General features: G+C 62.8%; 60 protein-coding genes, 4 tRNA genes and 1 rRNA gene (1 of these 65 running past the window's edge). 5 read left to right on the top strand and 60 right to left on the bottom strand.

Going from position 1 to position 54,833, the window contains the following annotated elements:
* The 4 genes in view from ACPUER_RS16245 to ACPUER_RS16230 are tightly spaced (at most 11 nt apart) and all read right to left on the bottom strand, a layout consistent with a single transcriptional unit that may run on beyond the window.
* Positions 1-218, bottom strand: the beginning of a protein-coding gene (locus ACPUER_RS16245; protein WP_175963242.1) for a type IV pilus secretin PilQ. Its footprint begins 1,417 nt before the window's first position; only the first 218 of its 1,635 coding nucleotides appear in the window; its start codon is at positions 216-218; its stop codon lies beyond the left edge, outside the window.
* Positions 215-1,081 carry a pilus assembly protein gene (locus ACPUER_RS16240; RefSeq protein ID WP_425131569.1) on the bottom strand — a complete coding sequence of 289 codons (867 nt, stop codon included), beginning with the start codon at positions 1,079-1,081 and terminating at the stop codon, positions 215-217. The genes ACPUER_RS16245 and ACPUER_RS16240 overlap by 4 nt, the downstream gene beginning before the upstream one ends.
* Positions 1,078-1,710, bottom strand: coding sequence for a fimbrial protein (locus tag ACPUER_RS16235; protein ID WP_425131568.1), 633 nt, complete (start codon positions 1,708-1,710; stop codon positions 1,078-1,080). Before ACPUER_RS16235 ends, ACPUER_RS16240 begins: the two co-directional genes overlap by 4 nt.
* A gap of 11 nt (positions 1,711-1,721) precedes the next feature.
* Positions 1,722-2,645: a competence protein ComA gene (locus ACPUER_RS16230; RefSeq protein ID WP_175963244.1), complete on the bottom strand. Its 924-nt coding sequence runs from the start codon at positions 2,643-2,645 to the stop codon at positions 1,722-1,724.
* A gap of 226 nt (positions 2,646-2,871) precedes the next feature.
* Between ACPUER_RS16230 and ACPUER_RS16225 the strand changes: the two genes are divergently transcribed.
* The gene (locus ACPUER_RS16225) at positions 2,872-5,265 is read left to right on the top strand and encodes a penicillin-binding protein 1A (RefSeq protein WP_175963245.1); all 2,394 of its coding nucleotides are present in this window, start codon (positions 2,872-2,874) and stop codon (positions 5,263-5,265) included.
* A gap of 93 nt (positions 5,266-5,358) precedes the next feature.
* Here the strand turns inward: ACPUER_RS16225 and cyaY are convergent, their stop codons facing one another.
* Positions 5,359-5,685 (bottom strand): iron donor protein CyaY, encoded by a 327-nt coding sequence (gene cyaY / locus ACPUER_RS16220; RefSeq protein WP_047899594.1) that lies wholly within the window; start codon positions 5,683-5,685, stop codon positions 5,359-5,361.
* 36 nt (positions 5,686-5,721) lie between these two features.
* Between cyaY and lptM the strand changes: the two genes are divergently transcribed.
* Entirely contained in the window at positions 5,722-6,000 is a 279-nt protein-coding gene (lptM, locus tag ACPUER_RS16215; RefSeq protein ID WP_175963246.1) for an LPS translocon maturation chaperone LptM, read from the top strand.
* Between the two features lie 81 nt (positions 6,001-6,081).
* Here lptM and msrQ read toward each other — a convergent pair whose 3' ends face one another.
* The 5 genes from msrQ to ACPUER_RS16190 form a co-directional block, all read right to left on the bottom strand.
* Positions 6,082-6,768, bottom strand: a complete 687-nt coding sequence (gene msrQ / locus ACPUER_RS16210) for a protein-methionine-sulfoxide reductase heme-binding subunit MsrQ (protein ID WP_175963247.1) — start codon at positions 6,766-6,768, stop codon at positions 6,082-6,084.
* Between the two features lie 20 nt (positions 6,769-6,788).
* Positions 6,789-7,784, bottom strand: coding sequence for a protein-methionine-sulfoxide reductase catalytic subunit MsrP (gene msrP, locus ACPUER_RS16205; RefSeq protein ID WP_425131567.1), 996 nt, complete (start codon positions 7,782-7,784; stop codon positions 6,789-6,791).
* A gap of 159 nt (positions 7,785-7,943) precedes the next feature.
* Positions 7,944-9,134, bottom strand: coding sequence for a c-type cytochrome biogenesis protein CcsB (gene ccsB, locus ACPUER_RS16200; RefSeq protein WP_425131566.1), 1,191 nt, complete (start codon positions 9,132-9,134; stop codon positions 7,944-7,946).
* A 4-nt stretch (positions 9,135-9,138) separates the two neighbouring features.
* Positions 9,139-11,355, bottom strand: a complete 2,217-nt coding sequence (locus ACPUER_RS16195) for a cytochrome c biogenesis protein ResB (protein WP_175963250.1) — start codon at positions 11,353-11,355, stop codon at positions 9,139-9,141.
* 122 nt (positions 11,356-11,477) lie between these two features.
* Positions 11,478-12,131, bottom strand: a complete 654-nt coding sequence (locus ACPUER_RS16190) for a c-type cytochrome (protein WP_175963257.1) — start codon at positions 12,129-12,131, stop codon at positions 11,478-11,480.
* Between the two features lie 214 nt (positions 12,132-12,345).
* On the opposite strand from ACPUER_RS16190, the gene yihA reads away from it, so the two are divergent.
* Together yihA and hemB are read left to right on the top strand one after the other, a co-directional pair.
* Positions 12,346-13,005: a ribosome biogenesis GTP-binding protein YihA/YsxC gene (yihA, locus tag ACPUER_RS16185; protein WP_034183610.1), complete on the top strand. Its 660-nt coding sequence runs from the start codon at positions 12,346-12,348 to the stop codon at positions 13,003-13,005.
* A 253-nt stretch (positions 13,006-13,258) separates the two neighbouring features.
* A complete protein-coding gene (gene hemB, locus ACPUER_RS16180; RefSeq protein ID WP_310142019.1) occupies positions 13,259-14,257 on the top strand; it encodes a porphobilinogen synthase in 999 nt (332 codons plus the stop codon).
* 146 nt (positions 14,258-14,403) lie between these two features.
* Here the strand turns inward: hemB and dsbD are convergent, their stop codons facing one another.
* The 49 genes from dsbD to ACPUER_RS15935 all read right to left on the bottom strand — a co-directional run bounded on the left by dsbD (position 14,404) and on the right by ACPUER_RS15935 (position 52,489).
* A complete protein-coding gene (gene dsbD / locus ACPUER_RS16175; protein ID WP_425131565.1) occupies positions 14,404-16,251 on the bottom strand; it encodes a protein-disulfide reductase DsbD in 1,848 nt (615 codons plus the stop codon).
* The gene (cutA, locus tag ACPUER_RS16170) at positions 16,244-16,570 is read right to left on the bottom strand and encodes a divalent-cation tolerance protein CutA (RefSeq protein WP_072443822.1); all 327 of its coding nucleotides are present in this window, start codon (positions 16,568-16,570) and stop codon (positions 16,244-16,246) included. Before cutA ends, dsbD begins: the two co-directional genes overlap by 8 nt.
* Before the next feature lie 202 nt (positions 16,571-16,772).
* A complete protein-coding gene (rplQ, locus tag ACPUER_RS16165) occupies positions 16,773-17,168 on the bottom strand; it encodes a 50S ribosomal protein L17 (RefSeq protein ID WP_006477175.1) in 396 nt (131 codons plus the stop codon).
* Positions 17,169-17,305: 137 nt separating this feature from the next.
* Positions 17,306-18,283 (bottom strand): DNA-directed RNA polymerase subunit alpha, encoded by a 978-nt coding sequence (locus ACPUER_RS16160; RefSeq protein WP_006477176.1) that lies wholly within the window; start codon positions 18,281-18,283, stop codon positions 17,306-17,308.
* A 124-nt stretch (positions 18,284-18,407) separates the two neighbouring features.
* Positions 18,408-19,031, bottom strand: a complete 624-nt coding sequence (gene rpsD, locus ACPUER_RS16155; RefSeq protein ID WP_012362893.1) for a 30S ribosomal protein S4 — start codon at positions 19,029-19,031, stop codon at positions 18,408-18,410.
* 154 nt (positions 19,032-19,185) lie between these two features.
* The gene (rpsK, locus tag ACPUER_RS16150) at positions 19,186-19,587 is read right to left on the bottom strand and encodes a 30S ribosomal protein S11 (protein ID WP_004197937.1); all 402 of its coding nucleotides are present in this window, start codon (positions 19,585-19,587) and stop codon (positions 19,186-19,188) included.
* Positions 19,588-19,615: 28 nt separating this feature from the next.
* A complete protein-coding gene (gene rpsM, locus ACPUER_RS16145) occupies positions 19,616-19,981 on the bottom strand; it encodes a 30S ribosomal protein S13 (RefSeq protein ID WP_006477178.1) in 366 nt (121 codons plus the stop codon).
* Between the two features lie 38 nt (positions 19,982-20,019).
* Positions 20,020-20,136 (bottom strand): 50S ribosomal protein L36, encoded by a 117-nt coding sequence (gene rpmJ / locus ACPUER_RS16140; RefSeq protein WP_004199844.1) that lies wholly within the window; start codon positions 20,134-20,136, stop codon positions 20,020-20,022.
* Between the two features lie 20 nt (positions 20,137-20,156).
* Positions 20,157-20,375, bottom strand: a complete 219-nt coding sequence (gene infA / locus ACPUER_RS16135; RefSeq protein ID WP_004521905.1) for a translation initiation factor IF-1 — start codon at positions 20,373-20,375, stop codon at positions 20,157-20,159.
* An 8-nt stretch (positions 20,376-20,383) separates the two neighbouring features.
* Positions 20,384-21,733: a preprotein translocase subunit SecY gene (secY, locus tag ACPUER_RS16130; RefSeq protein WP_072443819.1), complete on the bottom strand. Its 1,350-nt coding sequence runs from the start codon at positions 21,731-21,733 to the stop codon at positions 20,384-20,386.
* Positions 21,734-21,775: 42 nt separating this feature from the next.
* A complete protein-coding gene (gene rplO / locus ACPUER_RS16125; protein ID WP_006482880.1) occupies positions 21,776-22,210 on the bottom strand; it encodes a 50S ribosomal protein L15 in 435 nt (144 codons plus the stop codon).
* A 26-nt stretch (positions 22,211-22,236) separates the two neighbouring features.
* Positions 22,237-22,419 (bottom strand): 50S ribosomal protein L30, encoded by a 183-nt coding sequence (rpmD, locus tag ACPUER_RS16120; protein ID WP_006400644.1) that lies wholly within the window; start codon positions 22,417-22,419, stop codon positions 22,237-22,239.
* Between the two features lie 15 nt (positions 22,420-22,434).
* Positions 22,435-22,953, bottom strand: coding sequence for a 30S ribosomal protein S5 (gene rpsE / locus ACPUER_RS16115; protein WP_006482895.1), 519 nt, complete (start codon positions 22,951-22,953; stop codon positions 22,435-22,437).
* Between the two features lie 14 nt (positions 22,954-22,967).
* The gene (gene rplR / locus ACPUER_RS16110; protein ID WP_006477183.1) at positions 22,968-23,333 is read right to left on the bottom strand and encodes a 50S ribosomal protein L18; all 366 of its coding nucleotides are present in this window, start codon (positions 23,331-23,333) and stop codon (positions 22,968-22,970) included.
* Between the two features lie 12 nt (positions 23,334-23,345).
* Positions 23,346-23,876 carry a 50S ribosomal protein L6 gene (rplF, locus tag ACPUER_RS16105; protein ID WP_006758786.1) on the bottom strand — a complete coding sequence of 177 codons (531 nt, stop codon included), beginning with the start codon at positions 23,874-23,876 and terminating at the stop codon, positions 23,346-23,348.
* An 18-nt stretch (positions 23,877-23,894) separates the two neighbouring features.
* Positions 23,895-24,290, bottom strand: coding sequence for a 30S ribosomal protein S8 (gene rpsH / locus ACPUER_RS16100; protein ID WP_034183605.1), 396 nt, complete (start codon positions 24,288-24,290; stop codon positions 23,895-23,897).
* Between the two features lie 14 nt (positions 24,291-24,304).
* Positions 24,305-24,610: a 30S ribosomal protein S14 gene (rpsN, locus tag ACPUER_RS16095; RefSeq protein WP_006482884.1), complete on the bottom strand. Its 306-nt coding sequence runs from the start codon at positions 24,608-24,610 to the stop codon at positions 24,305-24,307.
* Between the two features lie 7 nt (positions 24,611-24,617).
* Positions 24,618-25,157 (bottom strand): 50S ribosomal protein L5, encoded by a 540-nt coding sequence (gene rplE / locus ACPUER_RS16090; protein ID WP_006482882.1) that lies wholly within the window; start codon positions 25,155-25,157, stop codon positions 24,618-24,620.
* A 16-nt stretch (positions 25,158-25,173) separates the two neighbouring features.
* Positions 25,174-25,482: a 50S ribosomal protein L24 gene (rplX, locus tag ACPUER_RS16085; protein ID WP_006477187.1), complete on the bottom strand. Its 309-nt coding sequence runs from the start codon at positions 25,480-25,482 to the stop codon at positions 25,174-25,176.
* A gap of 9 nt (positions 25,483-25,491) precedes the next feature.
* Positions 25,492-25,860, bottom strand: a complete 369-nt coding sequence (rplN, locus tag ACPUER_RS16080; protein WP_006482918.1) for a 50S ribosomal protein L14 — start codon at positions 25,858-25,860, stop codon at positions 25,492-25,494.
* Between the two features lie 309 nt (positions 25,861-26,169).
* Entirely contained in the window at positions 26,170-26,442 is a 273-nt protein-coding gene (gene rpsQ, locus ACPUER_RS16075) for a 30S ribosomal protein S17 (protein WP_006752928.1), read from the bottom strand.
* Entirely contained in the window at positions 26,439-26,633 is a 195-nt protein-coding gene (rpmC, locus tag ACPUER_RS16070) for a 50S ribosomal protein L29 (protein ID WP_006400652.1), read from the bottom strand. The genes rpsQ and rpmC overlap by 4 nt, the downstream gene beginning before the upstream one ends.
* A 9-nt stretch (positions 26,634-26,642) precedes the next feature.
* Positions 26,643-27,059, bottom strand: coding sequence for a 50S ribosomal protein L16 (gene rplP, locus ACPUER_RS16065; RefSeq protein WP_006482873.1), 417 nt, complete (start codon positions 27,057-27,059; stop codon positions 26,643-26,645).
* A 2-nt stretch (positions 27,060-27,061) separates the two neighbouring features.
* Positions 27,062-27,862 (bottom strand): 30S ribosomal protein S3, encoded by an 801-nt coding sequence (rpsC, locus tag ACPUER_RS16060; protein WP_006482899.1) that lies wholly within the window; start codon positions 27,860-27,862, stop codon positions 27,062-27,064.
* Positions 27,863-27,873: 11 nt separating this feature from the next.
* Positions 27,874-28,203, bottom strand: coding sequence for a 50S ribosomal protein L22 (rplV, locus tag ACPUER_RS16055; RefSeq protein ID WP_004199272.1), 330 nt, complete (start codon positions 28,201-28,203; stop codon positions 27,874-27,876).
* A 12-nt stretch (positions 28,204-28,215) separates the two neighbouring features.
* The gene (gene rpsS, locus ACPUER_RS16050; RefSeq protein ID WP_004199273.1) at positions 28,216-28,491 is read right to left on the bottom strand and encodes a 30S ribosomal protein S19; all 276 of its coding nucleotides are present in this window, start codon (positions 28,489-28,491) and stop codon (positions 28,216-28,218) included.
* A gap of 10 nt (positions 28,492-28,501) precedes the next feature.
* Positions 28,502-29,329, bottom strand: coding sequence for a 50S ribosomal protein L2 (gene rplB / locus ACPUER_RS16045; RefSeq protein WP_006482900.1), 828 nt, complete (start codon positions 29,327-29,329; stop codon positions 28,502-28,504).
* A gap of 2 nt (positions 29,330-29,331) precedes the next feature.
* Positions 29,332-29,646: a 50S ribosomal protein L23 gene (gene rplW, locus ACPUER_RS16040; protein WP_004199275.1), complete on the bottom strand. Its 315-nt coding sequence runs from the start codon at positions 29,644-29,646 to the stop codon at positions 29,332-29,334.
* A complete protein-coding gene (gene rplD, locus ACPUER_RS16035) occupies positions 29,643-30,263 on the bottom strand; it encodes a 50S ribosomal protein L4 (RefSeq protein WP_040143046.1) in 621 nt (206 codons plus the stop codon). Before rplD ends, rplW begins: the two co-directional genes overlap by 4 nt.
* Positions 30,263-30,913 carry a 50S ribosomal protein L3 gene (gene rplC, locus ACPUER_RS16030; protein WP_006482922.1) on the bottom strand — a complete coding sequence of 217 codons (651 nt, stop codon included), beginning with the start codon at positions 30,911-30,913 and terminating at the stop codon, positions 30,263-30,265. The genes rplD and rplC overlap by 1 nt, the downstream gene beginning before the upstream one ends.
* A 178-nt stretch (positions 30,914-31,091) precedes the next feature.
* Positions 31,092-31,403: a 30S ribosomal protein S10 gene (gene rpsJ / locus ACPUER_RS16025; protein ID WP_004199280.1), complete on the bottom strand. Its 312-nt coding sequence runs from the start codon at positions 31,401-31,403 to the stop codon at positions 31,092-31,094.
* 286 nt (positions 31,404-31,689) lie between these two features.
* A complete protein-coding gene (gene tuf / locus ACPUER_RS16020) occupies positions 31,690-32,880 on the bottom strand; it encodes an elongation factor Tu (RefSeq protein ID WP_006482910.1) in 1,191 nt (396 codons plus the stop codon).
* Between the two features lie 40 nt (positions 32,881-32,920).
* Positions 32,921-35,023: an elongation factor G gene (fusA, locus tag ACPUER_RS16015; RefSeq protein WP_105393663.1), complete on the bottom strand. Its 2,103-nt coding sequence runs from the start codon at positions 35,021-35,023 to the stop codon at positions 32,921-32,923.
* A gap of 123 nt (positions 35,024-35,146) precedes the next feature.
* Complete coding sequence (rpsG, locus tag ACPUER_RS16010; RefSeq protein ID WP_006477195.1) at positions 35,147-35,617, bottom strand: 30S ribosomal protein S7; 471 nt, start codon at positions 35,615-35,617, stop codon at positions 35,147-35,149.
* Between the two features lie 172 nt (positions 35,618-35,789).
* Complete coding sequence (gene rpsL, locus ACPUER_RS16005; RefSeq protein WP_006400662.1) at positions 35,790-36,170, bottom strand: 30S ribosomal protein S12; 381 nt, start codon at positions 36,168-36,170, stop codon at positions 35,790-35,792.
* A 227-nt stretch (positions 36,171-36,397) separates the two neighbouring features.
* The gene (recQ, locus tag ACPUER_RS16000; protein WP_152859258.1) at positions 36,398-38,245 is read right to left on the bottom strand and encodes a DNA helicase RecQ; all 1,848 of its coding nucleotides are present in this window, start codon (positions 38,243-38,245) and stop codon (positions 36,398-36,400) included.
* Positions 38,246-38,556: 311 nt separating this feature from the next.
* Complete coding sequence (gene rpoC / locus ACPUER_RS15995; protein WP_034183757.1) at positions 38,557-42,804, bottom strand: DNA-directed RNA polymerase subunit beta'; 4,248 nt, start codon at positions 42,802-42,804, stop codon at positions 38,557-38,559.
* Positions 42,805-42,825: 21 nt separating this feature from the next.
* The gene (gene rpoB, locus ACPUER_RS15990; protein ID WP_175964433.1) at positions 42,826-46,932 is read right to left on the bottom strand and encodes a DNA-directed RNA polymerase subunit beta; all 4,107 of its coding nucleotides are present in this window, start codon (positions 46,930-46,932) and stop codon (positions 42,826-42,828) included.
* 377 nt (positions 46,933-47,309) lie between these two features.
* Positions 47,310-47,684: a 50S ribosomal protein L7/L12 gene (gene rplL / locus ACPUER_RS15985; RefSeq protein ID WP_034183755.1), complete on the bottom strand. Its 375-nt coding sequence runs from the start codon at positions 47,682-47,684 to the stop codon at positions 47,310-47,312.
* 63 nt (positions 47,685-47,747) lie between these two features.
* A complete protein-coding gene (rplJ, locus tag ACPUER_RS15980) occupies positions 47,748-48,245 on the bottom strand; it encodes a 50S ribosomal protein L10 (RefSeq protein WP_027788582.1) in 498 nt (165 codons plus the stop codon).
* Positions 48,246-48,540: 295 nt separating this feature from the next.
* Positions 48,541-49,239: a 50S ribosomal protein L1 gene (gene rplA / locus ACPUER_RS15975; protein WP_006482906.1), complete on the bottom strand. Its 699-nt coding sequence runs from the start codon at positions 49,237-49,239 to the stop codon at positions 48,541-48,543.
* On the bottom strand, positions 49,240-49,671 hold the full coding sequence (rplK, locus tag ACPUER_RS15970; protein ID WP_006753591.1) for a 50S ribosomal protein L11: 432 nt from the start codon (positions 49,669-49,671) through the stop codon (positions 49,240-49,242).
* Positions 49,672-49,811: 140 nt separating this feature from the next.
* Positions 49,812-50,369, bottom strand: coding sequence for a transcription termination/antitermination protein NusG (gene nusG / locus ACPUER_RS15965; RefSeq protein WP_006400672.1), 558 nt, complete (start codon positions 50,367-50,369; stop codon positions 49,812-49,814).
* A gap of 1 nt (position 50,370) precedes the next feature.
* The gene (gene secE, locus ACPUER_RS15960; RefSeq protein WP_034183753.1) at positions 50,371-50,751 is read right to left on the bottom strand and encodes a preprotein translocase subunit SecE; all 381 of its coding nucleotides are present in this window, start codon (positions 50,749-50,751) and stop codon (positions 50,371-50,373) included.
* 43 nt (positions 50,752-50,794) lie between these two features.
* Positions 50,795-50,870: transfer RNA gene (locus tag ACPUER_RS15955), tRNA-Trp, on the bottom strand.
* 59 nt (positions 50,871-50,929) lie between these two features.
* The gene (tuf, locus tag ACPUER_RS15950) at positions 50,930-52,120 is read right to left on the bottom strand and encodes an elongation factor Tu (protein ID WP_006482910.1); all 1,191 of its coding nucleotides are present in this window, start codon (positions 52,118-52,120) and stop codon (positions 50,930-50,932) included.
* 66 nt (positions 52,121-52,186) lie between these two features.
* Positions 52,187-52,261: transfer RNA gene (locus ACPUER_RS15945), tRNA-Thr, on the bottom strand.
* Positions 52,262-52,285: 24 nt separating this feature from the next.
* Positions 52,286-52,359 (bottom strand) — tRNA-Gly (locus tag ACPUER_RS15940).
* Positions 52,360-52,403: 44 nt separating this feature from the next.
* Positions 52,404-52,489, bottom strand: a tRNA-Tyr gene (locus ACPUER_RS15935).
* A gap of 932 nt (positions 52,490-53,421) precedes the next feature.
* On the opposite strand from ACPUER_RS15935, the gene ACPUER_RS15930 reads away from it, so the two are divergent.
* A complete protein-coding gene (locus ACPUER_RS15930) occupies positions 53,422-53,964 on the top strand; it encodes a hypothetical protein (RefSeq protein ID WP_175964561.1) in 543 nt (180 codons plus the stop codon).
* A gap of 783 nt (positions 53,965-54,747) precedes the next feature.
* Here the strand turns inward: ACPUER_RS15930 and rrf are convergent.
* Positions 54,748-54,833: ribosomal RNA gene (gene rrf, locus ACPUER_RS15925) — 5S ribosomal RNA — on the bottom strand; the annotation flags it as partial.

Below are 54,833 nucleotides of genomic sequence, written 5' to 3'. Positions count from 1 at the left end.
GCGTGAGCCGCGTGATCGAACCGTTGCGGGCCGACCTCCGCCGACACGGCATCATCCACGCCATCGGCCAAGCCTCCGGGCGGCGGCAGGCCCGGCACCTGCGCATCCATCGCCGCTGCTGGCCAGACGGCCGGCAGCGGTGGCAATGACGCGCTTGCCCCGGCCGCCGTCAATCCGGCCCAGACGACGGCGAGTGCCCGACATCCGTACTTCATCATGGCCGGCCTCCGTCATCGAGGACGAGCCGGTGCGCCCCGTCCGCCGTCGCGAGCGTCACGGCCGCGGGCTCGACACGCACCACGCGCGCAGCCCCGAGCGCTTCGCCGGGCGCCACGGCGGTGAACGTGCCGTCGCCGCCGTCGACCAGCGCGAGACCGGCGCGCGCGTCGCGAATCGTGCCGGCCAGGCGGGCAGCCTGACCATCCGCTGCGGACAAGCCAGCCGTGTCGAACGGGTCCTCGTCGAGCGCCGCTGCCGGAACCGCCGCCGTGCCGCCAACGCCCGTTGCAGCCGGCAGCGCCGGAAAAACGTCGACGGACATTTCCACGCGTGCAGCTTGCAATCCTCGCTCGACACGCAGCACCGACGGCACTGCCAGCACCGGAAAGCCTGCCAGCCCGCCGACCATGTGCAACAACGCGCGAAAGCCGCCATCCGCGACGATACGCACCGTGCGCCGGCCGTCCGACGCCGCGCCGCCGGCTTGCTGCGGTTCGATCGTTACGCGACGCAGCCCGCTCGACGCTGCGAGATCGGCCAGTTCGAGCATCAGCGCACCCCATTCCGGCGCAGGCGACAAGCGGTCATCGCGCGCTGGTGCCGGACCTGCGTCGCGCCGTTGCCCGGCGGCCGCAAGCACGCGCTGCGCATCGGCCTCCCGCACCTGCGCCGCTGCCAGCAACGTGCGACTGTGCGCGAGCCCGCTCCAGTCGGCGGCATTCGCCAGATGAATGCCGCCCGCCAGCACGGCTGCGAACGCCAGCGCGCAGCCGGCCGTATGTGCAGCCTCGGGCGACACGCGCCGCATGCCGCGCAGCCATGCTTCGCCGCGCGGCGCAGGCCGATGCACGATCGCCGTCATGCGCCGCTTCCCGATGTGCTTCGCGACGACATCGCATCGCGCCAATACAGTTGGACCGAGAACCGGAACGGCATCCCCGCCGACGCGACCGGTGCATCCGAAGCAGGCTTCAACGCGTCGATATCGATCCGCCAGTCCCGCTGCTCGCGCGCCATCCCGGCGAGCCATCGCTCGGCCGCCCGGTAACTCGTGGCGCGCACATCGAGCTCGGCACCCGTCGGTGTCGTGCGCAGCGTGTCGAGCCGAACCGCGTCGTCTCGCACCTGCGCCAGCGTCGCCAGCAGCGCTGCGACGCGCCGGTAAGGCGCGGCGAGCTCGGCTGCCCGCGCGCCGCGCCGAGCGGCGGCGGCTGCTGCACTGGCGGTGCGCGTCGCAACTTCCACCCGCGGCTGCAACTGCCGCAGCCGCGTCTCCACGCTTACGCGCTCGGCGTCCGCGCGCCACCGTAGCCATGCGGCAGCGCCCGTCCACAGACCGGCGCCGAGCACGCCGAGCAGGATTGCCGCCCCGCACTGCGCGGCCCGGCGACGTCGCAACGCCTGCGCCAGCCGCTCGCGGTACGGCAGCAGGTTGAAACCGCCGAGCCCCGCACGATCGACCGCAGCCAGCCCGGACGCGCGTGCCGGCATGCGACCGGTCATCATTCCCACACCCCGCGCAACGCCAGCCCGAACGCGACGGCGAATGCAGGGCCGCCCGGCATGCCGGCGGGCGGGCACGGCTGCCCATCCCAGCCCGTGCAGTCGAACGGCACCGCAACCGCGCCGAGCACGTCGCCGATATCGGCGACGGACGTCCCGAAGCGGGCGATGCACCGCTCGTCCCCGGCCACGAGTACGCAACGCACGGCCCCGAGCACGCGCTGGCGCAATGCGTCGGAGAACGCCTCCGGCACCCCGCCTGACAGCGCGAGCACCTGCGCGGCCAGCGCACCGTCGACCCGCCACGCTTGCACGCCCGAGTCGCTGAACCAGAGCGCGGCATAGGGATCGTGCGCGTCGAGTTCGAACTGCGCCGCATAACGCAACGCGCGCAGCGCGGCCGCCGACTCGCCGTCGACGGCCGTCAGGTCGACACCGGCCTGGGCGGCCACGTCGATCCGCCGTTCGAGCAGCGCCAGCGGGGCCACCGCGACCTCGATCTCGCCAGACTGCGCGCCGCCATCCTGCCGCCAGTCGAACGCGAGGCTGTCCGGCGCCAGCCCCGAAATGCGCTCGGCCGCCTGACGCGCGGCATCCTCGACGTCGTCACGCCCGGCCAGGTCGAGCGTCGCGGTACGGATCTCTTCATCGCACAGCGCCATCACGCCGCACGCCTCGCACCTCACTCCCGCCGCCGCCAGCCGCGACACGGCCGCCGCCAGCGAGCGCGCAACCGCCGCCCAGCGCGCGTCTTCCGGCCCGCCCGCCAACCCGACCGGCTCCCGCTCGAGCCCCTCGACGCGCACATCGGCAGCACGGGCGCGCCGGCTCAGCGCAACCACCCTCACCTCGTCCGCCCCGACGTCGATTCCCGTCGCCCCGTGCCTGCCCTGCGCGAACCGCGCCATCCATCGTCCCGCCATCCCGGCCTCCCGCGATCGTCGCGGCCCATGCCGCGTTTCCGAGACCTGATTCTGCAAAGCGGCGCGTGCGGCCGACGGGCGCCCGAACGGCCAGCATCGGCTCGGAACAGCCGTGCGCGGGCTATGCTGAAGACACGGCAACCCGCGGCTTTCCGGCGGGCAGCCCCCGTGTCAGGACCGGTCTTACCGGGCAGCTATAATCGCGAGACTGTTTTCCGGTATGCCTATGCAATCCACGACTCCTACGTCCCCGCCTCCCGCCCCGGAGCCGAAGAAGCGTCCCTGGTGGCAAAAAGTCCTGCTCGGCTTCGCCGCGATGTGCATGGCCCTCGTCGTGGCCGGCGGCCTCGTGCTCGGCTATGCGCTCGTCGTCGCGTGGCCGAACATGCCGTCGCTCGACGCGCTGACCGACTATCGCCCGAAGGTGCCGCTGCGCATCTATACGTCCGATCACGTGCTGATCGGCGAATTCGGCGAAGAGCGCCGCGACGTCGTCCATTTCAGGGACGTGCCCGACTCGCTGAAGAAGGCGATCCTCGCGATCGAGGACGCACGCTTCTACGATCACGGCGGCGTCGACCTCACCGGCATCATCCGCGCCGGCTTCGTCGCGCTGACGAACGGTCATGCATCGCAGGGCGCGAGCACGATCACGATGCAGGTCGCGCGCAACTTCTTCCTGTCGAGCGAGAAGACCTACACGCGCAAGATCTACGAGATGCTGCTCGCGTACCGGATCGAGCGCGCGCTGACGAAGGATCAGATTCTCGAGGTCTACATGAATCAGATCTATCTCGGCCAGCGCGCGTACGGCTTCGCGAGCGCCGCGCGGGTCTATTTCGGCAAGGACCTGAAGGACATCACGCTCGCGGAGGCGGCGATGCTCGCGGGGCTGCCGAAGGCGCCGTCCGCGTATAACCCAGTCGTGAACCCGAAGCGCGCGAAGGTGCGCCAGGAATACATCCTGCAGCGGATGCTCGAGCTGAACTTCATCACGCGCGAGCAGTACGACGAGGCCGTCGCGCAGCCGCTCGTCGTCAAGGGCCCGGGCCGCGATTTCAGCGTGCACGCCGAGTACGTCGCGGAAATGGTCAGACAGATGATGTACGCGCAGTACCGCGAGGAAACCTACACGCGCGGCTTCAACGTCGTCACGACGATCGATTCCGCGGACCAGCAGGTCGCGTATACCGCGCTGCGCAAGGGCATCATGGATTACGAGCGTCGGCACGGTTATCGCGGGCCGGAAGGCTTCATCGAGCTGCCGGCCGGTGCGGACGACCGCGAACAGGCGATCGACGACGCGCTGCTCGAGCACCCCGACAACGGCGAACTGATAGCCGCGGTCGTCACGGCCGCGAGCCCGCGCCAGATCACGGTCGCGTTCATCGACGGCAGCACTGCGACGATCGAAGGCGACAACCTGCGCTTCGCGTCGGGCGCGCTGTCGACCAACGCGCAGCCGAACCGCCGCATCCGCCCCGGTGCGATCGTCCGCGTCGTGAAGAACGACACCGGCAAATGGTCGATCACGCAGTTGCCGCAGGTCGAAGGCGCGTTCCTGTCGATCATCCCGCAGGACGGCGCGATCCGCTCGCTCGTCGGCGGCTTCGACTACAACAAGAACAAGTTCAACCATGTCACGCAGGCATGGCGGCAGCCGGGTTCTTCGTTCAAGCCGTTCATCTACTCGGCGTCGCTCGACAAGGGCCTCGGGCCGGCAACCGTGATCAACGATGGCCCGCTGTATTTCAGCGCCGCCGAAACGGGCGGGCAGCCGTGGGAGCCGAAGAACTACGGCGGCGGCTTCGAAGGCCCGATGTCGATGCGCACCGCGCTGCAGCGCTCGCGCAACCTCGTGTCGATCCGGATCCTGAACCACATCGGCACGAAGTACGCGCAGCAGTACATCACGCGCTTCGGCTTCGACGCCGAGCGCCATCCGGCCTACCTGCCGATGGCGCTCGGCGCGGGCCAGGTCACGCCGCTGCAGATGGCCGGCGCGTACTCGGTCTTCGCGAACGGCGGCTACCGCGTCAATCCGTACCTGATCGCCGAAGTCACCGATCCGAACGGCGCGATCGTCGCACGCGCGCAACCGCTCGTCGCCGAGCAGAACGCGCCGCGCGCGATCGACGCGCGCAACGCATACGTGATGAACAGCCTGCTGCAGAGCGTCGCGCAGCGCGGCACGGGCGCGCGGACCAACATCCTGAAGCGCACCGACCTCGCGGGCAAGACCGGCACGACGAACGATTCGCACGACGCGTGGTTCGCCGGCTACCAGCACACGCTCGCCGCGATCGCGTGGATCGGCTACGACAACCCGCGCAGCCTCGGCGATCGCGAAACCGGCGGCGGCCTGTCGCTGCCCGTCTGGATCGACTACATGGGCGCGGCGCTGAAGGGCGTACCGGAGTTCAAGCCGACGATGCCGGACGGCGTCGAGTCGCTCGGCAGCGAGCTGTACTTCACCGACTTCACGCCGGGGCACGGTTTCGTGTCGACGGTCGGTGTGCCGCAGGCGCCGGCCGCGCAGAACGTCGACGAAGCGGCGCCGGCGCCCCACGTCGACGAGCAGGAAAAGCAGGACATCATGAACCTGTTCCGCGGCCACTGACCCGCGGCCCCGGACGTGAAAAAAGCGCCCCGTGAATGAACTGCGGGGCGCTTTTTCTTTTGGTACGACATTCGGGGCCCGGCGCCCCGGCCGTCACGCGCTGAACGTGATCGGCAGGCCGGCCTGCTGCGTCGCGTATTCGGTGAGCGCCGCGTAGAACTCGGTGCCCGTGCGCGTATCGCGCCATTCGCCATCAACGAAACGGTAGTGGAATCCGCCCGCCTTCGCGGCGATCCACACTTCCTTCATCGGCGGCTGCAGGTTGACGATGATCTTCGAGCCATTCTCGAACGTCAGCGTCAGGACGCTGCCGTTGCGCTCCAGATCGATGTCGTGGTCGCCGTCGTTCGCGGTGTCGACGGTACGCTCGACGGCCGTCAGCACGGCCTCGGCACGGGTCAGGTATTCGGTATCGGACATGCTAAACTCTATCGGTTCAATTGTTCAGGGACGATCATGCGAGTCGTTTTCCGGATGAGCGCGATTGTAGCGGCTTTGGCGATTCTTGCCGGCTGCGGTCAAAGCGGCCCGCTCTATCTGCCTACCGTGCCTCCGCTGCCCAAGCCGATCCAGCAGCAGGACACGCCGCCGTCGGACGTGAAGCCGACCGATGAAAACGCGTCATCCGACAGTGTGCCCGATTCGTCCGGCACGCCGCTCATGCTGACGCCCGAACTGTCGAGCGACGCATCGAAAATGCCCGCACCGGCGTCGGGCTCGGCCGTCGCGCAGTAACGACGCGACGGCGCCCGCGCAGCTCGCGAAACAAGGCGATGACTTCCCGGTCATCGCCTTTTGTTTTTGCAGGCCGTGCCGTCACGTGCGCACGCGCCGCCATCCCCATGCGGCCAGCCGCCAGCCGAGCAGCGCGGCGACGATCGCCGCGTAAAGCTTCGGCTGCGCGAGATCGTGCTTGCCGGCTTTCATCCACCAGAAGTGCAGCACGCCGAACAGCGCGATCGCGTAGATCGCGCAGTGCAGCGTCGCCCAGTGGCGGCCGAGCCGGCGCACCATCGCGCGCGGCGACGTCGCGGCGAGCGGGATCAGCAGCATGAACGCGGCAAAGCCGACCGTGATGAACGGGCGCTTGCCGACGTCCTTCAGGATCGCGACGACGTCGAACCACTTGTCGAACCACAGGTAGGTCGTGAAATGCAGCGTCGCGTAAAAGAACGCGAACAGCCCGATCATCCGGCGAAAGCGCAGCAGCGTCGCGAAGCCCGTCATGCGCCGCAGCGGCGTGACGGCCAGCGTGATGCACAGCATCACGAGCGTCCACAGGCCGGTCGAACGCGTGATGAATTCGATCGGGTTCGCGCCGAGCCGGTCAGTCAGCCCGAACAGCACGAGACGCGCAAGCGGATAGAGGCCGGCCGCGAAAACCAGCACCTTGGCCGGCACGAGCCAGCGCGGCGCGCCGGTACGAGCAGCACCGGCCCGGGCCGCGCGTGCGGTCGATCCGGTGCCGGCTGCGCGCGCGGGTGTCAGCGTCGAAGGAGGCATGTCGTTTCTCACCGTCGCGCTCAGAAGTTCTTTTTCAGGTCCATGCCCTGATACATCGACGCAACCAGATCGCCGTAGCCGTTGAACATCAGCGTCTTGCGCTTCGGTGTGAAGAAGCCGTCCTCGCCGATGCGCCGCTCGGTCGCCTGGCTCCAGCGCGGATGATCGACGTTCGGGTTCACGTTCGAATAAAAGCCGTATTCGTTCGCTGCGTACGTGTTCCAGCTCGTCTTCGGCTGCTGGTCGACGAAGCGGATCTTCACGAGCGACTTCGCGCTCTTGAAGCCATACTTCCACGGCACGACGATTCGCACCGGCGCGCCGTTCTGGTTCGGCAGCACCTCCCCGTAGACGCCCATCGTCAGCAGCGTCAGCGGATTCATCGCCTCGTCCATCCGCAGCCCTTCCGAATACGGCCAGTCGAGCACGGGTGTCGAGAGGCCCGGCATCTGCGACGGATCGGCCAGCGTGATGAACTGCACGTATTTCGCATTGCCGGTCGGCTGCACACGCTTGATCAGCTCGGACAGCGGCACGCCGATCCACGGGATCACCATCGACCAGCCTTCGACGCAGCGCAGCCGGTACACGCGCTCCTCGAGCGGTGCGAGCTTCAGCAGTTCGTCGAGATCGAACACCTTCGGGTGCAGCACCTCGCCCTCGACGCTCACGCGCCACGGGCGCGGCCGCAGCGTGCCGGCGTTCTGCGCCGGGTCGCTCTTGTCGGTGCCGAATTCGTAGAAGTTGTTGTAGGACGTGATGTCCTTGAACGGCGTCACCTTGTCGGCCGCGACGAACTTCGGGTTCGTTTTCGCCGCGAGCTTCGCCGCCCGCGCGTCGGGCGATGCATACGCGGCAAATGCCGCACCACTGCCGCCGAGCAACCCGCCCGCCGCCGCGAGGCCGGCCGCCTGCAAGACGCGCCGCCGGTTCTCGAACACCGCGCGCGGCGTGATCTCGCTGTGCGAGATATCGGCGCCGGTCAGTACGTTCCGCAAAGGACGTTTGATCCACATCGTGCTACTCCTCCTGCATGCGCCGCGCGCACGCTTCCTGAGCGTTCGACCCGGCCCGTCATGCGCCGTTCGACGCCCGGATCGCCCGCCCGTTACAAAGGAAAACCGCCGGGCACGCAGTGCACCGGCGGTCTTATAGTCGGACGAGCGGCCGAAATCTTACAGCTTGCCGTAGCTATGCAGCCCGGACAGGAACATGTTGACGCCGAGGAACGCGAACGTCGTCACGAGCAGGCCCGTGAGTGCCCACCAGGCGGCAACCGCGCCGCGCAGGCCCTTCATCAGCCGCATGTGCAACCACGCCGCGTAGTTCAGCCACACGATCAGCGCCCAGGTTTCCTTCGGGTCCCAGCTCCAGTAGCCGCCCCATGCCTCGGCCGCCCACATCGCGCCGAGGATCGTCGCGATCGTGAAGAACGCGAAACCGACCGCGATCGACTTGTACATCACGTCGTCGAGCACCTCGAGCGTCGGCAGGCGATCGGCGAGCACGCCGCGCTCCTTCATCAGGTACGCGACCGACACCATCGCCGACAACGCGAAGCTGCCGTAGCCGATGAAGTTCGCCGGCACGTGGATCTTCATCCACCAGCTCTGCAGCGCAGGCACCAGCGGCTGGATCTGCTGCGCATCGCGCGCGACCGAGTACCACATCAGGAAGCCGACCGCCGCGCTGATGACCAGCAGCACGAACGCGCCGAGCGAACGCGTGCCGTAGTGGCCTTCGTAATACAGGTAGAGCAGCGCGGTGATCAGGCTGAACAGGACGAACACCTCGTAGAGGTTCGACACGGGGATATGCCCGACGTCGGCGCCGATCAGGTAGGACTCGTACCAGCGCACCATCAGCCCCGTGAAGCCCATCAGCACGGCGACCCAAGTGAGCTTCTGGCCGATCGCGGCGCCCGTTTCCGAGCGCGCGAGCAAGCCGATCCAGTAGAAGACCGTCGCGAGCACGAACAGCGCGCTCATCCACAGGATCGCCGACTGGCTCGACAGGAAGTACTTGAGGAAGAACGCCGAATCGGCGCGCCCGAGATCGCCCTGGTAGATCTGGATCGACAGCAGCGACAGCACGGCGATCGACGCCATCATCAGCCGCGCGGGCTTCCAGCGCCAGCCGAGCGCGACGAGCGCCGGCACGGTGCCGATCATCACCGCCTTGTCGTAGTAATCCATGTGCGCGCTGTAGTGCACGAGCGCATAGCCCGCGCCCACCACGAGCGCCAGTGCGAACAGCCAGTCGATCAGCGACAGGCGCGCGAGGAACGGACGGTCGTCGAACAGCGGCGCCGAAACCGGGGCCTGGGCCGACGCCCGAGGGGAGGAGGAAACTTGCGTGAGATCCATGACGTTACCGGGTGGAATTCTCGGAATCCGAACCGCCGCCGGCAGGCGGGCGGGCCGTCGATGCCGCACCGGCGGGCGCGGCGTCGCGAGGTGCGGCGCGCAAGGCGACGCCGGCCGCGTCGCGCGTCTGCACGAATTCTTTCTCGAAATCGAAGGTCCTGCGGGCCGTGGACATCGCCATCACCACGTCGACGCCCGAGCCGGCATCCTTGAGCCAGAACCAGAGGCGCCGTTCGCGCACGTAGAACATCGAGAAGATGCCGGCGACCAGCAGCAGGCTGCCAAGATACACCAGATTCTTGCCGGGTGCGCGCGTCAACTGAAATACCGAAGCTTGCACCTGCTTGAATGAGTCAAGCTGCAGATAGACGGGCGATCCATACAGAAAGCTGTCGGATAGCGCATTGATCGCGTTCTGCACGAAGCGGATCGTGTCGGTGCCCTGCTGGGCAGCCGGCTGGCCGACGCGCTCGCGCGAGATCTGCCAGACCTCCCACATCGAGCCCTCGAGCATCCGCAGCAGCAGGCTCGCGGCCTTCTCCTGCTCGGCCTTCGGCACCGTGCGGTCGATAAACGTCGCCACGGCCTGGAAACCGCCGATCGGCTGGCCGTCGGCGCCGCGGCCGCCGCTGTCGTCGCTTGCAGCAAACAGGGTCAGCACCTTCGACGCGCTGTCCTGCAGGCGGCCGCGCAGCGATGCGTCGGAGCCCGGCAGCGAACGCTGCGCGAAGCGCGCGGCGGCTTCGGCACGCACGGCCGGATCCTCGAGCGCGGCGCGCAGGTGCATCCATTCACCGATCGAATCCTGGCTGTCGGCCGGAATCCGCATGTAGCGGAACGGATCGTTCGGGCTCGCGCGCACGCCGGCGAGGAACACGCGCTCGCCGTTCATGTCGACGGGCAGCATGTAGTTGTTGAATTCGCGCGCCTGGCCGTCCTTGCCGCGGATCTTGTACTGCACGGACGGGCCGATGTTGTGGAGCTGCATCGGCTTCGACGTCTTCGCGCCGGAGCCGAGCCGTTCGTCGAACGCCTCCTTCAGCGACGCCGTCTTCGCGACGCCGCGCACGTCCAGCTTGCCGTTCGCGTCGGCCATGTTCTCGACGTTGATCGCGCGGAAATCGGCGAACTCGATCGTGTCGCCGTCGGCGCCCGGCATTTGCAGCGGCGCCGAACTGCCGATCGTGCCGTGCACGGGGAAGGTCTTCGCGTTGCCGCCCGTCATCGGGTAGGCCGTCATCTGCATCTGCGAGCCGCCGTCCTGGAAGCTCGACTGGTAGATCGACACGCCCTTGTACGTGAACGGCTTGTTGACCTCGACGCGCGCCGGGATCTTCTGGCCGGTCTCGCGATCGATCACGACGATGTCGCTCGCGAACAGCTTCGGCATGCCCGTCGTGTAGTAGTCGACGATGAATTTGTTGAGCTGGATCGAGAACGGCAGGTCCTGGATCAGCGAGCCGCTCGGCTGGTTCAGGATCGCGGTCGACACGAACTGGCCCTCGGGCACCCACGCATAACCGCGGAACGTCGGGTTCGACGCGGACAGGCGATGGTCGGGCGAGATCTCGCTGATCGTCGCGCTCGTGTTGACCGGGCTTTTGCCGAACATCCACATCTGGAATTTGATCGGCAGGTTGCTGTCGAGCAGGCCACCGATACAGATCACGACGATCGCGAGGTGGGCGGAGATGTAGCCCCACTTGGTCATCGCACCGCGCTTCGCGGAGATCAGCGTCGCGCCGTCGGTTTCACGCACGACGTGCTTGTAGCCTGCCTTGGTGACGAACGTGGCTAGCGTCGCCGCGACCGTCGCGCGCGTGCCGGAAGCCGTGTACTCGGCCTTGTGGTGGAACGCGCGCAGGCTGCCTTCGCGGACCTTGTCCTTCCAGCTCTTCGCATCGGCGAGCATCTTCGGCGCGTTGCGGATCACGCACAGCGAGACCGACACGACGAGGAAGATCAGAATCAGCATGAACCACCACGCGCTGTACACGTTGTACAGGCCGAGCGAGCGGAAGATGTCCGCCCAGAACGGCCCGAACTGGTTCACGTAGTTCGGATACGGATCGTCCTGGGTCAGGACCGTGCCGATGATGCTCGCGATCGACAGCACCACCAGCAGCGCGATCGCGAAGCGCATCGAGCTCAGCAGCTCGACCGCGCGCTTCGGCGCACCCTGACCCGACTTCGACTGCAACCCCGACGTGGTAACGCTCATTCAAACTCCGACTGACAACAAAAAAGGGCAAGGCGACCGCAACGGTGCGGCGCCCCACCCTTTTCTTGTTCTGACTCCGGACGCCCTTCGGGCGCCCGGTCATTCCATTCGCGACCGACCGCTCAACGCAGGCCCGCGATGTAATCCGCGACGGCCTTGATCTCGTTGTCCGACAGGCGCGTCGCGATCTGATGCATCGCGTCGTTGTTGTTGCGCGCGCCAGCTCCCTGCTGGAACGCGGTCAACTGCGCGACCGTGTAATCGGCCCACTGCCCCGACAGACGCGGGTACTGGACCGGAAGCCCCTGCCCGGTCGGCCCGTGGCAGCTCGCGCAGGCAGGTACGCCCTTCTCCGCGATGCCGCCGCGATAGATCTTCTGGCCGATCGGCACGGTCGCCGCATCGCGTGCGGTACCGAGCTTCGTCGTCTGCGACCCGTAGTACGCGGCGACGTTGCGCATGTCGTCCGCGCTCAGCGCGCTCGCGAATCCGACCATCACCGCGTTGGTACGCACCGGCCCCTTCGCGCCCGGCTGCGTCTTGAAGTCGTTCAACTGCTTGACCAGATACTCGGGATGCTGGCCGGCAAGCTTCGGGAAACTGCCCGACGCGCTATTGCCGTCAGCGCCGTGACACGACGCGCAGACCTGCCCGGCAATCGCCTTGCCGCGGTCGAGATCCGGCTTTGCCGCATCCGCCGCGTTTGCCTCCGCTACGAAACCTACGAACCCTGCTGCAACCTGAAGCACCATCAGAGACTTGCACAGTCGATTCATTCGCACACCCTGTTTCGTCTTGTGGGAATTTGAGGTTCTGCAAAAAACGACGGCGACCAGTCTACCGCAGAAGCCACATAAAAGCGCGAGGCAGGCGCCCGGTGGCCTTCGGCAAAACCGCCGTATTGTACAATATCGTGTTGAAAGCTCCCGCGCCTATCGGGGCTACCCCGCCTCCACCAAGCGGCTCGCGCCGCCCGTCCTTCCGGTTCCCATGGCCTTTCTGCTCCATCAAGCCCGCTTCTACACGACCGTCAACCATCTGCGCGACCTGCCGCCGACGGTACAGCCGGAAATCGCGTTCGCGGGCCGCTCGAACGCCGGCAAGTCGACGGCGATCAACGTGCTGTGCAACCAGAAGCGGCTGGCCTTCGCGTCGAAGACGCCCGGCCGTACGCAGCATATCAACTACTTCTCCGTCGGCCCGGCCGCCGAGCCCGTCGCGAACCTCGTCGACCTGCCCGGCTACGGCTACGCGGAAGTGCCGGGCGCCGCGAAGGCGCACTGGGAAATGCTGCTGTCGTCCTACCTCGCGACCCGCTCGCAGCTCTGCGGCCTGATCCTGATGATGGATTCGCGCCGTCCGCTGACCGACCTCGATCGCCGCATGATCGAGTGGTTCACGCCGACCGGCAAGCCGATCCACACGCTGCTGACGAAGTGCGACAAATTGACGCGGCAGGAAAGCATCAACGCGCTGCGGACCACGCAAAAGGGGCTGGATGCGTATCGCGACCAGGGCGTCCAGGGCAAGCTGACGGTCCAGCTGTTCTCCGCGCTGAAGCGCACGGGGCTCGACGAGGCACATGAGTTGATCGAGAGCTGGGTGCGGCCGTCCGTCGCCGACGAAAAAAGCGAGCCTGTAGCACAATGATCGGGCAACGCGCGGCCGGGATCGGCGGCGCGCACCTGACGGCGCCTGCGGATTCGGCCGGCTCATAAAAAAACCCGCCGTTTAACGGCGGGTCAAACAGCCTAATCGAAAAACGACAGGCACCCGCTCAGGGAGGAGAAGCGGGGAGTTGCACGCGACGCGTGCCGCTCGATCGCTATCATATACCAACGCTCCCGAAAATGACCTAAGGGTTCCGTAAGGTCCTTACTGCCCTGATTTCTGCCCAATCGACATGAGCTTCCATCCGCTTCATCGTCCGCGCCGGATGCGCCGCGACGACTTCTCCCGGCGCCTGATGCGCGAAAACCGCCTGACCACCGACGACCTGATTTATCCGGTGTTCGTCGTCGACGGCACCAACGAACGGCAGCCGGTGCCGTCGATGCCCGGCGTCGAGCGCGTGTCCGTCGATCTGCTGATGCATGTCGCCGAGCAATGCGTCGAACTCGGCGTGCCCGTGCTGTCGCTGTTCCCGGCCATCGAGCCGTCGCTGAAAACGCCTGACGGCCGCGAGGCAGCCAATCCGGAAGGCCTGATCCCGCGTGCGGTGCGCGAGCTGAAGAAGCGCTTCCCCGAGCTCGGCGTGCTGACCGACGTCGCACTCGATCCGTACACGAGCCACGGCCAGGACGGCGTGCTCGACGAGAACGGCTACGTGATCAACGACGACACGATCGAGATCCTGGTCGATCAGGCGCGTGCGCAGGCCGAAGCAGGCGTCGACATCGTCGCGCCGTCGGACATGATGGACGGCCGCATCGGCGCGGTCCGCGAGATGCTGGAAAGCGACGGCCATATCCATACGCGCATCATGGCCTACTCGGCCAAGTTCGCGTCGGCGTTCTACGGCCCGTTCCGCGACGCGGTCGGCTCGGCATCCAACCTGGGCAAGGGCAACAAGATGACCTACCAGATGGATCCGGCGAACAGTGACGAAGCGCTGCGCGAAGTGCGCCTCGACATCGACGAAGGCGCCGACATGGTGATGGTCAAGCCCGGCATGCCGTACCTCGACATCGTGCGTCGCGTGAAGGACGAGTTCCGCTTCCCGACCTACGTGTACCAGGTGAGCGGCGAATACGCGATGCTGAAGGCTGCCGCGATGAACGGCTGGCTCGACCACGACAAGGTCGTGCTCGAATCGCTGCTCGCGTTCAAGCGTGCGGGCGCCGACGGCATGCTCACGTACTTCGCGCTCGACGCCGCGCGTCTGCTGAAAGCGCAACGCTGATCGCGCGCCGGCGGGCGAAAAGAAAAACGGCGGGACACCTCGGTGTTCCGCCGTTTTTTTGTTTACCGTCGATCGAGGCCGCGTGCCGACGTCGAGCTGTCAACTCATGCCGCGCGAGCACCCCGGTTCGCCACCGGCTGACACTGTCATACCGTCGGGACAGCGGCCCGATCGAGGCTGCGCAGGAACGTCTCGGCCGCCTGATAGCCGACCACGCGCCCGATTTCGTTGCCGCTGCGATCGAAAAAGATGATGCCCGGCGGCCCGAACAGGTTGAAGCGCTTGAGCAGCGCCTGATCGTCCGGGTTGTTCGCGGTGACATCCGCGCGCACGAGGTGAAGCTTCGCGAGCCTCGCCTGCACACGCGCGTCGGTAAACGTCAGATGCTCCATCTCCTTGCAGCTCACGCACCAGTCGGCGTAGAAGTCGAGCATCACGGGCCGGCCCGACGTCTTCAGCAGCACGTCGAGCTCGCTACTGGAGCGCACCGATGCGAACGCGGGCCCGTCCTGCGCGGCTGCCGTGCCCGCCGCCGCAGCGCCGCCTGACGCAACCGTGCGAGCCGCAAGCACGGCCAGCGGCTTGACGGGATCGGTCGACCCTGCAGCCAGGCCGACGAGCAGTGTCGCCGCCCAGATCGCGAGTGCGGCGCCCACGCCGCGGCCCAGGCGGCGCCAGATCGACGCAGCGCCGGCGTTCGGCGTGAACAACCCGAGCGCCGCGGCCGCGATGAGCAGCCACAACGCGGCGAGCACCATCTTCAGAGCGCCTGCGAGCACGGGCCACACGATCCACAGCGCGGCCGCGAGCAGCACGATGCCGAAGAACACCTTCACGCCATCCATCCATGCGCCCGCGCGCGGCAGCACCGTCCCGGCACCGACGCCGACGACCAGCAGCGGCACGCCGAGCCCCAGCCCCATCGCGAACAGCGCCGCACCGCCGAGCAACGCATTGCCGGTGTGCGCGATGAAGGCCAGCACCGCGAACAGCGGCGCCGTCATGCATGCGCCGACGACCAGCGCCGACAATGCGCCCATCGCGGCAACCGCGGCGAAATGGCCGCCCCGGCGCGCGCTCGATGCCTCGGCCGCGCCGTTCTGCCAACGCTCGGGCAGCGCGATGTCCTTGCCCGAAATCAGCGATACGGCGAACGCGGTGAGCAGCACGCCGAACGCGCCGAGCACCCACGGGTTCTGCAGCCACGCGCCGAGACTCTGGCCGACCAGCGCCGCGGCGATGCCGAGCACCGTATAGACCAGCGCCATGCCGACCACGTAGGTCAGCGACAGCGCGAAGCCGCGCGCATGCGTCGCGCGCGTGCCCTGGCCGATGATGATCGCGGACACGATCGGAATCATCGGGTACGAACAGGGCAGGAGGCTCAGAACGACGCCAGCGACGAAGTACAGCGCGACGATCGAGAAGAAGCCGTGCCCTTCGAGCAGCGACTGCGCGAAATCGGCGCTCGTGACCTTGTCGAACCAGCTACCGGCAGCCGTTTCGCCGGACGACGATGCGGCTGCACCCAGCGCGGCGCCGTCGATCTTCACGACGTGCTCCGCCGGCGGATAGCAGATCCCTTCGTCCGCGCACCCCTGCGACGTCACCGCGAGCTCGAACGGCCCCGACGCCTGCTTGACCGGCACGTGCACCACGACTTCGTCACGATAGGTCTCGACGTCCTTCTGGAACGTCTGGTCGAACTTCACGTGGCCGGCCGGCAATTGGGGCTCGCCGAGCGTCGCCTGCCCGCTCTTCACCGCGAACGCGAACCGCTCGCGATACAGGTAATAGCCGTTGGCGACCTTGAAGCGGACGTCCACCTGTCCCGGCGATTCGCTCGCGCTGAACTTGAAAGCGACCGCCGGATCGAGGAAATCGTCGGCCGCGCGCGCGACCGACTGGCCACCCAGCACGAGCACGAACGACAACAGAACTGCAAGAAGCCGCAGCGCGCGCACGCGCACGGAAAGCGCCATACCGTTAAACATGAAATAGACGTTGAGTTTCACTGGTCACCCACTGGCCGTACGCGGCCGATGCCGTCGCCTGCCACGAGACGATTTCGGGCGTCTCGTACGGATGATGCGCAAGAATAAATCGCTCCAGTTCGAGCGCCCGCACGGGGCTCGTCTTGAACAGCAACTGGATCTCGTCGGCCGTTTCGACCTTGCCCTGCCAGTGATAGCGCGATTTGATCGTGCCGAGCTCCGACACGCACGCTGCAAGCCGCGCGTCGAGCGCACCGTCGGCGAGCGCCGCGGCCGTCGCCGCGTCGGGCACCGTCGTCAGCATCAGCACCACTATCATCCCCGTCCTCCTGGCTGGTCTACCGGTTCCTGCCGGCGCGGCAATCCGCCCTGGGACCACGCTGGCTGCCCCGTATCGTAGCGCAGCCCGCGCAACGCTGCCTGAGTCGGCCTGCGACAATCGATCGCAGCCGGCGCCCCAAAAAACAAAAAGGGCCAAGCAATCGCTCGGCCCCTTTCAGATACTGCTGCGTACCGGAAGCTTATTCAGCTTCTTGCACGTTTTCCGTTTCGTCGACTTCCGGACGATCGAGCAGCTCGACCAGTGCCATCGGTGCGTTGTCGCCGACGCGGAAGCCGAACTTCAGCACGCGCAGGTAGCCGCCCGGACGGTTCGCGAAACGCGGACCGAGCACGTCGAACAGCTTCGCCACCGAGTCACGATCGCGCAGGCGGTTGAACGCCAGGCGACGGTTTGCCAGCGACGGCTTCTTGCCGAGCGTGATCAGCGGCTCGACGACTTTACGGAGTTCCTTCGCCTTCGGCAGCGTCGTCTTGATGACTTCGTGCTCGATCAGCGAGTTGGACATGTTACGGAGCATAGCCAGACGGTGGCTGCTCGTGCGGTTCAGTTTCCGCAGACCATGACGATGGCGCATTTCAGTTTCCTTGATTCAAAGTTTTGATCCAGCTCTTCTATCGCACCTCGGAGGGTGCACGGGCCGGTAACGAAAAAAGCAAGATGCGGATTTTAAAGGAAAATCCGCATCTTTGCCAACTGCAGCAACAACCGGGCTTACTTGTCGAGACCAGCCGGCGGCCAGTTCTCGAGCTTCATGCCCAGCGTGAGACCGCGCGAAGCGAGCACTTCCTTGATCTCGTTGAGCGACTTGCGACCGAGGTTCGGCGTCTTCAGCAGCTCGTTTTCCGTGCGCTGGATCAGATCGCCGATGTAGTAAATGTTCTCGGCCTTCAGGCAGTTCGCCGAACGAACCGTCAACTCGAGATCGTCCACCGGACGCAGCAGGATCGGGTCGATCTGCGGTGCGCGCGACGGTGCCTCGGCAGCCGTTTCCGTGCCTTCCAGCGCCGCGAACACGGACAGCTGGTCGACCAGGATGCGGGCCGATTGACGGATCGCTTCTTCCGGCGTAATCACGCCGCTCGTCTCGATGTTCATCACGAGCTTGTCGAGGTCGGTACGCTGCTCGACACGTGCGCTTTCGACAGCGTAGCTCACGCGGCGAACCGGCGAGAACGATGCGTCGAGGACGATGCGGCCGATGATCTTGGCCGTGTCTTCGCCATAGCGACGGACGTTGCCGGGCACATAGCCGCGGCCCTTCTCGATCTTGATCTGAACGTCGAGCTTGCCGCCCTTCGACAGGTGCGCGATCACGTGATTCGGGTTGATGACTTCGCAATCGTGAGCCAGCTCGATATCGCCGGCCGTGACGACGCCTTCGCCTTCCTTGCGCAGCGTAACCGTCACTTCGTCACGGTTATGCAGCTTGAACACCACGCCCTTCAGGTTCAGCAGCAGGTTGACGACGTCTTCTTGCACGCCATCAAGCGTCGAGTACTCGTGCACCACGCCTGCGATCGTGACTTCGGTCGGCGCGTAGCCAACCATCGACGACAGCAGCACGCGGCGAAGCGCATTGCCCAAGGTATGGCCGTAACCGCGCTCGAACGGTTCCATGACCACCCGCGCGTGGTTCTCGCCCAGCGATTCCACGGCGATGATCTTGGGTTTCAGCAAACTGGTTTGCATGGGTTTTCCTTTTCAATACCCTCGGCTCGTTACACCGATAAGGCTGACCGGTAACAACCAGAAAATAAACAGCCGAGGCCCCTCCTTGCGTAACGCAATCGGGGTACCTCGGCTGTCAATCCGATTAACGCGAATACAATTCGACGATCAGGCTTTCGTTGATGTCGCCTGCGATGTCAGCGCGTTCCGGCATTTGCTTGAACGTGCCTTCGAACTTCTTCGCATCGACTGCAACCCAGCTCGGCATGCCGCCTTGCTCGGCCAGCGACAGTGCTTCGACGATACGCGCCTGCTTCTTCGCCTTTTCGCGGATCGCGACGACGTCACCCGCCTTCACTTGCTGCGACGGGACGTTCGCGACGACGCCATTCACCGTGATCGACTTGTGGCTCACGAGCTGACGCGCTTCGGCGCGGGTCGAGCCGAAGCCCATGCGATACACGACGTTGTCGAGGCGCGACTCGAGCAGTTGCAGCAGGTTTTCACCCGTGTTGCCCTTGCGGCGGTCGGCTTCAGCGAAGTAGCGGCGGAACTGACGCTCCAGCACGCCGTAGATACGCTTGACCTTCTGCTTTTCGCGCAGCTGCGTACCGTAGTCGGACGTACGTGCGCCCGAGGTACGGCCGTGCTGACCCGGCTTGCTGTCGAGCTTGCACTTGTCGGCGAGCGAGCGGCGCGCGCTCTTCAGGAACAGGTCGGTGCCTTCACGGCGGGACAGCTTGGCTTTGGGGCCGATATAACGTGCCACTTTGCATTCCTTTATCAATCAGTCACGCGGATCGAAATCCGCGCTAGTCCGCTCCCTTTGGGGCGAACGGTGGGCTTAGTCAATCAAAAAAGCAACGCCCGTCGACGCTGAGCGGCGACAGGCAATGCGCCAGCACGAACGTGCCAGCACATTCTTAGATACGACGACGCTTCGGCGGGCGGCAGCCGTTGTGCGGAATCGGGGTGACGTCCGAAATCGCGGTGATCTTGATGCCGAGGCCGTGCAGTGCACGCACTGCCGACTCGCGACCCGGGCCCGGGCCCTTGATCCGCACTTCCAGATTCTTCACGCCATATTCCATCGCGACGCGGCCGGCCGACTCGGCTGCGACCTGAGCAGCGAACGGCGTCGACTTGCGCGAGCCCTTGAAGCCCTGGCCGCCCGACGTCGCCCATGCCAGCGCGTTGCCTTGGCGATCGGTGATCGTGATGATCGTGTTGTTGAACGACGCGTGGACGTGAACCACACCTTCAGCGACGTTCTTCTTAACCTTCTTGCGAACGCGTTGCGCCGCGGTGTTCGAAGCCTTAGCCATTACGTTTTCCTGTAACTGTCAGTTCCGCTTACTTCTTCAGCGCTTGCGCTGCACGACGCGGACCCTTGCGGGTACGTGCGTTCGTACGCGTACGCTGACCGCGCATCGGCAGGCCCTTGCGATGACGGACGCCACGGTAGCAACCGAGGTCCATCAGGCGCTTGATGTTCATCGTCACTTCACGGCGCAGATCGCCTTCGACGACAAACTTGCCCACTTCTTCACGCAGCTTTTCCAAGTCTGCGTCGGTCAGGTCCTTGACCTTCTTCGAAAAATCGACGCCAGCTGCCACGCAGATGCTGCGCGAACGGGTGCGGCCGACACCGAAGATTGCCGTCAGGCCAATCTCGGTATGCTGGTGATTCGGGATGTTAACCCCTGCGATACGAGCCATTGTTTTTCCTCAAACAAAAAGCGCAAACAAACGCGCGGTCAGCCTTGGCGCTGCTTGTGGCGCGGATCCGAGCTGCAGATCACGCGAACGACGCCTTTGCGCTTGATGATCTTGCAATTGCGGCAAATGCGCTTAACCGATGCCATCACTTTCATGATAATACCCTTTTTTCAAATCACTTCGCCCGGAACACGATCCGCGCACGAGACAGATCGTAAGGCGTCAACTCAACCGTCACCTTGTCGCCGGGCAGAATGCGGATGTAGTGCATCCGCATCTTTCCGGAAATATGCCCCAACACGACATGGCCGTTTTCCAGCTTCACACGGAAGGTCGCATTCGGGAGGTTTTCGATCACCTCACCCTGCATCTGGATTACATCGTCTTTGGCCATAGTCCTTATTAACGCGTTGGGATGTTGCCGCCCTTGAAGTTGGCCTTCTTGAGCAGCGACTCATACTGTTGCGACATAACGTACGACTGCACCTGCGCCATAAAGTCCATCGTGACGACGACAATGATCAGCAGCGACGTTCCACCAAAATAAAACGGCACGTTCCAGCGCAGCACCAGGAATTCCGGCAGCAGACACACGAAGACGATGTAGATCGCACCGGCCAGCGTCAGACGCGTGAGGATGCGGTCGATATATCGTGCGGTCTGATCGCCCGGACGGATGCCCGGAACAAACGCGCCGCTCTTCTTCAGGTTGTCCGCGGTTTCCCTGCTGTTGAACACCAGTGCGGTGTAGAAGAAGCAGAAAAACACGATTGCCAGCGTGTACAGCAGCACATAGACCGGCTGGCCCGGCTTCAGCGCTTCCGCAACGTTATGCAACGTATTGGAAATCCAGCTTCCCGTCGGCTGACCGGTACTGAACCAGCCGAGAATCGTTGCCGGGAACAGGATGATCGACGATGCGAAGATCGGCGGAATCACGCCCGACATGTTCAGCTTCAGCGGCAGGTGCGACGATTGCCCGCCGTAGATCTTGTTGCCGACCTGGCGCTTCGCGTAGTTCACGAGGATCTTGCGCTGACCGCGTTCGATGAACACGACCAGGTAAGTCACCGCGGCAATCAGGACGACGATGATGATCGCCGAAATGATGCTCATCGAACCCGTACGCACCAGCTCGAACAGCCCACCGACGGCATTCGGGAACCCTGCTGCGATCCCGCCGAAGATGATGATCGAGATACCGTTGCCCAGACCACGCTCGGTAATCTGCTCGCCGAGCCACATCAGGAACATCGTGCCGGTAACCAGCGTCACGACCGTCGTCAGACGGAACAGCATGCCGGGATCGGTGACGAGGCCCGGCTGGTTTTCCAGCGCAGCCGCGATACCGAACGCCTGGAAGGTCGCGAGCACCACGGTGAAATACCGCGTGTACTGCGTGATCTTCCGTTGCCCTGCCTGCCCTTCCTTCTTCAGCGCCTCGAGCTGCGGCGAAACGATCGCCAGCAACTGCATGATGATCGACGCCGAAATGTACGGCATGATCCCCAGCGCAAAGATCGTGAAGCGGGAAAGTGCGCCACCCGAGAACATGTTGAACATGCCCAGGATGCCACCCGCCTGGCTCTGGAACAGCTTAGCCAGTTGATCCGGATCGATGCCCGGCACGGGAATGTGCGCGCCGATGCGATAGACGATCAGCGCCAGGAGCAGGAACATCGCTCGCCGACGCAGATCGCCGAATTTCGCCGTGCTTCGACCGGGTTTTGCAAGACTCGGGCTGTTAGCCAAGTACCTTCTCCGATGAATGCAAGTGACGACGCGCTACGCGTGTCACTCGGCGAACGAACCGCCAGCCGCTTCGATCGCAGCGCGCGCACCCTTGGTGGCACCGAGACCCTTCACGACGATCTTGCGCTTCAGTTCGCCCGTCGCGATGATCTTTGCGCTCTTCGTCAGCTCGCCGACCAGGCCGGCTTGCTTCAGTGCGAGCAGATCGATCTCGTCGACCGGCAGCTTCTCGAGGTCGCCCAGGCGCACTTCACCGACGAATTCCTTCGTCAGCGACGTGAAGCCGCGCTTCGGCAGACGACGTTGCAGCGGCATCTGACCGCCTTCGAAACCGACTTTGTGGAAGCCGCCCGAACGCGATTTCTGACCCTTGTGACCACGGCCAGCCGTCTTGCCGAGGCCCGAACCGATGCCACGGCCGACGCGACGCTTGGCGTGCTTGGCGCCAGCGGCCGGCTTCAGGTTATTCAATTCCATATCAACTCCTTGATCCGTAGGGCCGCTTACGCGATGACCTTAACGAGGTACGAGACCTTGTTGATCATGCCGCGGACCGCCGGCGTGTCCTGCAGCTCGCTGACCGAGTTGAGTCGGCGCAGGCCCAGGCCACGCACGGTCGCGCGGTGCGATTCGCGGGTCCCGATCAGGCTCTTAACGAGCTGAACCTTGACAGTTTTTTCAGACATGGTGACCACCCGGGCTTAGCCCAAAATTTCTTCGACGGACTTGCCGCGCTTCGCCGCGATGTCTGCCGGGGTGGACTGCTTGCGCAGGCCGTCCAGCGTGGCGCGAACGAGGTTGTACGGGTTCGTCGAACCGTGGCTCTTCGCCACAACGTTCTGAACGCCCATCACGTCGAACACTGCGCGCATCGGGCCGCCGGCGATCACGCCCGTACCTGCCTTCGCCGGAGCGAGGAGGACGGCCGATGCGCCGTGCTTGCCGTGCACTTCGTGCTGCAGCGTGCCGTTCTTGAGCGGCACCTTGAACATGTTGCGGCGAGCTTGTTCCATTGCCTTCTGGACAGCGACCGGCACTTCCTTCGCCTTGCCCTTGCCCATACCGATGCGGCCATCACCATCGCCAACCACGGTCAGTGCGGCGAAGCCGAGAATACGGCCACCCTTCACGACCTTGGTCACGCGATTGACCGAAATCATCTTTTCACGAAGGCCGTCGTCGCGCTCGTCAGCCTGAACTTTCGCTTGCATCTTTGCCATGACGAATTCCTTCCTTAGAACTTGAGCCCAGCTTCGCGAGCTGCCTCAGCCAGCGCTTTCACGCGGCCGTGGTAGCGGAAGCCCGAGCGGTCGAAGGCGACGGATTCGATGCCGGCGGCCTTTGCCTTCTCGGCAATACGCTTGCCGATCAGCGTCGCGGCGTTAACGTTGCCGCCCTTGCCCGACTTGTCGGCGAGCTCGGCGCGCACTTCTGCCTCGAGCGTCGACGCGCTGGCGAGCACCTTGGTGCCGCAGGGCGAGAACACTTGAGCGTAGATGTGCGTGTTCGTGCGATGCACGGCGAGACGCGCGACCTGCAGCTCAGCGATCTTGATACGCGTCTGGCGAGCGCGGCGCAGGCGAGATTGAGTCTTATCCATGATTGCGCACCCTTACTTCTTCTTCGTTTCTTTGAGGATCACAACCTCGTCGGAATAGCGCACGCCCTTGCCCTTGTAGGGCTCCGGCGGACGGTAACCGCGAACTTCCGCAGCTACTTGACCGACTTGTTGCTTGTTGATCCCCTTGATCACGATTTCGGTTTGCGTCGGGGTTTCAGCCTTGACGCCTTCCGGCATCTGGTGCACCACCGGGTGCGAGAAACCCAGCGACAGGTTCAGCTTGTCGCCTTGCGCTTGCGCACGGTAACCGACGCCAACCAGCGTCAGCTTGCGCTCGAAACCCTTGGTCACGCCGTGCACGGCATTCGCGATGATCGCGCGCATCGTGCCCGACAGTGCGTTTGCTTCGCGGCTTTCGTCGACCGGCGACAGATTCAGCGTGCCGTCGTTGTTCGCCACGTTCACGAGCGGATTGATCGCTTGCGTGATGGTGCCCAGCGGACCCTTGACGGTGATTGCACCGTCGGCCAGCTTGACTTCCGCGCCTTGCAGCGCGATCGGGCTCTTACCTACTCGAGACATGTTTCTCTCTCCTCGGCTTTAAGCGACGTAGCAGATGACTTCGCCGCCGACGCCGGTAGCGCGCGCCTTGCGGTCTGTCATCACGCCCTTCGGCGTCGACACGATTGCCACGCCGAGGCCATTCATGACCTGCGGAATGTCGTTACGGCCGCGGTAGACGCGCAGGCCAGGCTTCGACACGCGCTCGAGGCGTTCGATGACCGGACGGCCAGCGTAGTACTTCAGCGCGATGTTCAGTTCTGCCTTCGCGCCTTCAGCCTTCACCGCGAAATCGTCGATATAACCTTCGTCCTTCAGGACTTGCGCGATTGCAACCTTGACCTTCGACGAGGGCATCGCGACCGATACCTTCTCGACCATCTGCGCGTTGCGGATGCGAGTCAGCATATCGGCGATAGGATCACTCATGCTCATTTACGTTTCTCCTATTACCAGCTCGCCTTGGTCAGGCCAGGAATCTCGCCACGGAATGCGATTTCACGAATCTTGTTACGCGCGAGGCCGAATTTACGGAACGTGCCACGCGGACGGCCCGTGATCGCGCAGCGGTTACGCTGGCGGGTCGGGTTTGCGTTGCGGGGCAGTTGCTGCAGCTCCAGGCGTGCTTCGTAGCGCTCTTCTTCCGACTTGCTTTGGTCTTCGACGATCGCCTTCAGCGCTTCGCGCTTTGCTGCGAACTTCGCGACCAGGCGGGCGCGCTTCTTTTCACGTTCGATCAGTGCCAGTTTAGCCACGGTAACCTCAGTTTCTGAACGGGAACTTGAAGCTGGCGAGCAGAGCCTTTGCTTCGTCGTCGGTCTTCGCAGTCGTCGTGATGCTGATGTTCAGCCCACGCAGTGCGTCGATCTTGTCGTAATCGATTTCGGGGAAAATGATCTGCTCTTTCACACCGATGTTGTAGTTGCCACGGCCATCGAAAGCACGACCCGACACGCCGCGGAAGTCACGCACGCGGGGCAGGGCGACGGTCACGAAACGGTCGAGGAATTCATACATTGCACGACCACGCAGCGTCACCATCGCGCCGATGGGATAACCCTGGCGGATCTTGAAGCCTGCGATTGCCTTGCGCGCCTTCGTCACGACCGGCTTCTGACCAGCGATCTTCGTGAGGTCGCCAACGGCGTTCTCGATGATCTTCTTGTCAGCGATCGCTTCGCCAAGACCCATGTTCAGCGTGATCTTGGTGATGCGCGGCACTTCCATGACCGACTTGTAACCGAACTTCTCGATCAGGCCGGGCACAACCTTTTCTTTGTAAAACTCTTGAAAACGAGCCATTTTTTACTCCGCTGCGTCAGGCGCTCAGTACGGCACCGGTCGTCTTCAGGAAGCGAACCTTCTTGCCTTCCTCGACCTTGATGCCAACACGCGACGCCTTGCCATTCGCGTCGACCAGTGCGACGTTCGAAATATGCAGGGGCATCGTCTTCGCTTCCACGCCGCCCGTCGTACCCTTCATCGGGTTCGGCTTCACATGCTTCTTGACGAGGTTGATACCTTCAACCGTCACATGCTCAGCACCGACAGCCAGCACGACGCCGCGCTTGCCCTTGTCCTTGCCGGTAACGACGATCACTTCGTCACCCTTGCGAATCTTGTTCATCGCGACTCCTTACAGCACTTCCGGCGCCAGCGAAACGATCTTCATGAATCGTTCGCTACGCAGCTCACGCGTCACCGGCCCGAAGATACGGGTGCCGATCGGCTCGAGCTTGTTATTCAAAAGCACAGCGGCGTTGCCGTCGAACTTGATCAGCGAGCCGTCTTGACGGCGCACACCCTTGGCGGTGCGGACCACCACGGCGTTGTAAATTTCGCCTTTCTTCACGCGCCCGCGCGGCGTTGCCTCTTTGACGCTCACCTTGATGATGTCGCCAATGCCGGCATAACGACGCTTCGAGCCGCCGAGCACCTTGATGCACAGGACTTCACGTGCACCCGTGTTGTCGGCTACTTCGAGCCGAGATTCGGTCTGGATCATGGTTTGTCTTTCCCAACTTAATCCGGATGCACCACCATGATGCATTCGGTCAGTCTTGGTCCCGTCAGCCAATCGGCTGCTTGGGTTGGAACAGCAGCGACGGCAAACGAAACCCGCCATCGCAATTCGGTGAATCTTTCGGACAGGCTGGCGCCAGTCCGCTTCCCCCACCAACTTCGCCCGCGACGGGGCTCCCATAAAGAGGGAAGACCAGGATTATAACAAATAACCCTGGTCACGCAAGCAAAAACTTTGCGATTTCAAGCACTTCGTGGAGAAGTGCCTGTTACTGCCTACTGCACGGCCCGCTTAGATGACGCGAGCTGCTTCGACGAGGCGCGACACCGTCCAGGCCTTCGTCTTCGAAACAGGACGAGTTTCCTGGATTTCGACGAGATCGCCTTCGTTGCAGGTGTTCGCTTCATCGTGCGCGTGGTACTTCTTCGAGCGCACGACATACTTGCCGTAGATCGGGTGCTTGACGCGGTGCTCGATCAGCACGGTGACGGTCTTGTCCATCTTGTTGCTGACGACCCGACCGACCAGCGTCCGCTTCAGCGAGGTTTTCACGCTATCGTTCATTTCTGGTTCGCCTTCTGAGTCATGACGGTCCGCACACGTGCGATGTCGCGACGAACCTTCTTCAGCTGGCTCGTGTTCGTGAGCTGCTGGGTCGCGAGTTGCATGCGCAGGCCGAATTGCGCCTTCAGCAGGTCCGCCAGCTCCTTGTTGAGCGCGGCCTGGTCTTTCTGGAGAAGTTCGGAAGCCTTCATGTTTTCTCCTTAGGCGCCGAGCTGGCGCACGATGAATGCCGTCTTCAGCGGCAGCTTGGCTGCAGCCAGACGGAACGCTTCGCGTGCCAGTTCTTCGGTTACGCCGTCCATTTCATAGAGCATCTTGCCCGGCTGAATCTCGGCGACGTAGTACTCCGGGTTACCCTTACCGTTACCCATACGTACTTCGGCCGGCTTCTGCGAAATCGGCTTGTCCGGGAAGATCCGGATCCAGATGCGGCCGCCACGCTTGATGTGACGCGTCATTGCACGACGCGCCGCTTCAATTTGACGTGCGGTCAGACGACCGCGACCGATCGCCTTCAGGCCGAATTCACCGAACGACACTGCGTTGCCGCGCGTCGCCTTGCCGGTGTTACGACCCTTCTGCTCTTTACGATACTTCCTGCGTTTCGGTTGCAGCATCGTTATTCTCCAGTCTTGCCGTCTTCGGGCTTGCCGGCGCCACGGCGCGGTGCGCCACGGCGAGCACCCGGAGCGCCGCCTTCGCCATCACGGCGCGGACGACGGTCGCCCGGACGCGCATTGCGACGCGGACGCTTGTCTTCGGCTACTTCTTCCACCACCGGTGCGTCATTGCGGCCGAGCGTGTCGCCCTTGTACACCCACACCTTGACGCCGATGATCCCGTAGGTCGTCTTCGCTTCCGAAGTCGCGTAGTCGATATCGGCACGCAGCGTGTGAAGCGGCACGCGACCTTCGCGATACCACTCCGTACGAGCGATTTCGATACCGTTCAGACGGCCTGCGCTCATGATCTTGATGCCCTGGGCACCCAGACGCATCGCGTTCTGCATCGCACGCTTCATCGCGCGACGGAACATGATCCGGCGCTCGAGCTGTTGCGTGATCGAGTCAGCGATCAGTTGCGCATCGGTTTCCGGCTTGCGGATTTCTTCGATGTTGACGTGAACCGGAACGCCCATGCGGCGTTGCAGTTCCGTCTTCAGCTGTTCGATATCCTCGCCCTTCTTGCCGATGACCACACCCGGACGCGAGCTGTAAATCGTGATGCGCGCGTTCTTCGCCGGACGCTCGATGACGACCCGACCGACCGAAGCGTTCTTCAGCTTCTTCTTCAGGTACTCACGAACACCGATGTCTTCCTGCAGCATCGCCGCGAAATTGTTGTTGTTCGCGTACCAACGCGAAGCCCAATTACGGCTGACAGCCAGGCGGAAGCCAGTCGGATGAATTTTCTGTCCCATCGTATGGCTCCTTAATTCCCGACCGTCACAGTGATGTGACAGGATTGCTTCTCGATGCGGTTACCGCGGCCCTTGGCGCGCGCGGTGAAACGCTTGAGCGATGCAGCCTTGTCGACGTAGATGCTCTTGATCTTGAGCTCGTCGATATCGGCGCCTTCGTTGTGCTCCGCATTCGCGATTGCCGACAGCACAACCTTCTTCACGATGCCAGCCGCCTTCTTCGGCGAGAACGTCAGAACGTTCAGCGCCTTGTCGACCGGCAAACCGCGGATCTGGTCAGCCACAAGGCGCGTTTTTTGCGCCGAGATGCGGGCACCGCGATGAATTGCTTTCACTTCCATCTTGATTGCCCCTTATTTCTTGGCCTTCTTGTCGGCTGCGTGACCCTTGAACGTACGGGTCAGTGCGAACTCGCCAAGCTTGTGGCCGACCATGTTTTCCGAGATGTACACCGGAACGTGTTGACGGCCGTTGTGAACAGCGATCGTCAGGCCGATGAAATCCGGCAGAATCGTCGAGCGACGCGACCAGGTCTTGATCGGCTTTTTGTCGCGCGAAGCTGCAGCCGCCTCAACTTTCTTCAGCAAATGGGCGTCGCAGAACGGACCTTTTTTAACAGAACGTGCCATTGCCTACTCCTTAACGCTTGTGACGGCGCTGGACGATCATCGTCGTCGTGCGCTTGTTGCTGCGGGTGCGGTAACCCTTAGCCGGCGTACCCCACGGGCTCACCGGGTCGCGACCTGCAGCCGTCTTGCCCTCACCACCACCGTGCGGGTGATCGACCGGGTTCATCGCAACGCCACGCACCGTCGGGCGGATACCGCGCCAGCGGTTCGCGCCAGCCTTGCCGATCTGGCGCAGGCTATGCTCTTCGTTGCCGACTTCACCGATCGTTGCACGGCACTCGATGTGCACGCGGCGGATTTCGCCCGAACGCAGGCGAACCTGCGCGTAGACGCCTTCGCGCGCCAGCAGCATGGCCGACGTGCCAGCCGAACGCGCCATTTGCGCGCCCTTGCCCGGCAGCATCTCGATGCAGTGGATCGTCGTACCGACCGGAATGTTGCGGATCGGCAGCGTGTTGCCTGCACGGATCGGCGCTTCCGAACCCGACATCAGCTGTTGGCCGACGGTCAGGCCCTTCGGGGCGATGATGTAGCGACGCTCGCCGTCTGCGTAGAGCACCAGCGCGATGTTCGCGCTGCGGTTCGGGTCGTATTCGAGACGCTCGACCTTTGCCGGGATGCCATCCTTCGTGCGACGGAAATCGACGATACGATAGTGCTGCTTGTGACCACCGCCCTTGTGGCGCGTGGTGATGCGGCCGTTGTTGTTACGGCCGGCGGTCGAGCTCTGCGAGTCGAGCAGTGCCGCGAACGGCTTGCCCTGGTGCAGATTCTTGTTGACCACCTTGACCATCGCGCGGCGACCCGGCGAAGTCGGTTTAACTTTCACGATTGCCATGATTACTTGGCCTCCGCTTCAAAGTTGATTTCCTGGCCGGGCTTCAGGCAAACGTACGCCTTCTTCACGTCCTTGCGGCGGCCCATCGAACGGCCAAAGCGCTTCTGCTTGCCCTTCTGAACCAGCACGTTGACGGAATCAACTTCCACCTTGAACAGCAGCTCGACAGCCGCCTTCACTTCCTGCTTCGTGGCATCCGGTGCGACTTCGAACACGACTTGCTCGTTCTTGTCGGCAACCAGCGTCGCCTTTTCCGAGATCACCGGTGCGAGCAGGACCTGCATCAAACGATGATCGTTCTTGCGAATCTCGCTCATGACAGCAACTCCTCGATCTGGGCGACCGCAGCCTTCGTGACCAGCACTTTCTTGAAGTAGATCAGCGACAGCGGGTCAGCGTAGCGCGGCTCGACAATTGCCACGTGCGGCAGGTTGCGCGAAGCCAGGTACAGGTTTTCGTCAACCGTGTCGGTGATGATCAGCACGGAGTCGAGACCCATGGTCTTGAATTTATCGGCCAGCAGCTTGGTCTTCGGCGCTTCGAGGACGATGTCCTCGACGACCGACAGACGGCCTTCACGGGCCAGCTGCGAGAAGATCGAGCAGAGACCTGCGCGATGCATCTTCTTGTTGACCTTGTGCGAGAAGTTTTCTTCCGGCGAGTTCGGGAAGATACGACCACCGCCACGCCACAGCGGGCTCGACGACATACCGGCACGAGCACGGCCCGTACCCTTCTGGCGCCACGGCTTCTTGGTGGTGTGCTTGACCTGCTCGCGGTCCTTCTGCGCGCGGTTACCCTGGCGAGCATTCGCCTGGTAAGCGACGACGACCTGGTGGATCAGCGCTTCGTTGTAGTCACGACCGAACACGACGTCCGATGCGTTGACCACTGCACCTTCCTGACCATTTTCGTTCAGGAGCTTGAGTTCCATTATTTCGCCCCCTTGGTCTTGACGGCCGGCGTGACAAAAACCTTGCCACCCTTCGCGCCCGGAATCGCACCCTTGACGAGCAGCAGCTTGCGCTCTGCGTCGATACGAGCGATTTCGAGGTTCTGCACCGTCACGGTCACGTCACCCATGTGACCCGTCATGCGTTTACCCGGGAACACGCGACCCGGATCCTGCGCCATACCGATCGAGCCCGGCACGTTGTGCGAGCGCGAGTTACCGTGCGTGGCACGGCCGGAGGAGAAGTTGTAACGCTTGATCGTACCGGCGTAGCCCTTACCGATCGACACACCCTGCACGTCGACCTTCTGGCCCACTTCGAAAAGATCTGCACCGACCACGGCGCCATTCGACAGCTCGGCTGCCTTGGCCGCGTCAATGCGGAATTCCTTGAGGATTTCACCGGCTTCGACACCGGCTTTGGCGAGATGACCTGCCAGCGGCTTCGTCACGCGCGAGGCGCGGCGGGAGCCGAATGCAACCTGCACGGCCGTGTAGCCGTCGGTTTCAACAGTCTTGATCTGCGTCACGCGGTTGTCCGACACGTCCAGCACGGTGACGGGAATCGAATCCCCTTCAGCCGTGAAGATACGGGTCATGCCAACCTTGCGACCTACGAGTCCAAGGCTCATCATTTTCTCCATTCCCGACTGCGATTGGTCGGGGCTGATTTACAAAATGCCGGGCACGCAAGGCCCAACTTTTTTACGCGAATACGCGAAAAGCCAAGCAGTATAGCCCGACTTCTCGATTTCCGCAAGCAATACAAAGACTTAGCGCCGCCCGGCAAGCCGATCGGCGCTGGAAGCCTTACTGCAGCTTGATTTCCACGTCGACGCCAGCCGGCAGATCGAGCTTCATCAGCGCGTCAACCGTCTTGTCGGTCGGATCGACGATGTCCATCAGGCGCTGGTGGGTGCGGATTTCGAGCTGATCGCGCGACGTCTTGTTGACGTGCGGCGAACGCAGGATGTCAAAACGCTGAATGCGCGTCGGCAGCGGCACCGGGCCACGGACGATTGCGCCAGTCCGCTTCGCGGTATCGACGATCTCGGCAGCCGATTGATCGATCAGACGATAGTCGAAAGCCTTCAGGCGAATGCGGATTTTCTGTTGCTGCATGACGATTCCTTGAAAAGAGCGAGGCGATGTTGCATCGCCGGACACTAAAAGAACGTGAAACATGACGCCTGCGGGGAGCGAGACATCAGGTTCCGGACAGTACTTCCACTGCTAAGCCCGCGATTCTACACGAAATTGTGGAGCGGTGGTGCGGGTTTCTCGGCCCATGCAACGGAGCACCGGAAAAACAAAACCGGGTGCCAGCGCAAGCTGGGCACCCGGTTTCGACGGTACGACTGCATACCGTGGAATCGCGGACCCCGTCGGGGTCCGCGGATCGTCGATGTTACTCGATGATCTTGGCGACGACGCCGGCGCCGACGGTACGGCCGCCTTCGCGGATTGCGAAGCGCAGACCTTCTTCCATCGCGATCGGAGCGATCAGCTTCACCGTGATCGACACGTTGTCGCCCGGCATCACCATTTCCTTGTCCTTCGGCAGCTCGATCGAGCCCGTCACGTCCGTCGTACGGAAGTAGAACTGCGGACGGTAGTTGTTGAAGAACGGCGTGTGACGGCCGCCTTCGTCCTTGCTCAGCACGTACACTTCAGCCGTGAAGTGCGTGTGCGGCGTGATCGAACCCGGCTTCGCCAGAACCTGGCCACGCTCCACGTCTTCACGCTTCGTGCCGCGCAGCAGGATACCGACGTTGTCGCCTGCCTGACCTTGGTCCAGCAGCTTGCGGAACATTTCAACGCCCGTGCAGGTCGTCTTCACCGTCGGCTTGATACCGACGATTTCGATTTCTTCGCCGACCTTCACGATGCCGCGCTCGACACGACCCGTCACCACCGTACCACGGCCCGAGATCGAGAACACGTCTTCCACCGGCATCAGGAACGCGCCGTCAACTGCACGCTCCGGCGTCGGGATGTACGTGTCCAGCGCGTCGGCCAGGCTCATGATCGCCACTTCGCCCAGCTCGCCCGTGTCGCCTTCCAGCGCCAGCTTCGCCGAACCCTTCACGATCGGCGTGTCGTCGCCCGGGAAGTCGTACTTCGACAGGAGTTCGCGAACTTCCATCTCGACCAGCTCGAGCAGTTCAGCGTCGTCCACCATGTCGCACTTGTTCAGGAACACGATGATGTACGGAACGCCAACCTGACGCGCCAGCAGGATGTGCTCACGCGTTTGCGGCATCGGGCCGTCTGCTGCCGAGCAAACCAGGATCGCGCCGTCCATCTGTGCCGCGCCCGTGATCATGTTCTTCACATAGTCAGCGTGGCCCGGGCAGTCGACGTGTGCGTAGTGGCGGTTAGCCGTTTCGTACTCGACGTGCGCCGTGTTGATCGTGATGCCGCGCGCCTTTTCTTCCGGTGCCGCGTCGATCTGGTCGTACGCCTTCGCTTCGCCGCCGAACTTCTTCGTCAGAACCGTCGTGATCGCTGCCGTCAGCGTCGTCTTGCCGTGGTCAACGTGACCAATCGTACCAACGTTCACGTGCGGCTTGGTCCGCTCAAACTTTTCTTTTGCCATGATTCTCTTCTTTCAAAAAATAATCAGTTGGTAGCTAGATTTACTTCGACTTCGCGCTGATGATCGCGTCGGCAACGTTGCGCGGAGCTTCAGCGTAGTGCTTGAACTCCATCGTGTACGTTGCACGACCTTGCGTCAGCGAGCGCAGCGACGTCGAATAACCGAACATTTCCGACAGCGGCACTTCGGCGCGCACGATCTTGCCGCCGCCAACCATGTCTTCCATGCCCTGGACGATACCGCGACGGCCCGACAGGTCGCCCATCACGTTGCCCATGTAGTCTTCCGGCGTCTCGACTTCGACAGCCATCATCGGCTCGAGCACGACCGGGTTCGCCTTGCGCATCGCTTCCTTGAACGCCATCGAACCGGCCATCCGGAACGCGTTTTCGTTCGAGTCAACGTCGTGGTACGAACCGAACGTCAGGTGAACCTTCACGTCGACGACCGGGAAGCCTGCCAGCACGCCCGACTTCAGCGTGTCCTGGATACCCTTGTCGACCGCCGGGATGTATTCACGCGGAATCACACCACCCTTGATCTCGTCGAAGAACTCGTAGCCCTTGCCCTGTTCGTTCGGCTCGAGCGTGATGACCGCGTGACCGTACTGGCCGCGACCACCCGACTGCTTGACGAACTTGCCGTCGACATCCTTCGCCGTCGAACGGATCGTCTCGCGGTAGGCAACCTGCGGCTTGCCGACGGTTGCTTCCACGCCGAATTCACGCTTCATCCGGTCGACCAGAATTTCGAGGTGGAGCTCGCCCATGCCCGAAATGATGGTCTGGCCCGACTCTTCGTCGGTCTGCACGCGGAACGACGGATCTTCCTGCGCCAGGCGGTTCAGCGCGAGGCCCATCTTTTCCTGGTCAGCCTTGGTCTTCGGCTCGACAGCCTGCGAGATCACCGGCTCCGGGAACACCATGCGCTCGAGAATGATCGGGTTCGCCGGATCGCACAGCGTGTCGCCCGTGGTCGCTTCCTTCAGGCCGACCGCAGCAGCGATGTCGCCTGCGCGCACTTCCTTGATTTCTTCGCGCTGGTTCGCGTGCATCTGCAGAATACGACCCAGACGTTCCTTCTTGTCCTTCGTCGAGTTCAGCAGCGTGTCGCCCGAATTCACCACGCCCGAGTACACACGGAAGAAGATCAGCTGGCCGACGAACGGGTCGGTCATGATCTTGAACGCGAGCGCCGAGAACTTCTCGTCGTCCGACGCACGGCGCTCTGCGGAATCGCCGTTTTCGAGTTCGCCCTTGACCGGCGGGATGTCGACCGGCGACGGCAGGAAATCGATCACGGCGTCGAGCATGCGCTGCACGCCCTTGTTCTTGAACGCGGTACCGCACAGCATCGGCTGGATTTCGCACGCGATCGTACGGTCGCGCAGCGCCTTGACGATGTCGGCTTCCGGCAGATCGCCTTCTTCCAGGTACTTGTTCATCAGGTCTTCGTTGGCTTCAGCAGCCGCCTCGACCATCTTTTCGCGCCATTCCTTGCAGGTTTCGGCGAGTTCGGCCGGGATGTCGACGTAGTCGAACTTCGTGCCTTGCGACGCTTCGTCCCAAATGATCGCCTTCATCTTGATCAGGTCGACCACGCCCTTGAAGTTTTCTTCCGAGCCGATCGGCACCACGACCGGAACCGGGTTCGCCTTCAGGCGCAGACGGAGCTGGTCGTAGACCTTGAAGAAGTTCGCGCCGGTACGGTCCATCTTGTTGACGAACGCGAGACGCGGCACCTTGTACTTGTTCGCCTGGCGCCACACCGTTTCCGACTGCGGCTGCACGCCGCCCACTGCGCAGTACACCATGCATGCGCCGTCGAGCACGCGCATCGAACGCTCCACTTCGATCGTGAAGTCGACGTGGCCCGGGGTGTCGATGATGTTGATGCGGTGTTCCGGATAGTTGCCGCCCATGCCCTTCCAGAAGGCCGTGGTAGCAGCGGACGTGATCGTGATGCCACGCTCCTGTTCCTGCTCCATCCAGTCCATCGTGGCTGCGCCGTCGTGAACTTCACCGATCTTGTGGTTCACACCGGTGTAAAACAGAATGCGCTCGGTCGTCGTCGTCTTGCCGGCGTCGATGTGAGCGCTAATACCGATATTGCGGTAGCGCTCGATAGGAGTCTTGCGAGCCACTTTGATCCTCTACTGGGATGACATGATGCAGCCCTGCTGCATCATGCTTCAACACAAACGGGCGAGGCGCCTGAAAAGCGCACCCGCCCGGAATTTATTTCCGCTAACAGCCCAGCCAGGCGCTTAGAAACGGAAATGCGAGAACGCGCGGTTGGCTTCTGCCATGCGGTGAACTTCATCGCGCTTCTTCATCGCGCCGCCACGGCCTTCGGCCGCTTCGGAGAGTTCACCTGCCAGACGCAGAGCCATCGACTTCTCGCTGCGCTTCTTCGCAGCCTCACGCAGCCAGCGCATCGCCAATGCCATACGACGCGACGGGCGCACTTCGACCGGAACTTGATAGTTGGCACCACCAACGCGACGGCTCTTCACTTCGACCACCGGCTTCACGTTGTTGAGCGCAACCGTGAACACTTCCAGCGGGTCCTTGCCACCCTTGGTCTGGATCTGTTCGAATGCGCCATAAACGATGCGCTCTGCGACCGATTTCTTGCCGGACAGCATCAGCATGTTCATGAACTTGGCTACATCAACGTTGCCGAACTTCGGATCCGGCAACACTTCCCGCTTGGGGACTTCGCGACGACGCGGCATGATTCTTCCTTTACTTGTTCAGTTGGAGCTGTATCCAGCTCCGCGGCCACCAACAAACCCGATCACATCTTCACGACTAACCAGCTTGGCCGGGTGACCACTTACTCGACAGCACCGGCAATCCGGCACTCCCGCCTTGACCGCCCAGAGGCGATCCCTGATCAAAAACTGCTTACTTGGCAGCCTTTGCACGCTTCGCGCCGTACTTCGAGCGCGCTTGCTTACGGTCCTTGACGCCCTGGGTATCCAGCGAGCCGCGAACCATGTGGTAACGCACACCCGGCAAGTCCTTCACACGGCCGCCGCGGATCAGCACAACCGAGTGTTCCTGCAGGTTGTGGCCTTCACCGCCGATGTACGAAATCACTTCGAAGCCGTTCGTCAGACGAACCTTGGCGACCTTACGGAGTGCCGAGTTCGGCTTCTTCGGCGTCGTCGTGTACACACGGGTGCACACGCCGCGACGCTGGGGGCAGTCCTGCAGGGCCGGGCTCTTGCTCTTCGTCGTTTCCGACTGACGGCCTTTGCGAACCAGTTGGTTGATGGTTGGCATTGTTTATTCCTGAAATTGAACAAAATCCGCACACCGATTTCGGGCAAAGCGAGAATCGGCGCACAGTTGACTTCCGAACCGGCGAAACGGACGCGAACCTTCGAACGCGACTCGGCCCACCGAATACCGGAACCCAACATAATATTCCGGAAATGCCAACTAAGTCAACGGCTTGCGTGATTTGCCGGCCAGCCGCGTGGTTTGCCGGAAGGGTCGGAACACCTGTGTCAGGCCGATTCGACGACGTCGATGATCTCGTCGCCGAAGCGCTCGAGCTTGCGCACGCCCATGCCGGGGATATGGCGCAGGTCGTCGATCGTCTCCGGCGCGTTGCGCGCGATCTCGGCGAGCGTCGCGTCGTGGAAGATCACGTAGGCCGGCACGCCGTCCGTCTTCGCGGTTTCCGCGCGCCACGCGCGCAGCGCGTCCCACCGTGCGCGCTCGCGGGTGCCCATGCCGGCCGTCGGATCGACGCGCGTGCCGCTGCGGCTCGACGACTGTCGCGTGCGCTGCGGCTTCACGTAGCGGCGCAGCGTGACCTTCTCCTCGTTCTTCAGCACGGGCTTCGCGGCCTCGGTCAGCATGAGCGCACCGAAGCCGCCATGGTCGACCGCCAGGTAGCCGTACGCGACGAGCTGCCGGAAAATCGCGCGCCACTCGGGCTCGGATAGCGACGCGCCGATCCCGAACGTGCTGAGCTGGTCGTGCCCGCGCTGCAACACCTTCTCGGTGCGCCCGCCGCGCAGGATTTCGATCAGGTGGCTCGACCCGAAATTGAAGCCGCTCGAACGCTGCGCGCGGAACACGCACGACAGCGCCATCTGCGCCTCGCGCGTCGCGTCCCACGAATCGGGCGGCTCGAGGCACGTGTCGCAGTTGCCGCACGGCTGGCTCGCCTCGCCGAAGTAGTTCAGCAGCCGCACGCGGCGGCACGAGATCGTCTCGCACAGCCCGAGCAGCGCGTCGAGCTTCGACGTCTGCACGCGCTTGTGCGCGTCGTCCGCGTCGGACTCGTCGATCATCTTGCGCTGCTGGACGACGTCGCCGAGGCCGTACGCCATCCACGCATTCGCGGGCATCCCGTCGCGGCCCGCGCGACCGGTTTCCTGGTAATAGCCTTCGACGCTCTTCGGCAGATCCAGGTGCGCGACGAAGCGCACGTCGGGCTTGTCGATGCCCATGCCGAACGCGATCGTCGCGCACATCACGATGCCCTCCTCGCGCTGGAACATTTCCTGGTGCTTCTGCCGCACCTCGAACTCCATCCCCGCGTGATACGGCAGCGCGCGCACGCCCTGCGCCTTCAGCCACTCGGCCGTTTCCTCGACCTTGCGGCGCGACAGGCAATAGACGACGCCCGCATCGGTCGTGCCGTCGGCATTCGTGTGTTCGGCGCGGATGAAGTCGAGCAGCTGCGAACGCGCGTTGTCCTTTTCGACGATCCGGTAGCGGATGTTCGGGCGATCGAAGCTCGATATGAATACGCGTGCGTCGTCGAGCGCGAGGCGATGGATGATCTCGTCGCGCGTGATCGCATCGGCCGTGGCGGTCAGCGCGATGCGCGGCACCGACGGAAACCGCTCGTGCAGCACCGACAACTGGATGTATTCCGGACGGAAATCGTGCCCCCATTGCGACACGCAGTGCGCTTCGTCGATCGCGAACAGGCCGATCTTCGCGCGCTCGAGCAACTCGAGGAAACGCCCCGTCATCAGGCGTTCAGGTGCGACATACAGCAGGTCGATCTCGCCTTCGCGCAGCGCGCGCTCGGTCGCCGCAGCCTCGGCGCCCGACAGCGTCGAATTCAGATAGGCCGCGCGCACGCCGACTTCGCGCAGCGCGGCGACCTGGTCCTGCATCAGCGCGATCAGCGGCGACACGACGATGCCGGCGCCCTGCCCGGCCTCGCGCCGCAGCAGTGCCGGGATCTGGTAGCACAGCGACTTGCCGCCGCCGGTCGGCATCAGCACGAGGCAATCGCCGCCGCCGGCGACGTGCTCGACGATCTCGCCCTGCTGGCCGCGAAAGGCGGAATAACCAAAGACTTCGTCGAGAATTTCGAGGGCGCGGGACATGAGTGAGAACGAGGACGGCGGAAGGATGACCGCAATTTTAACAACCCGCTCGCGCGACGCGTGGCGAATCGTGCAACGTTGGCCGATCGGACAGGGTTTGTTCGCGCGCATGACGGGCCTGCCTCGGCCGCGCCGCAAGCGATCGCGATGCCTGCAACAGCACCTGCAGCCATGTGGAGCGCCGCTCGCAGGCAGCTGGTGCCGGCGATGCGCAAGCGCGTCATGCGCGTGAACGACGGATAAAAAAAACCGCCCGGCAAAACCGGGCGGTTTCGATGACAGCGAGGCGAGGCGGCTCGCGCCGCCCGCGCTTATTCGGCTGCCGGGTGCTGTTGCGGCTCTTCCGCAGCAGGCGTGCTCGGCGTGCCGAAATCGAACGCCTCTTCTGCTGCGATCTGGTCGAAACGCTCGCGATCCGACGATTCCTTCGCCTTGCGTGCCTTGTGGAACGCGAGACCCGTACCGGCCGGAATCAGACGGCCGACGATCACGTTTTCCTTCAGGCCGCGCAGATCGTCGCGCTTGCCCATGATCGCCGCTTCGGTCAGCACGCGGGTCGTTTCCTGGAACGATGCCGCCGAGATGAACGAGTCGGTCGACAGCGACGCCTTCGTGATACCGAGCAGTACGTTGTCGTACGAAGCCGGACGCTTGTCCTCGGCGATCATGCGATCGTTCTCGTCCAGCATGTCGGAACGTTCGACCTGTTCGCCCGGGATGAAGCGCGTATCGCCGTTGTCGGTGATCTGCACACGACGCAGCATCTGGCGAACGATCACCTCGATGTGCTTGTCGTTGATCTTCACGCCCTGCAGACGGTACACGTCCTGCACTTCGTCGACGATGTAGCGCGACAGCGCTTCGATACCCTGCAGACGCAGGATGTCGTGCGGATCGGCCGGACCGTCCACGATCATTTCGCCCTTGTTGACGACCTGAGCATCGTGGACCAGCACCTGCTTTTCCTTCGCGATCAGGAACTCGTGCTGGTTGCCCTCGAGATCCGTGATGACGAGACGCTGCTTGCCCTTCGTGTCCTTACCGAACGACGTCGTACCGGTGACTTCCGCGAGAATGCCGGCATCCTTCGGCGAACGCGCTTCGAACAGTTCCGCCACCCGCGGCAGACCGCCGGTAATGTCACGCGTCTTCTGCGCTTCGGTCGGGATACGTGCGAGCACTTCACCGACCTGCACCTGCTGGCCATCCTTCACGGTAATCAGTGCGCCGACCTGGAAGCCGATCTGCACTGCGTGTTCCGTGCCCGGAATCTTCACTTCTTCGCCGTTTGCGTCGAGCAGCTTCACCTGCGGACGCACGCTCTTCGAAGCCTGCGAACCGCGACGCTTCACGTCGATCACGACCAGCGTCGACAGGCCGGTCACGTCGTCGATCTGCTTCGCGACCGTCACGCCTTCCTCGACGTTCTCGAACTTCACCGTACCACCGTACTCGGTGATGATCGGACGCGTCAGCGGATCCCACGTGGCGAGCTGCGTGCCTGCCTTGATGGTCGCGCCGTCGAGCTGCAGCAGCGTCGCGCCGTACGGCACTTTGTGACGCTCGCGCTCGCGACCGAAGTCGTCGGTGATCATCGCTTCGCCCGAACGGGAAATGACGATCTGCTCGCCCTTCGCGTTCGTGACGTAGCGCATCGTCGCCGTGAAGCGCACGATACCGTTGCTCTTCGCTTCGACCGACGAGGCCACTGCCGCACGCGATGCCGCACCACCGATGTGGAACGTACGCATCGTCAGCTGCGTGCCCGGTTCACCGATCGACTGTGCCGCGATCACGCCGACTGCTTCGCCGACGTTCACGAGCGAGCCGCGGCCGAGGTCACGGCCGTAGCAGGCTGCACACAGGCCGTAACGCGTTTCGCAGGTCAGCGGCGTGCGCACGCGCACTTCGTCGATGCCGAGGCGTTCGATTTCCTCGACCGCCGTTTCGTCGAGCAGCGTGCCCGATTCGTACAGCGTTTCCTGCGTTTCCGGATTCACGACGTCCGCGACCGCGACGCGGCCGAGGATACGGTCGCGCAGTGCTTCGACGACTTCACCGCCTTCGACCAGCGCCTTCATCGCGACGCCGTTCGACGTGCCGCAATCGTCCTCGACCACGACCAGATCCTGCGTGACGTCGACCAGACGACGCGTCAGGTAACCCGAGTTCGCAGTCTTCAGTGCCGTATCAGCCAGACCCTTACGTGCACCGTGGGTCGAGATGAAGTACTGCAACACGTTCAGGCCTTCGCGGAAGTTCGCGGTAATCGGCGTCTCGATAATCGAGCCGTCCGGCTTCGCCATCAGGCCACGCATACCGGCCAGCTGACGAATCTGCACCGCCGAACCCCGGGCGCCCGAGTCGGCCATCATGTAGATCGAGTTGAACGACTCCTGGCGCGTCTCGTTGCCGTCGCGGTCCGTCACCGGCTCCGTCGACAGCTGCTCCATCATCGCCTTGCCGACCGCTTCCGACGTCGCCGACCAGATGTCGACCACGTTGTTGTAGCGTTCCTGCGCGGTGACGAGACCCGACATGTACTGGCGGTCGTATTCCTTCACCTTCTTCGCGGCGTCGCCGACGATCGTTTCCTTCTGCGGCGGCACGAGCATGTCGTCCACGCAGATCGAAATGCCGGCGCGCGTCGCGAGTCGGAAACCCGACTGCATCAACTGGTCGGCGAACACCACCGTCGCGCGCAGACCGCACTTGCGGAACGCCGTGTTGATCAGGCGCGAGATTTCCTTCTTCTTCAGCGGCTTGTTCAGCACCGAGAACGGCAGGCCGTGCGGCAGGATCTCCGACAGGATCGCGCGACCGACGGTCGTCGCGTACAGCGAGATCTTCGGCACGAATGCCGGTGCGCCTTCCGACTTGTCTTCGTTGTGGACCATTTCGGTGATCCGCACGTTGACGCGCGATGCCAGCTCGACTTCCTTGTTCTCGTACGCGCGGATCACTTCCGACACGCCCGTGAACGACAGGCCTTCGCCCTTGCCGTTGATCGCTTCGCGGGTCGCGTAGTACAGACCCAGCACGATATCCTGCGACGGCACGATCGACGGATCGCCGTTGGCCGGGAACAGCACGTTGTTCGACGCCAGCATCAGCGTGCGCGCTTCCATCTGCGCTTCGAGCGACAGCGGCACGTGGACGGCCATCTGGTCACCGTCGAAGTCGGCGTTGAACGCCGCACAGACGAGCGGGTGCAGCTGGATCGCCTTGCCTTCGATCAGCACGGGCTCGAACGCCTGGATACCGAGACGGTGCAGCGTCGGCGCACGGTTCAGCATCACCGGGTGCTCGCGGATCACCTCTTCGAGGATGTCCCACACCACCGGCGTCTGGTTCTCGACTTCCTTCTTCGCAGCCTTGATGGTCGTCGCGACGCCCATCACTTCCAGCTTGTTGAAGATGAACGGCTTGAACAGCTCGAGCGCCATCAGCTTCGGCAGACCGCACTGGTGCAGCTTCAGCGTCGGGCCGACCACGATGACCGAACGGCCCGAGTAGTCGACGCGCTTGCCCAGCAGGTTCTGACGGAAACGACCGCCCTTGCCCTTGATCATGTCGGCGAGCGACTTCAGCGGACGCTTGTTCGCGCCCGTCATCGCCTTGCCGCGACGACCGTTGTCGAGCAGCGAGTCGACGGCTTCCTGCAGCATCCGCTTTTCGTTGCGGACGATGATTTCAGGCGCCTTCAGCTCGAGCAGACGCTTCAACCGGTTGTTACGGTTGATCACGCGGCGATACAGGTCGTTCAGGTCCGACGTCGCGAAACGGCCGCCGTCCAGCGGCACGAGCGGACGCAGTTCCGGCGGCAGCACCGGCAGCACTTCGAGGATCATCCACTCGGGCTTGATGCCCGAGCGCTGGAATGCCTCGAGGACCTTCAGGCGCTTCGCGTACTTCTTGATCTTCGCTTCCGAGCCGGTGTTCTTCAGCTCGGTGCGCAGCGTCTCGACCTGCTCGTCGATGTTGATCGCGCGCAGCAGCTCACGCACGCCTTCCGCGCCCATCTCGGCACGGAATTCGTCGCCGTATTCCTCGACCTTATTGTAGTAATCCTCTTCGGTCATGATCTGCCGCGCCTTCAGCGGCGTCATGCCCGGTTCGATCACCACGTACGCTTCGAAGTACAGCACGCGTTCGATGTCGCGCAGCGTCATGTCGAGCACCATGCCCAGACGCGACGGCAGCGACTTCAGGAACCAGATGTGCGCGACCGGCGAGGCCAGTTCGATGTGGCCCATGCGCTCGCGGCGCACCTTCGCCAGCGTCACTTCGACGCCGCACTTCTCGCAGATCACGCCGCGATGCTTCAGACGCTTGTACTTGCCGCACAGGCACTCGTAGTCCTTGATCGGCCCGAAGATCTTCGCGCAGAAGAGACCATCGCGTTCCGGCTTGAACGTACGGTAGTTGATGGTCTCCGGCTTCTTCACTTCGCCGAACGACCACGAACGGATCTTGTCAGGCGAAGCCAGACCGATCTTGATCGCGTCGAAAACTTCTTCCTGTTGGACTTGCTTGAATAGATCGAGCAGAGCTTTCATTGCTTTCTCTCCGTAGTCCGATTAATTGCGGTCGAGATCGATATCGATACCGAGCGAGCGGATTTCCTTCACGAGCACGTTGAAGGATTCCGGCATGCCTGCATCGATCACGTGATCGCCCTTGACCAGGTTTTCGTACACCTTCGTCCGGCCGGTCACGTCGTCCGACTTCACCGTCAGCATTTCCTGCAGCACGTAGGACGCGCCGTACGCTTCGAGTGCCCACACTTCCATTTCACCGAAACGCTGGCCACCGAACTGCGCCTTACCACCCAGCGGCTGCTGCGTGACGAGCGAGTACGGGCCGGTCGAACGCGCGTGCATCTTGTCGTCGACCAAGTGGTGCAGCTTCAGGTAGTGCATGTAGCCAAGCGTCACGCGACGTTCGAACATTTCACCCGTGCGGCCGTCGTACAGACGGACCTGGTTCTTCGACGGGTTCATGCCGAGCTGTTCCGCGATGTCGTCCGGGAACGCGAGGTCGAGCATCTTGCCCATTTCTTCCTCGGTCGCACCGTCGAACACCGGCGTTGCGAACGGCACGCCTTCGCGCAGGTTCTTCGCGAGTTCGAGGATCTCGTCGTCGGTGAAGCTTTCCAGATCTTCCTGGCGGCCCGACTCGTTGTAGATCTTCGTCAGGAACACGCGCAGTTCCTCGATCTTCGCCTGACGCTGCAGCATTTCGCCGATACGCCAGCCGAGGCCCTTCGCGGCCCAGCCGAGGTGCACTTCCAGAACCTGACCCACGTTCATCCGCGACGGCACGCCGAGCGGGTTCAGCACGACGTCTGCCGGACGGCCATCGGCCATGTACGGCATGTCTTCGATCGGGACGATCTTCGACACGACACCCTTGTTACCGTGACGGCCAGCCATCTTGTCGCCAGGCTGCAGACGGCGCTTCACCGCGAGGTACACCTTGACCATCTTCAGCACGCCCGGCGGCAGTTCGTCGCCTTGCGTGAGCTTCTTGCGCTTCTCTTCGAACGCGAGGTCGAACTGGTGACGCTTTTCCTCGATCGAGTTCTTGATCGCTTCGAGCTGCGCCGCTGCTTCGTCGTCCGCCAGGCGGATGTCGAACCAGTGGTAGTGGTCGAGGTCTTCCAGGTAAGCCTGGTCGATCTTCGTGCCCTTCGCGAGCTTCTTCGGACCGCCGTTCGCGACCTTGCCCACGAGCATACGCGCGAGACGCTGGAACGCGTCGCCTTCCACGATGCGGAGCTGGTCGTTCAGGTCGAGACGGTAGCGCTTCAGTTCGTCGTCGATGATCTGTTGCGCACGCTTGTCGCGCTGGATGCCTTCACGCGTGAACACCTGGACGTCGATCACGGTACCGCTCATGCCCGACGGCACGCGCAGCGACGTGTCCTTCACGTCCGAGGCCTTCTCGCCGAAGATCGCGCGCAGCAGCTTCTCTTCCGGCGTCAGCTGGGTCTCGCCCTTCGGCGTGACCTTGCCGACCAGCACGTCGCCCGCTTCGACTTCAGCACCGATGTACACGATGCCCGATTCGTCGAGACGGCCGAGCTGGACTTCCGCCAGGTTCGAGATGTCGCGCGTGATTTCTTCCGGCCCGAGCTTCGTGTCGCGTGCAACGACGTTCAGCTCTTCGATGTGGATCGACGTGTAGCGATCGTCGGCCACGACCTTCTCCGAGATCAGGATCGAATCCTCGAAGTTGTAGCCGTTCCACGGCATGAACGCGATCAGCATGTTCTGGCCGAGCGCGAGCTCGCCCAGGTCCGTCGAGGCGCCGTCGGCCAGCACGTCGCCGCGCGAGACCTTGTCGCCCATCTTCACGATCGGACGCTGGTTGATGTTCGTGTTCTGGTTCGAACGCGTGTACTTGATCAGGTTGTAGATGTCGACACCGACTTCACCTGCGACCGCTTCGTCGTCGTTCACGCGAATCACGATACGGCCTGCGTCGACATAGTCGACGACGCCGCCGCGGAACGCCTGAACCGTCGTGCCCGAGTCAACCGCGCAGGTGCGCTCGATGCCCGTACCAACGACCGGCTTTTCCGGACGCAGACACGGCACGGCCTGACGCTGCATGTTCGAGCCCATCAGTGCTCGGTTCGCATCGTCGTGCTCGAGGAACGGGATCAGCGAGGCTGCGACCGACACGATCTGCGACGGCGCGACGTCCATGTACTGGATGCGGTCCGGCGTGACCATCATCGTTTCGCCGGCTTCGCGCGACGACACGAGTTCGTCGATCAGCGTGCCGTTCTCGTCGATCGCGGCGTTCGCCTGCGCGATCATGTAGCGGCCTTCTTCGATCGCCGACAGGTAGTCGATCTGGTCGGTCACCTTGCTGTCCACGACCTTGCGGTACGGCGTCTCGAGGAAGCCGTACTCGTTCAGGTGCGCGTACAGTGCGAGCGAGTTGATCAGGCCGATGTTCGGACCTTCCGGCGTTTCGATCGGGCACACGCGGCCGTAGTGGGTCGGGTGCACGTCGCGGACTTCAAAGCCTGCACGCTCGCGCGTCAGACCGCCCGGGCCCAGTGCGGAAACACGGCGCTTGTGCGTGATTTCCGACAGCGGGTTGGTCTGGTCCATGAACTGCGAAAGCTGCGACGAACCGAAGAACTCGCGGATCGCCGACGAAATCGGCTTCGAGTTGATCAGGTCGTGCGGCATCAGGTTTTCGCTTTCGGCCTGGCCGAGGCGTTCCTTGACCGCGCGCTCGACGCGCACGAGACCGGCGCGGAACTGGTTTTCCGCCAGTTCGCCGACGCAACGCACACGACGGTTGCCGAGGTGGTCGATGTCGTCCACTTCGCCCTTGCCGTTGCGCAGCTCGACGAGGATCTTGATCGTCGCGAGGATGTCGTCGTCCTGCAGCGTCATCGGGCCGGTGATCTCGTCACGGCTGACGCGGCGGTTGAACTTCATACGGCCGACCTTCGACAGGTCGTACGCTTCTTCGCTGTAGAACAGACGGTTGAACAGTGCCTCGACCGCTTCCTCGGTCGGCGGCTCGCCCGGACGCATCATGCGGTAGATCGCGATGCGCGCGGCCGTCCTGTCGGTCGTTTCGTCGACACGCAGCGTCGACGAGATGTACGGACCCTGGTCCAGATCGTTCGTGTAGAGCGTCTGGATGTCCTTGATGCCCGCTTCGCGCAGCTTCTCGAGCACGCTTTCCGTGACTTCGTCGTTCGCGCTCGCGATCACTTCGCCGGTATCGCCGTCGACGACGTTCTTCGCCAGCACGCGGCCGAGCAGATAGTCTTCCGGCACCGAGATGAACTTGGTCTTCGCGGCTTCGAGGTCGCGAATGTGCTTCGCGTTGATCCGCTTGTCCTTCTGGACGATGACCTTGCCATCGCGATCCGTGATGTCGAAACGCGCGACTTCGCCACGCAGACGCTCGGGCACGAACTCGAGTTGCGCGCCTTCGTCCATCAGCGTGAAGTTGTCGAACACGAAGAAGTTCGCGAGGATCTGTTCCGGCGTCAGGCCGATGGCCTTCAGCAGGATCGTGACCGGCATCTTGCGGCGACGGTCGACGCGGAAGTACAGGATGTCCTTCGGATCGAATTCGAAGTCGAGCCACGAGCCGCGGTACGGAATGATCCGTGCCGAGAACAGCAGCTTGCCCGAGCTGTGCGTCTTGCCCTTGTCGTGTTCGAAGAACACGCCCGGCGAACGGTGCAGCTGCGAGACGATGACACGCTCGGTGCCGTTGATGACGAACGAGCCCGTCGGCGTCATGAGCGGAAGTTCGCCCATGTACACTTCCTGCTCCTTCACTTCCTTGACGACCGGCTTGTTCGGCGATTCCTTGTCGAGGATGACAAGGCGGACCTTCGCGCGCAGCGCGGAACAGTACGTCAGGCCACGCTGCTGGCATTCCTTGATGTTGAATGCCGGCGCGGACAACGCATAGCTCACGAACTCGAGACGTGCGAAACCGTTGTGCGAAACAATGGGGAATACCGACGTGAACGCGGCCTGCAAACCTTCAGGCTTGCGTTGCGTGGCCGGCACATCGGCTTGCAGAAACGTGCTGAATGATTCAAGCTGGGTAGCCAGCAAGAAAGGAACTTGGTGAACGATGGGGCGCTTCGCGAAACTCTTGCGAATGCGCTTCTTCTCGGTGAAGGAATATTGCATACGATCTCCGAATCACGGCGGGTGCTATCGAGGCGGAATACCTGGACGTTTCAAACCCGAGTGTTCACCGACTGAGACCCGATGGCCGTCCGACGGCTTGAACGAGCCGAGAAGCTTGGTGGTTGGCCGCTACCAACCGCTGGCTGACGGCAGCGGATGCCTGTGTTGCCCGCTACCCGACCAAACTTGCCTTCTGCAGTCGCTTCAGAAGACAAAGAGAAACGCCAATCGTGACCAATGACAACGATTAGACGGTTTTCTTTGGCTTCTGGGGCCAATTATTCGGGCTCCCGAATGAGTGCCAGAATAACGTCCCCACAAAGCACAAAAAGGCCGGCGGTGAAAATACCGCCAGCCTTCGCACAGCGCGTCGAAACTTACTTGATTTCGACCTTCGCGCCTGCGTCTTCCAGCTTCTTCTTGGCTTCTTCCGATGCAGCCTTGTCGACGCCTTCCTTGACAGCCTTCGGTGCGCCGTCAACCAGGTCCTTCGCTTCCTTCAGGCCCAGGCCCGTCAGTTCGCGAACTGCCTTGATGACTGCAACCTTGTTGCCGCCTGCTTCAGCCAGAACGACCGTGAACTCGGTCTTCTCTTCAGCAGCAGCAGCAGCGCCGCCGCCTGCCGGGCCAGCGACTGCCACTGCAGCTGCCGACACGCCAAACTTCTCTTCGAACGCCTTGACCAGTTCGTTCAGTTCCAGAACGGTCATCCCTTCGACTGCTGCCAGGATGTCTTCTTTTGCGATTGCCATTTGAAATACTCCTAAATTGAATTCGGATACAGCCAGCGATCAATGACGCTGATGCACGTTCGATTACGCAGCTTCCGCTTGCTTCTTCTCGGCCAGCGCGGCCAGAGCACGCGCGAAGCCCGAAACAGGCGATTGCATAACGAACAGCAGCTTCGAGAGCAGTTCTTCGCGGCTCGGGATGCTTGCCAGCGCTTGCACGCCAGCCTTGTCCATCACCTTGCCATCGAACGAACCAGCCTTGATGACCAACTTGTCATTGCTCTTGCTGAAGTCGTTGACGACCTTAGCAGCAGCAATTGCATCTTCCGAGATGCCGTAGATCAACGGACCAGTCATCTGCTCTGCCAGCGGAGCAAACGGCGTACCTTCGACAGCGCGACGCGCCAGCGTGTTCTTCAACACGCGCAGGTAAACCTGTTGCTCACGCGCTTGCGCGCGCAGCTTGGTCAGATCGCCAACCGCAATTCCACGATACTCAGCCAGCACAACGGTCTGGGCCTTCGCGACTTGCGCGGAAACCTCAGCTACGACGGCTTGCTTGTCTTCTCTATTAAGCGGCACGGTTAGCCTCCAGAAACGATACGTTCGGCACGAAACCTCACGTACCTCGTTCAACAACGGCGTCCGACCTCGTTAGGAGTATTTCCACCTCACGCCGCGAATCGCTTCACGGCCTGCGGCTTCACCACTGCAAAACTTTTTCGGGTTCGCCATCTGCGTTGGCTTGAATTAAGGGATCGCCTGCCTGCTGCGCCCCACCAACGGTCTTTGATAACCGGTTGCCCGCCTTGCTGCACGAACAACCGCCCAAAGCCCATGAAGGCCGCTTCGCAAGCGAAGCGGCCTGAATACTTGCTTACTGTGCTGCCAGCGTAGCCTGGTCGACACGCACGCCGACGCCCATCGTGCTCGACAGTGCGATCTTGCGCAGGTACACGCCCTTGCTCGTTGCCGGCTTTGCCTTCTGCAGCGCTTCGATCAGCGCCGACAGGTTCGAACGCAGTGCGGTCGGCTCGAACGATGCGCGGCCGATGGTCGCGTGGATGATACCGGCCTTGTCGACACGGAATTGCACCTGACCAGCCTTCGCGTTCTTGACGGCGGTCGCGACGTCCGGCGTGACCGTACCGACCTTCGGGTTCGGCATCAGGCCGCGCGGGCCGAGGATCTGGCCGAGCGTACCGACGATACGCATCGTGTCCGGCGAAGCGATCACGATGTCGAAGTCCATCTGGCCAGCCTTGATCTGCTCAGCCAGGTCTTCCATACCGACGATTTCCGCGCCTGCTGCACGAGCCTGCTCGGCCTTCTCGCCTTGCGCGAACACGGCAACGCGAACCGACTTGCCCGTACCGGCCGGCAGAACGACCGAACCACGAACGACCTGGTCCGACTTCTTTGCATCGATGCCGAGCTGGACTGCGACGTCGATCGACTCGTCGAACTTCGCGCTCGCGCATTCCTTCACGAGGCTCAGTGCGTCTTCGATCGCGTACAGCTTCTGACGATCGACCTTGGCGGCAAATGCCTGACGGCGCTTGGAGATCTTAGCCATTTACACGCCCTCCACAGTGATGCCCATCGAGCGTGCGCTACCAGCGATGGTGCGAACGGCTGCGTCCAGATCAGCTGCCGTAAGGTCCGGCATCTTGGTCTTCGCGATTTCTTCAGCTTGAGCGCGCGTGATCGAACCGACCTTGTCGGTATGCGGCTTGCTCGAGCCCTTGTCCACCTTCGCCGCCTTCTTGATCAGGACGGTCGCCGGCGGCGTCTTCATCACGAACGTGAAGCTCTTGTCAGCGAATGCCGTGATGACCACCGGCACCGGCAGACCCGGCTCCATGCCTTGAGTCTGCGCGTTGAACGCCTTGCAGAACTCCATGATGTTCAGGCCGCGCTGGCCCAGTGCCGGACCGACCGGCGGCGACGGGTTGGCTTTACCTGCAGGGATCTGCAGCTTGATAAAGCCGACAATCTTCTTTGCCATTTGAAAACCTCGTTGGAACGCCAGGCGGCGTTCGGTGAGTGATAACGCGCTTTCGCCGCTGGCTACTGACGCTCCTCAACGGCCGTAACGCGGGCCGTAAGCGCGAAGGTGGGCAGCCGAGGCTGCCCACCGAATCGGGATCAAACTTTTTCGACCTGGCCGAACTCGAGTTCGACCGGGGTTGAGCGGCCAAAGATGGTGACCGACACACGCACGCGCGATTTTTCGTAGTTGACTTCTTCGACGGTGCCGTTGAAGTCCGTAAACGGGCCTTCCTTGACACGCACCATCTCGCCAACTTCGAACAGGGTCTTCGGGCGCGGCTTTTCGACGCCTTCCTGCATCTGCGACATGATCTTCTCGACTTCCTTCGGGGAAATCGGGGTCGGGCGGTTACGCGCACCGCCGACGAAGCCGGTGACCTTCGCGGTGTTCTTCACGAGGTGCCACGTTTCGTCCGTCATTTCCATTTCCACCAGCACGTAGCCGGGGAAGAAACGACGCTCGGTCACAGCCTTGTGGCCGCCTTTGACTTCGACCACTTCTTCGGTCGGAACCAGGATCTGACCGAATTTGTCCTGCATGCCAGCACGTTCGATGCGCTCCTGAAGCGCACGTTGCACGCTCTTCTCCATACCGGAGTAGGCGTGCACGACGTACCAACGTTTTCCGCTCGGGGATGCCGGAGTATCGCTCATATCATTTCCAACCCAGAATCGCCGAGAAAATTACCCACTCGATCGATTTGTCACTCAACCAGAGGAAAATCGCCATCACGAGCACGAAACCGAACACGACGAGTGTTGTTTGCGTTGCTTCCTTGCGGGTGGGCCAAACGACCTTCCGGACTTCCTTGTACGAATCCTTGGCAAACGCGATGAGGCTCTTGCCAGGTGCGGACATCAGCCCGACGGCCACGCCAGCGATGATACCTACCGCCAACGCGGCACCGCGGACATACCACTGCTGATTGGCCAGCCAGAAGAAGCCCACGAATCCGGCCAACACCAGCAATACGCCCAGGGCCAGCACTAGCTTATCGCCGGAGGTATTTACAGTTTCGACGGATGGATTCGCCATAACACCTTAAAACAAATGCCACGTAGGACACGTGGCTATTTTTTGGCAGGGGCAGAGGGAATCGAACCCCCAACCTTCGGTTTTGGAGACCGACGCTCTGCCAGTTGAGCTATACCCCTAAACCATGCTGGGGCCGGCTACTGCCAGCCCCAAAACTGTCGATCAACGAATAACTGGCTTACTCGATGATCTTGGCGACGACGCCGGCGCCGACGGTACGGCCGCCTTCGCGGATTGCGAAGCGCAGACCTTCTTCCATCGCGATCGGAGCGATCAGCTTCACCGTGATCGACACGTTGTCGCCCGGCATCACCATTTCCTTGTCCTTCGGCAGCTCGATCGAGCCCGTCACGTCCGTCGTACGGAAGTAGAACTGCGGACGGTAGTTGTTGAAGAACGGCGTGTGACGGCCGCCTTCGTCCTTGCTCAGCACGTACACTTCAGCCGTGAAGTGCGTGTGCGGCGTGATCGAACCCGGCTTCGCCAGAACCTGGCCACGCTCCACGTCTTCACGCTTCGTGCCGCGCAGCAGGATACCGACGTTGTCGCCTGCCTGACCTTGGTCCAGCAGCTTGCGGAACATTTCAACGCCCGTGCAGGTCGTCTTCACCGTCGGCTTGATACCGACGATTTCGATTTCTTCGCCGACCTTCACGATGCCGCGCTCGACACGACCCGTCACCACCGTACCACGGCCCGAGATCGAGAACACGTCTTCCACCGGCATCAGGAACGCGCCGTCAACTGCACGCTCCGGCGTCGGGATGTACGTGTCCAGCGCGTCGGCCAGGCTCATGATCGCCACTTCGCCCAGCTCGCCCGTGTCGCCTTCCAGCGCCAGCTTCGCCGAACCCTTCACGATCGGCGTGTCGTCGCCCGGGAAGTCGTACTTCGACAGGAGTTCGCGAACTTCCATCTCGACCAGCTCGAGCAGTTCAGCGTCGTCCACCATGTCGCACTTGTTCAGGAACACGATGATGTACGGAACGCCAACCTGACGCGCCAGCAGGATGTGCTCACGCGTTTGCGGCATCGGGCCGTCTGCTGCCGAGCAAACCAGGATCGCGCCGTCCATCTGTGCCGCGCCCGTGATCATGTTCTTCACATAGTCAGCGTGGCCCGGGCAGTCGACGTGTGCGTAGTGGCGGTTAGCCGTTTCGTACTCGACGTGCGCCGTGTTGATCGTGATGCCGCGCGCCTTTTCTTCCGGTGCCGCGTCGATCTGGTCGTACGCCTTCGCTTCGCCGCCGAACTTCTTCGTCAGAACCGTCGTGATCGCTGCCGTCAGCGTCGTCTTGCCGTGGTCAACGTGACCAATCGTACCAACGTTCACGTGCGGCTTGGTCCGCTCAAACTTTTCCTTGGCCATTTTCAACTCCCAAAAGGAATTTCACAGGTTGCGCCGCGCGCAAACAAGACACTGACTTTTTACTGCTGGTGCCCATGGGCAGGATCGAACTGCCGACCTCTCCCTTACCAAGGGAGTGCTCTACCACTGAGCCACATGGGCGCTTTACGCTTCAACTTCGCGGTCTGGAGCGGGTGAAGGGAATCGAACCCTCGTCGTAAGCTTGGAAGGCTTCTGCTCTACCATTGAGCTACACCCGCACGGGCCACTAACGATTCCCTACCGCTCAACTACGCTGATATCTTGGTGGAGGAGGTTGGATTCGAACCAACGTAGGCGTAAGCCAACAGATTTACAGTCTGCCCCCTTTAGCCACTCGGGCACCCCTCCGTAGAGAACTGACGATTATGGGGGTGCATCGCACTCTTGTCAAGCACATCAGGAAGATTATTTTCAACCTTCTTCCCGACACTTGCGCTACCGCCGATCCTCCGCCCTTGCCCGGCTAAGGCAAGCACGACGTATTGCCGATCGGCGCCACATCTTCGTCAGACTCCGCCTTTAGCGCTGATCTGCATCTGCGCTAAAAACGAAAGACCGCCATCATACGACCTCTCGTGCACAATGCCAAGCGGGTAGACGCAAAATTTCCGCAAATTTCGTGCCGGGCAGCCTCGATGATCCCCGCTCAGTGTTCGTGAGGGCCTTTAGCCCCTCTATCGTCGGAAAACAGAGGCTTCGTATCCGGGTACTGCATGCTACCTGTTCGCAACCTGCAGGCGGTACGCACAACAGGACTCTCGCGCGTTTTCGGTGTTGCATCTGAGACCTAGCGCGGGCTTCCGGCACGGCATCGTGACCCCTTCCCGTCCCCCGTCTTAGCCGACTTCACCGGAAGGCGCGCGATATATGCCGAGTCGCCTGCCCGTTCCCGGCACGAATCCCGATGCGCCCGCTCGCTCTTGTGATGGCTGTCATGGCTTTGACCGTACATGTCACCGGTCCGGCGGATGCCTGATGTCACTCGAGCACGATCGCGAAGATCCGCCAACAGGTATTGGCCGACAGCCACGCCCCGGGGACGCCCGAAGGAGGCCGCCGCACTTGCTGCCTATGAGCGGCTGAAACCTGTCCTCGACGCTGGCTACCTTGGCTCGACGGGCGTCGCGGCGTCGCTGGCGCGCGTGGCTGCTCGATGATGTATCGGTGTACCTCGTCGCAGCAGGCTCCGGAAATGACGCGCGACAAGATGAGTCCGACCACGGCCTGCCTCGACGTGCTGCGGCCGCTGCTTGGCAACGATATGCACCCCACGCACCCGATTGCCTCTCGCCGCGGCGGCGCCGTCGCGGCGGACGCTCTGCAGCATTGCGCCGGCCGATCCGTCGCGCAAACCAGCCAACAGCAGCACCTTGTCGGCCTATCGCAGCGAACCCGCGGCGTACACGCGGCATCCCGCCAGTCCGTGCCATGCCCGCCTCGCTCAACTGAACTCGGATGTCTGCGGTGGCTTCTGCGCAGGAGCTTTCGCCGCGCCTCATACATCCGAGGACGCCGGAAAGCTGACCTGCGACGCGCAGTCGTCGACGTCCGTCACTTGCTGCCCGGCGATGCTCGTGCCTATTCGGAATCAAGGTCGGAACGCGATCCACCGGTTTCCGCCGGCCGAACACTTCGCGCTCGGCGATCGAAGTACTGCATGCACGGTACGATCGACCGCCGTAGATGCCGGTGGTACGCACTTCACGTTACCGGGAGAAGGTCGGGGCTGCCTCGGCGGTATCGCCTATTCGCTCGTCGAGAAGATCTACGTGTTGCGAGACAGCCGACCAGTGCTGGTCAAGAGCAACCGTGTGGGTTTCTAAGGACGGCCACCTTACGAGCTCGCGGGTGTCGCTGCGGGTGTTGCTGCCTGACGCTGCCTGACCTCTTACAGCCGGCCACATGCCTCCCTTGCGCCCAAGGAAGCAACTTTGCAGAAAAATCAGTGATTTCGAATATGAAATGACGCTCGATAGCGACGTGACGCTGGTCTTGATGCCATGCAGCAAGAACACTCCGAAAACCGGGCATGCGACAGTTAATATTTGGCTCACGCGAACGACGCAAGTCGATCAGTGATCGCTGGACGATTCTTCATGTTGACCGTTGCGGGCAATCGATACGGCGATCAGGGACACAAGCGGCAACCTGCAACCGTTGAACGACAATTGTGATTTTGGTCGAGGATGTGCTCAAGATGCCGGCGATCACGACGAGATGGCTGATCGTTGAAAGGCAGGACTACGCTACGCCAGTCCGTATCCGGTGATGGGCAGATCGGGGAAGGAGGTTGCAGCGAAGAATTTGCCAGCCGCCTGATCAGCCAGGGTGCAGAATTAATCGCCGTCGCGGCGAGCAGCAGATGGCGATGATGGGTCGCGGTAGCTCGAGCCGCCATCGGGTGGGCCAACCTGGTTGGCCTGAGTGTGCCTGACGAATCGTGGAGATGGACGGCACTGCCCGGATCAACACCTTCGGCGCTCCGGCTCCGGCTCCGGCTCCGGCTCCGGCTCCGACTGCGCTGCCCCTTGCTCGGCCGGCCTGCAGTTTGTCCGCGCCAATGCAAAAACCCCCGCCTTTTGGGCGGGGGTTTCTGGCTTGAGGGAGCCTGACGATTACCTACTTTCACACGGGAATCCGCACTATCATCGGCGTAGAGTCGTTTCACGGTCCTGTTCGGGATGGGAAGGGG

Source organism: Burkholderia sp. DN3021 (genome assembly GCF_049805555.1).
Lineage (GTDB): Bacteria > Pseudomonadota > Gammaproteobacteria > Burkholderiales > Burkholderiaceae > Burkholderia > Burkholderia pyrrocinia_C.
This window is presented reverse-complemented; position numbering and strand designations above follow the sequence as displayed.

What these genes read in the sequence shown, in the direction of transcription:
- rplW (WP_004199275.1), bottom strand. Translation starts at nt 29,646, where the DNA reads ATGAGCGAGATTCGCAAGAACGATCATCGTTTGATGCAGGTCCTGCTC.
- rplA (WP_006482906.1), bottom strand. Translation starts at nt 49,239, where the DNA reads ATGGCTAAGATCTCCAAGCGCCGTCAGGCATTTGCCGCCAAGGTCGAT.
- rpsM (WP_006477178.1), bottom strand. Translation starts at nt 19,981, where the DNA reads ATGGCTCGTATCGCAGGGGTTAACATCCCGAATCACCAGCATACCGAG.
- rplK (WP_006753591.1), bottom strand. Translation starts at nt 49,671, where the DNA reads ATGGCAAAGAAGATTGTCGGCTTTATCAAGCTGCAGATCCCTGCAGGT.
- rpsE (WP_006482895.1), bottom strand. Translation starts at nt 22,953, where the DNA reads ATGGCAAAGATGCAAGCGAAAGTTCAGGCTGACGAGCGCGACGACGGC.
- rplO (WP_006482880.1), bottom strand. Translation starts at nt 22,210, where the DNA reads ATGGAATTGAATAACCTGAAGCCGGCCGCTGGCGCCAAGCACGCCAAG.
- rplB (WP_006482900.1), bottom strand. Translation starts at nt 29,329, where the DNA reads ATGGCAATCGTGAAAGTTAAACCGACTTCGCCGGGTCGCCGCGCGATG.
- rplN (WP_006482918.1), bottom strand. Translation starts at nt 25,860, where the DNA reads ATGATCCAGACCGAATCTCGGCTCGAAGTAGCCGACAACACGGGTGCA.
- rplF (WP_006758786.1), bottom strand. Translation starts at nt 23,876, where the DNA reads ATGTCTCGAGTAGGTAAGAGCCCGATCGCGCTGCAAGGCGCGGAAGTC.
- rpsH (WP_034183605.1), bottom strand. Translation starts at nt 24,290, where the DNA reads ATGAGCATGAGTGATCCTATCGCCGATATGCTGACTCGCATCCGCAAC.
- rpoB (WP_175964433.1), bottom strand. Translation starts at nt 46,932, where the DNA reads ATGCAATATTCCTTCACCGAGAAGAAGCGCATTCGCAAGAGTTTCGCG.
- lptM (WP_175963246.1), top strand. Translation starts at nt 5,722, where the DNA reads ATGCGAGTCGTTTTCCGGATGAGCGCGATTGTAGCGGCTTTGGCGATT.
- ACPUER_RS16190 (WP_175963257.1), bottom strand. Translation starts at nt 12,131, where the DNA reads ATGAATCGACTGTGCAAGTCTCTGATGGTGCTTCAGGTTGCAGCAGGG.
- rplC (WP_006482922.1), bottom strand. Translation starts at nt 30,913, where the DNA reads ATGAGCCTTGGACTCGTAGGTCGCAAGGTTGGCATGACCCGTATCTTC.
- rplX (WP_006477187.1), bottom strand. Translation starts at nt 25,482, where the DNA reads ATGAACAAGATTCGCAAGGGTGACGAAGTGATCGTCGTTACCGGCAAG.
- rplQ (WP_006477175.1), bottom strand. Translation starts at nt 17,168, where the DNA reads ATGCGCCATCGTCATGGTCTGCGGAAACTGAACCGCACGAGCAGCCAC.
- recQ (WP_152859258.1), bottom strand. Translation starts at nt 38,245, where the DNA reads ATGTCCCGCGCCCTCGAAATTCTCGACGAAGTCTTTGGTTATTCCGCC.
- rplD (WP_040143046.1), bottom strand. Translation starts at nt 30,263, where the DNA reads ATGGAACTCAAGCTCCTGAACGAAAATGGTCAGGAAGGTGCAGTGGTC.
- rplV (WP_004199272.1), bottom strand. Translation starts at nt 28,203, where the DNA reads ATGGAAGTGAAAGCAATTCATCGCGGTGCCCGCATCTCGGCGCAAAAA.
- infA (WP_004521905.1), bottom strand. Translation starts at nt 20,375, where the DNA reads ATGGCCAAAGACGATGTAATCCAGATGCAGGGTGAGGTGATCGAAAAC.
- ACPUER_RS16240 (WP_425131569.1), bottom strand. Translation starts at nt 1,081, where the DNA reads ATGACGGCGATCGTGCATCGGCCTGCGCCGCGCGGCGAAGCATGGCTG.
- rpmD (WP_006400644.1), bottom strand. Translation starts at nt 22,419, where the DNA reads ATGTCTGAAAAAACTGTCAAGGTTCAGCTCGTTAAGAGCCTGATCGGG.
- rpsC (WP_006482899.1), bottom strand. Translation starts at nt 27,862, where the DNA reads ATGGGACAGAAAATTCATCCGACTGGCTTCCGCCTGGCTGTCAGCCGT.
- tuf (WP_006482910.1), bottom strand. Translation starts at nt 52,120, where the DNA reads ATGGCCAAGGAAAAGTTTGAGCGGACCAAGCCGCACGTGAACGTTGGT.
- ACPUER_RS16235 (WP_425131568.1), bottom strand. Translation starts at nt 1,710, where the DNA reads ATGCCGGCACGCGCGTCCGGGCTGGCTGCGGTCGATCGTGCGGGGCTC.
- rplP (WP_006482873.1), bottom strand. Translation starts at nt 27,059, where the DNA reads ATGCTGCAACCGAAACGCAGGAAGTATCGTAAAGAGCAGAAGGGTCGT.
- rpsS (WP_004199273.1), bottom strand. Translation starts at nt 28,491, where the DNA reads ATGGCACGTTCTGTTAAAAAAGGTCCGTTCTGCGACGCCCATTTGCTG.
- hemB (WP_310142019.1), top strand. Translation starts at nt 13,259, where the DNA reads ATGAGCTTCCATCCGCTTCATCGTCCGCGCCGGATGCGCCGCGACGAC.
- ccsB (WP_425131566.1), bottom strand. Translation starts at nt 9,134, where the DNA reads ATGGATCTCACGCAAGTTTCCTCCTCCCCTCGGGCGTCGGCCCAGGCC.
- ACPUER_RS16230 (WP_175963244.1), bottom strand. Translation starts at nt 2,645, where the DNA reads ATGGCGGGACGATGGATGGCGCGGTTCGCGCAGGGCAGGCACGGGGCG.
- msrQ (WP_175963247.1), bottom strand. Translation starts at nt 6,768, where the DNA reads ATGCCTCCTTCGACGCTGACACCCGCGCGCGCAGCCGGCACCGGATCG.
- tuf (WP_006482910.1), bottom strand. Translation starts at nt 32,880, where the DNA reads ATGGCAAAAGAAAAGTTTGAGCGGACCAAGCCGCACGTGAACGTTGGT.
- rplR (WP_006477183.1), bottom strand. Translation starts at nt 23,333, where the DNA reads ATGGATAAGACTCAATCTCGCCTGCGCCGCGCTCGCCAGACGCGTATC.
- rpoC (WP_034183757.1), bottom strand. Translation starts at nt 42,804, where the DNA reads ATGAAAGCTCTGCTCGATCTATTCAAGCAAGTCCAACAGGAAGAAGTT.
- cutA (WP_072443822.1), bottom strand. Translation starts at nt 16,570, where the DNA reads ATGATAGTGGTGCTGATGCTGACGACGGTGCCCGACGCGGCGACGGCC.
- rpsQ (WP_006752928.1), bottom strand. Translation starts at nt 26,442, where the DNA reads ATGAACGATAGCGTGAAAACCTCGCTGAAGCGGACGCTGGTCGGTCGG.
- ACPUER_RS16160 (WP_006477176.1), bottom strand. Translation starts at nt 18,283, where the DNA reads ATGCAAACCAGTTTGCTGAAACCCAAGATCATCGCCGTGGAATCGCTG.
- rpmJ (WP_004199844.1), bottom strand. Translation starts at nt 20,136, where the DNA reads ATGAAAGTGATGGCATCGGTTAAGCGCATTTGCCGCAATTGCAAGATC.
- yihA (WP_034183610.1), top strand. Translation starts at nt 12,346, where the DNA reads ATGGCCTTTCTGCTCCATCAAGCCCGCTTCTACACGACCGTCAACCAT.
- msrP (WP_425131567.1), bottom strand. Translation starts at nt 7,784, where the DNA reads ATGTGGATCAAACGTCCTTTGCGGAACGTACTGACCGGCGCCGATATC.
- rplE (WP_006482882.1), bottom strand. Translation starts at nt 25,157, where the DNA reads ATGGCTCGTTTTCAAGAGTTTTACAAAGAAAAGGTTGTGCCCGGCCTG.
- ACPUER_RS16195 (WP_175963250.1), bottom strand. Translation starts at nt 11,355, where the DNA reads ATGAGCGTTACCACGTCGGGGTTGCAGTCGAAGTCGGGTCAGGGTGCG.
- ACPUER_RS16225 (WP_175963245.1), top strand. Translation starts at nt 2,872, where the DNA reads ATGCAATCCACGACTCCTACGTCCCCGCCTCCCGCCCCGGAGCCGAAG.
- dsbD (WP_425131565.1), bottom strand. Translation starts at nt 16,251, where the DNA reads ATGTTTAACGGTATGGCGCTTTCCGTGCGCGTGCGCGCGCTGCGGCTT.
- rpmC (WP_006400652.1), bottom strand. Translation starts at nt 26,633, where the DNA reads ATGAAGGCTTCCGAACTTCTCCAGAAAGACCAGGCCGCGCTCAACAAG.
- secE (WP_034183753.1), bottom strand. Translation starts at nt 50,751, where the DNA reads ATGGCGAATCCATCCGTCGAAACTGTAAATACCTCCGGCGATAAGCTA.
- rpsG (WP_006477195.1), bottom strand. Translation starts at nt 35,617, where the DNA reads ATGCCGCGTCGTCGCGAAGTCCCCAAGCGGGAAGTGTTGCCGGATCCG.
- rpsJ (WP_004199280.1), bottom strand. Translation starts at nt 31,403, where the DNA reads ATGCAGCAACAGAAAATCCGCATTCGCCTGAAGGCTTTCGACTATCGT.
- rplL (WP_034183755.1), bottom strand. Translation starts at nt 47,684, where the DNA reads ATGGCAATCGCAAAAGAAGACATCCTGGCAGCAGTCGAAGGGATGACC.
- cyaY (WP_047899594.1), bottom strand. Translation starts at nt 5,685, where the DNA reads ATGTCCGATACCGAATACCTGACCCGTGCCGAGGCCGTGCTGACGGCC.
- rpsK (WP_004197937.1), bottom strand. Translation starts at nt 19,587, where the DNA reads ATGGCTAAGGCTTCGAACACCGCGGCGCAACGCGTTCGCAAGAAGGTT.
- nusG (WP_006400672.1), bottom strand. Translation starts at nt 50,369, where the DNA reads ATGAGCGATACTCCGGCATCCCCGAGCGGAAAACGTTGGTACGTCGTG.
- rpsL (WP_006400662.1), bottom strand. Translation starts at nt 36,170, where the DNA reads ATGCCAACCATCAACCAACTGGTTCGCAAAGGCCGTCAGTCGGAAACG.